This window comes from Cupriavidus sp. UME77, assembly GCF_014170355.1.
In the GTDB taxonomy this organism is placed as follows: Bacteria; Pseudomonadota; Gammaproteobacteria; order Burkholderiales; family Burkholderiaceae; genus Cupriavidus; species Cupriavidus basilensis.
The window spans coordinates 113,953-170,750 of sequence record NZ_LZZU01000090.1 but is presented as its reverse complement, the minus strand read 5'-3'; the positions used below and the strand labels follow the sequence as shown (position 1 = coordinate 170,750).

Sequence of the window (56,798 nt, the reverse complement as noted above, 5' to 3'; positions counted from 1 at the left end):
CGGCATCACGCTGGCGGCCAGCGACTACGTGCAGGTCATCGGCAAGGCCAAGCCGGAGTCCGATGCCCTCCTGGTGTCCTTGCTTGGCGACGAGCATGTCTTCCGCCAGGTGCAGGCGATGGCGGGCGCGCAATTGCATGCGCCGGCCACCGGGCCCCGGTTTCCGCTGAAGCCCGGCGCCAGGGAATTGCTCTCGGCGCTGCGCGGCGCGGGCATTCCCTGCGCGGTGGCGTCGTCATCCCGTGTCGAGGAGATCAAGGACCGGCTCGGGCGCGTGGGCGTGCTGGATTTCTTTTCTTCCGTCTCGGGTGGTGATGAGGTGCGCCGCGGCAAGCCGGACCCGGCGCTGTACCAGCTCGCCGCCGAGCGCCTCGGCGTGGCGCCGCGGGCGTGCCTGGCCTTCGAGGACAGCGAGAACGGCGCAACGGCCGCGAACCGCTCGGGGGCGCAGGTGGTGGTGGTGCCCGATATCAAGCCGCCTTCGCCGGTCGTGACCGGATTCAGTTTTCGGGTAATGGGCACGCTGCATGAGGCCATTGCGCACGTGCCGCACTGGTTCGGCGTCCAAGCGGCAAGGGGGTTGGCGGGCTAGTCCGCACGCGGCGCCCCGTGGCGTTCCCTGCCTTGCATTCGTCCGCGCCGCCCCCTGGCGCTGGCGACCCTGGTGAGACTGACCCTCCTGCTGATCGGCGCGCAAGCGTTGCGCGAGCGCCGGAAGGTGCTGCGCATGCGGCTGCGCAACATCGATTTGTCTTGTCATCTGGCCACCGTTATTCATAATTATGAATTATTGGGCCTGGCAAGACACATTTCACCGTGCCGCAAGCCACCCCGATGCCATTGCATTCTTCCGTCCGGAGGCACCATGCGCATCATCCAGCAGGCCCTGTACCTCGAAGTCGCGCAGCGCCTGCGCGCCATGATCGACGAGCGCGCGCTGATGCCCGGCGCCTGGATCGACGAGGCCGCGGTGGCCGAGTCGATGGGGATTTCGCGCACGCCGATGCGCGAGGCGCTCAAGGTGCTGGCCGCCGAAGGCCTGGTGCGGCTGGAGCCGCGCCGCGGCTGCTTCGTCAACGCCTTGTCCGAGCAGGACCTCGACGAGATCTTCCCGCTGATGGCGCTGCTGGAAGGCCGCTGCGCCTATGAGGCGGCGCGCAACGCCACCGCCGAGGACCTTGACGCGCTCGAAAGCCTGCATGCCGACCTGGCCCAGTATGCGCAGGCCGGCAATATCGACGCCTACTACGAAACCAACTACCAGATCCACGAAGCCATCCAGCGGCTCGCCGGCAACCGCTGGCTGTCCGGCCTGATCAGCGACCTGCGCAAGGTGCTGCGGCTGTCGCGCCACAAGAGCCTGAAGCTGCCGGGCCGCATCCGCGAATCCTGTGCCGAGCATCTGTCGGTGTTCTCCGCGCTCAAGGCGCATGACCCGGAGGGCGCCGAGACCCTGATGAAGACGCACTTGCTGCGCCAGCGCGGCGCGCTCAGGGCATTGGACGCCGCCGAGGCTGCCGAGGCTGCCGAGGTTGACGTGGTCGACGTGGTTGACGTGGTTGACGATCGCGGTGGCGATCCCATCCCCGAAGCACCGCCCGGCCGCCTGCACCTGGCCGGCAAATCATCCGTTGATCGATAGCAGCTTACTGACAGCACTTACCGACAGCCAAAAGCAGGTACGCCCATGGATTCCCTCAGCAATAGCGAACAGAAAGTCAGCGCGCCCCTGAGCGGCTTTGAGCCGTCGGCGCCAACCCTGTTGTCCCGCTTTGGCCGGTGGTGGGGCCGCAAGGGCGATGGCAACGCCAAGCCGGATGCGGTGGCCGATGCCAAGGCACAAGCCAAGGCCGTGGCGCTGCCGGCGCGCGTGCTGCGCCGGCAGCGCGAGCAACTGCGCCAGTGCTTCGATGCGCGCCTGACCGACAGCGCGGCCAACGCCGCCGCGCAAACCTGGCGGGCCGAGTACGAAGCCGCGGGCGATGACGCACGCCAGGCCATGCTCGGCGTGCTGGCCGAAGTCGCCGCCAGCGGCAGCGCGCAAGCGGATGATGAGGCCAAGGACGGCAAGGCGGACAAATCCGCGTCCGGCCCGCCGCAGGCCACATCCAATGCGCGCATCCGCTTCTTCAAGCGGCTGGCCGCGCTGCACGGTCAGGAGGGCGCGAGCGTCTGCGGCCTGCATTTCCTGATCGGCCTGCGTGCGGACATGCTGCGCTGGCACAAGCGCGTGCCGGGCCTGCGCCCGCTTGACGAGGATCTGGAGGCGCTGTTTTCCAACTGGTTCGACGTGGGCCTGCTGGAGCTGCAGCCCATCACGTGGGACTCGCCCGCATCGCTGCTGGAAAAGCTGATCCGCTACGAGGCGGTGCACGAGATCGCGTCCTGGGCGGACCTGCGCAACCGGCTCGATTCCGATCGCCGCTGCTATGCGTTCTTCCATCCGCGCATGCCGCGCGAGCCGCTGATCTTTGTCGAGGTGGCTTTTGTGCCCGAGATGGCCGCCAACGTCCACGCGCTGCTGGACGAAGCCGCGCCGCTGGAGGACCTGCGCCGCGTGAAGTGGGCGATCTTCTATTCCATCTCCAATACGCAGGCAGGCCTGCGCGGCGTGAGCTTCGGCAACTTCCTGCTCAAGCGCGTGATCGAGGAATTGCAGCGCGAGTTTCCCAAGCTCAAGCAGTTCGCCACGCTTTCGCCCATTCCCGGGTTTGCCGACTGGCTGCGCAAGCGCGATGGCGAAGCGGTGGCCAAGGTGCTGGGCGACAAGCGCCTGGCGCGCTGGCGCGAGCGCCACGGCACGCCACCCGCCGACGGCGCCGGCTGGCTGGCCGCGCTGCCTGCCGATTCCGAGGATGCGATGGTGCGCGACACGGCGCTGGCGCTGGCCGCGCATTACCTGGTGCGCGAGCGCCAGCAGGCGCTGCCGGCCGATCCGGTGGCACGCTTTCACCTGGGCAATGGCGCCTGCGTGGAGCGCCTGAATTGGGCCGCTGACCTGTCGCGCAAGGGCCGCGCGCAGTCGTGCGGGATGATGGTGAATTATCTTTACGTGCCCGAGGCGCTAGATGACAATCTGGTGCGCCTTGGCAACGGATCCCCGCGCATGAGCCGCGCGGTGAGCAAGCTGTTGTAACCCTGGTCAGGTAACAGATAAGGCCGCGGGCCGCGTTCATGGGCCATTCCAGCAGTTCTTCGTTTTGACTTTCCACAGCAGAAGAGAGAGGAGACAGAGTCATGAATCGTCGTCAGTTTCAACTGGCAGGGCTGGCTTGCGCGCTGGGCGCGGGTTTGGGCGCGGTAGCGCCCGTGGCGCAGGCTGACACCTGGCCGTCCAAGCCCATCACCGTGATCGTGCCGTTCCCGGCCGGCGGCGGCACCGATGCCTTCGCCCGCCCGCTGACCGCGCAGCTTTCCAAGCAGCTCGGCAAGCAGTTCGTGATCGATAACCGCGGCGGCGCCGGTGGCACCGTGGGCGCGAGCATCGCGGCCAAGGGCGCGCCGGACGGCTATACCGTTTTCATCGGCGGGGCGCACCACGCCATCGCACCGTCGTTCTACAAGAAGCTCGACTACGACATCGAGAAGGATTTCATTCCCATCACGGTGATCGCGCAGCCGCCGCAGGTGATCGTGGTGAACCCGGCCAAGGTCACCGCCAACACGCTGGGCGAGCTGATCTCCTATGCCAAGAAGAACCCCGGCAAGCTGAACTACGCCTCGGCCGGCAATGGCTCGTCCCACCATCTGGCGGGCGAGTTGTTCAAGCTGCAGACCAAGACCTTCATCACGCATATTCCCTACAAGGGGGCCGGCCCTGCGCTGTCCGACCTGATCGCGGGCCAGGTGGATATGGATTTCGACGGTCTCGGTTCTTCGGCCCAGCATATTCGCGCCGGCCGCATCAAGGCGCTGGCGGTGGCCTCGACCAAGCGCTCGGCCGCGTTCCCGAATGTGCCCACCGCCGCCGAGGCCGGGGTGCCTAATTACGAAGTCTCCACCTGGTATGCGATGTGGGTGCCCAAGGGCACGCCCAAGGACATCGTCGACCGGCTTTACACCGAAGTGGAGAAGGCACTGAACACGCCCGAGATGAAGCAGATCTGGCTTGCCAACGGCTCCGATACGCCGGCCTTTACGCAAGAGCAGTTCGCGCAGTTCCAGCGCGCCGAGATCAAGCGCTGGGCTACGGTGGTGCAGCAGTCCGGCGCCAAGATCGACTGATGGAGGATAGCCGCATGGTTTCTGATGTTTCCCGTGCGCGTGGAGCGCAGGCATGAGCGGCACGGTAGCGTTCGCGCGTGAGGGCGACGTGGCCACGGTCACGCTGTCCCACGCTGGCAAGCTCAATGCCATTTCCGTGGCGATGTGGCGCGCGCTGGCGCAGGGCTTTGCGGATCTGTCCGCCGATCCCTCGCTGCGCTGCGTGGTGGTGCGCGGCGCCGATGGCAACTTTGCCGCAGGCGCCGACATTGCCGAGTTCCCCGAGGAACGGGGAGACGCCGCCGCGCTGCGCCGTTACCACGAGGCGGTGATTGCGCCTGCGCTGGCCGCCATCGCGGGTTGCCTGCATCCCACGCTTGCCATGATCGAAGGGGTTTGCGTGGGTGGCGGGCTGGAGATCGCCTGCCATTGCGACCTGCGCATCGCCGCCGACGACAGCCGCTTCGGCGTGCCGATCAACCGCCTCGGCTTTCCCATGGCGCCTGGTGAGCTGACCGGGCTGCTGGCCCTGGCGGGCCGCGCCGTGACGCTGGAGATCCTGCTGGAGGGCAGGGTGTTCGGCGCCGCCGAGGCGCGCGAGAAAGGGCTGCTGACGCGCGTGGTGCCGGCAGCGGCACTCGGCGAGGAAGTCGCCGCGGCCGTCAAGCGCATCGTGGCCGGCGCGCCGCTGGCCGCCCGCATCAACAAGCAGAGCATCCGCCGCCTGGCGCCGGTGCCCGCGCCGCTCACCGCGGCGGAGCTCGACGCGCATTTCCGCTATGGCGACAGCGCCGACCATGCCGAAGGCGTGGCGGCATTCCTGGCACGCCGGCCGCCGCGCTTTAGTGGTCAATAGCAGGGGCTATATCACGGGCAAAAGCACGGGCAATCGCTTTAGGTATCATTGCCGGCTATCGATCGGATTGCCCATGCGGATTGCCCATGCTCTTGCCGATTCCGTTTTTCATCTTCCGCAATATGAACGCCAACCTGTTCGCCCTATTCGAATCCCGCTTCCCGGCGGACCGCAGTGCTTGCTGCATTGAAACCCACGACGGCCTCTACTACAGCTGGGACGACCTGGACCGCGCCACCGCCAAGATGGCCAACCTGCTGGCCGCGCTCAAGCTGCCCGAGGGCGCGCGCGTGGCGGTGCAGGTGGAAAAATCGCCCGAGGCGCTGTTCCTGTACCTCGCCACGTTGCGTGCGGGCTACATCTACCTGCCGCTCAATACCGCCTACCAGGAAGCCGAGATCGACTACTTCGTCGGCAACGCGGAGCCGGCGGTGGTGGTGTGCAGCAGCGCCAACTTCGGTTGGGTGTCCAAGGTGGCGTTCCGCCACGGCACCAAGCACGTTTTCACGCTGGACGATGACCGCTCAGGCTCGCTGTTGTCCCGCGCCGCCGTGCAACCGGACCGCTTCGCCACGGTGGCGCGTGGCGCCGACGAGCTCGCCGCCATTCTCTACACCTCGGGCACCACGGGCCGCAGCAAGGGCGCCATGCTCACGCACGGCAACCTGGCCTCCAACGCCAAGACGCTGCACGCGTACTGGGGCTGGCGCAGCGACGACGTGCTGCTGCACATGCTGCCGATCTTCCACGTGCATGGCTTGTTCGTCGCGTCGCACGGCGCGCTCTTGGCCGGTGCCAAGATGATCTGGGCGCCCAAGCTCGACATGGCGCAGATCCTCAAATTCCTGCCGCGTTGCACTGTGATGATGGGCGTGCCCACGTATTACGTGCGCATGGTGCAGGAGCCGCGCTTTGACGACGACACCTGCCGCCGCATGCGCCTGTTCGTGTCCGGCTCCGCGCCGCTGCTGATGGAGACCTTCGATGCCTTCCGCGAGCGCACGGGCCACACCATCCTGGAGCGCTACGGCATGAGCGAGACCGTGATGCTGGTCTCCAACCCGTACGACGCGCAAGACGGCGAGCGTATCGGCGGCACCGTCGGCAAGGCGCTGCCGGGGGTGTCGGTGCGCGTGGTGGATGGCGACGGCAAGCCTTGCGCGGCCGGCGAGATCGGCAATGTGGAAGTGCGTGGCCCGAACGTGTTCAAGGGCTACTGGCGCATGCCGGAGAAGACGCAGGAAGAGTTCACCGCCGACGGCTGGTTCAAGACCGGCGACGTGGGCCGCTTTGGCGGCGCCATCGTCAGCCAGGCTGGCGAGCGCAAGGTGCCTGACGACTACCTGACCATCGTCGGCCGCAGCAAGGACCTGATCATCTCCGGTGGCTACAACGTCTACCCCAAGGAGATCGAGAGCTTTATCGACGAGATGCCGGGCGTGGCGGAAAGCGCCGTGATCGGCGTGCCGCATGCCGATTTTGGCGAGGCGGTGGTGGCGGTGGTGGTTGGCAAGCCCGGTGCCTCGCTGGATGCGCTGAGCCTGATTGGCGGGCTCAAGGGGCGTATTGCCAATTTCAAGGTGCCTAAGCGCGTGCACGTGGTGGAAGAGTTGCCGCGCAACACCATGGGCAAGGTGCAGAAGAACGTGCTGCGCCAGCAGTTCGGGGCGCTGTAAGCACGGCCGCTTCTTGATGGCTCAGGCATCATGGACAAGGCCCCTGCCGCTTGCGCGGCAGGGGCCTTGTTCCGTGCATTCTGTCTTCTGCCTTCTGCCTTCTGCCTTGACCCTTGAGCCTATGGCTTTGGACGGCGCTTATTTGAGCATCTGCACCGAGCCGTTCACCGTCACGGTGACCTGGGCCTTGCCGCCCTCGACCGGCACCGGCGCGGAATCAGCCATCATGGCCTTGGCTGCGTACATGCGCGGCATCGGCTGCACCGCGCCAACCTCGCCCACCTGCACTTCACGGATGGTGTAGCTGCCGTAGCCGAACAGCTTGGTGGTGGCCTGGGCCTTGTCGCGGAACGAGGCCACGGCCTGCTCGGTCAGCTTGGTCTCGGCCGCCACGCGGGCTTCGCGCGAGAGCGAGAAGCTGATGTTCTGCACCTGCATCTGGCTGGCGAGCTGCCCCGCGAGCTTGGACACGGCGGTGAAATCGCGCGATTCCAGAATCACCTCGGCGCGGCCGCGCCAGGTGCTGATGCGCCCGTTCTTGTCGTTGGACGGATAGATGGTGAAGCCGCCCGATTGGGCCTGCACGCCATTGGTACGCTTGGCCTGCGCGATCACGTCCGCCGTCTTGGCCGACAGCGCCGAGGAGATCGCACCCGGTTCCGCGCCTTCCTGCTCGGCGGCCAGCGTCAGGTGCACCACGTCGGTCGGCACTTCGGTGGCGGCCTGGGCGGACAGCGACAGCACGCCGGCAGGGGCCGCCTCGTGGGTCGGGCCGCCGCCTTGGGCGGAGGCAACCATGGCGGTGGTACCGAGCAGCGTGGCGGCAAGCAGATGTTTCATTGGATTCTCCCTTTCAAGACGATGGGTATCAGACGCGCCGCCCAGGTGATCGTTCCGCTACGTCCCGTGCGACCTTGTATCTACTTGTATCCGCGGCATGCATCGCTGGCACCTGCGGCCTCAGAACGCGTGCCAAGCCTTCCACATCATGTAGGCCGACAGGCTGAACAGCAGGCAGGCGAAGACTTTCTTCAACTGCGCGACATCCATGCGGTGCGCGGTGCGCGCGCCCAGCGGCGCGGTCAGCACGCTGGCTACCGCGATCACCGCCAGCGCTGGCAGGTAAATGTAGCCGAGCGAGCCGGCCGGCAGCCCGGTCTGGCCCAGCCCGCTCCACACGTAGCCGATCACGCTCGCCACCGCGATGGGAAACCCGAGTGCGGCCGAGGTGGCCACGGCATTGTGAATGGGCACGTTGCACCAGGTCATGAACGGCACCGAGACAAAGCCGCCGCCCGCGCCCACCAGGCTGGACAGGAAGCCGATCACGCCGCCCGCGCCCAGCATGCCCGGTGTGCCCGGCAGTTGCCGGTGCGGGGCGGGCTTGCGGTTGCGCAGCATCTGCCACGCCGAAAAGCCCACGAATACAGCGAACAGTAGCGACAGCCAGCTGGTCTTGAGCGCCGCGAAGACCTTGCCGCCGCCGATCATGCCGCCAATCAGGATGCCGGGCGCCAGGGCCAGCACCAGCTTCCATCGCACCATGCCGCGCTTGTGGTGGGCGCGCACCGAGGACAGCGAGGTAAACAGGATGGTCGCCATGGAGGTGGCGATGGCCATATGGACGATGGCCTCAAGGGGGAAGGCCAGGGCGGTGAACAGCAGCGTGAGGAAGGGCACCATCAGCATGCCGCCGCCTACGCCAAGCAGGCCGGCGCAGAAGCCGGTAAAGGCGCCGAGCAGCAGCAGCCCGGGAATCAGGGAAAAGCTCATGACGCGGAATCGACCTTGTTGGTGTTGTAGTTATGTCGTCGGCAGCCATTGTGTCATGCCGCTGCAGTGACCACCGGTGCCGGGCTAGCGCATCAGCCGCGTGGTGATGAAACGCCATTCGGCCGGGGTCACCGGCGTGATCGACAACCGGTTGCCACGGCGCAGCACGACCATGTCGGCCAGTTCGTCATGCGCGCGCAGGTCGGCCAGCGAGATCAGCGGGCCCTTGCCGACAAAGCGCACGTCAACCAGCATCCAGCGCGGGGCATCCGGCTTGGCGGCGGCGTCGTAGTAATCGCTCTTCGGGTCGAACTGGGTGGGATCGGGGTAGGGCTGCGAGCTGACCTCGGCCAGGCCGGCAATGCCGGGCTGTGGGCAGGAGGAGTGATAGAACAGCACGCCGTCGCCGATTTGCATGCCGTCGCGCATGAAGTTGCGCGCCTGGTAGTTGCGCACGCCGGTCCATGGCAAGGTGCCGCGTTCGGCTAGCGTATCGATGCTGGCCTCGTCGGGTTCCGACTTCATCAGCCAGTACTGGCGGGCGCGCGCGGCGGCATTGGCTTGCGTGGATCGGCTCATGGGCGGGCAGGGCGTGCGTGACGTTGGCGACAGCGATATGGTGCAGCAAGCACGGCCAAAAGAAAACCGTCTGGCGGATGTGGGCCGTGGCGCAAAAAACAGAGGGAGGGCACTGCAGAGGCAACGCAGGTCAACCTGCGCCACAAAAGGAAAAGGCGGTGGTTGAATAACCACCGCCTTTAGAGGGGTCCCCGCCTCGGCCGCTGGATCGGCATCCTGAACCCAAGTGAGGTTCAGAGTGGCTGCGGAAGCCGCATTTCGGGTACATCACCGGTTCAGGGAGTCCAGACTGCAACTATGAACCATGCGACGCGCTCGCCCACACGGCATAATCCCGCACCAACAAATGCTTATCGGTTCAAGGAATATGATCCTGACGAACCAGGCAGGGAAACTGTCAAACGTCTGACTTTTTTTGCACTGCCAAACGCGTACTGCTTTGGCATGGCTGTCAGACGTTTGCCGTTTCTAACTTGGATGGGATGAAAACGGCGGTCAGGCGCGATAACCCGACCTAAGGTGCCGCAACTATGTGGCTTGGTGCGGCTTGGCTCCACTATACACCGCGAGGCTTTCCATACCAAGCCCGTCTTTGCGTGTCGTTACATTTTGCTGACGCGCGCGGCATGTGGGGCACATCGGGCCGAAATCGCGAGCGTATCGCCGCCTACCTGTGCCGTGCGGTACACCGCCGGCGCAGGGCAGGGCGTCAGTTGCGCGGCACGGGCGAATTGGTGCCCACATGCGCGTACTGGCGCAGGGCTTCGTCCGCGCGTTCGTTCAGCTCGCGAATGCGCGCACGCACGGCATCGACGGGAATCGCGCCATCGTCTTGCTGCTTGCGCTTGAGCGCGAGCAGGTCCGAGGCGATGCTGATCGCGGCCATCACGGCAACGCGTTCCACGCCCTTGGCGGATACCCCGCCCTTGAGCCGGGTCATCTGGCCGTCTACCAGTGCCACGGCCTCCAGCAGCGCGGCCTCGTTGTCGGCGGCAATGGCGAACCGGTAGGACTGGCCGGCAATGTTCACTTCGACTTGCTTATTGCTCATGCGTTTTCTCCGGGGGCCTTCTGTTCGGCGCGGCCGGCCGCGTCGCCTTCGCCCAGCAGGTCGAGCTGGCGGGCGTCGCTGGCGGTGGGCAGCTTGTCCAGGATCGACTGGATGCGCAGCTGCGCTTCCTCGATCTTGATATTGAGCAGCTCGCGGTCGGCGGCCATGGCTTCACGGTCGCCGCGCAGCTGGCTGGCGTCGGCCTGCAGGCGTTCGATCTCCTCGCGCAGCCGCTGGTTCTCCGCCGCCAGGGTATCGGCATGGTGCAGCACACGCCCGATCTTGGCGGCGAGTTGTTCGAGTTCGGTGAGCATAGAGCCTGTCATATCTAGGGTCTCGGGTTTTGGGATTTTAGCCCAAGCGCTATCGTGCGGACGGCGAACGCAGACGTGTGTGACCGGGCCTGCGTGCCGAAGTTGCATGCATCGTCGTTTAACGGCATCCGTGGCGACGGCTTTATGCCTGTTTCCAGGCGCTTTCCCCGTGTTTTGCCGCGGCATTGACGCTTGCCTCGAAACTGCCTACACTCGCGCACGTTCCAGGTGCTCGTAATCCTATTCACTACAGGGTTGCAGTTCAACGGGAAACAGGGAGCCAGCCGCAGCCGCCAGGGCAGGGCCGAGCCAACCTGTGCTGCCCCCGCAACGGTAAGCGACCGTGATCGCAAGATCGCAAGGCCGACCACTCAGCCACTGAACCGCAAGGTTCGGGAAGGCGGTCGGACTGGTGTCGTCAGCCCGGATACCGGCCTGGATGAGAGTGCGCCGCCCTCCGCTGCTTTTTGCCGCGCAAGCCAGCGGCGTGCTTCGTCGCCAGACGGTCCGCGGGGGAACGGACCAGGCAGCTCTCTCCCACTTCGCATCATGCGCTTTTCGCCCTCCACGTCGAGCCGCCCGGCATTGCCGGCGCGCCGCCACACCATACCCGTTTTCGTCTTGCGGCAACTGCCCGCCACGCTTGCCGCCTGGCTTGCCATGAGCGCGCCCGGCGCGGCCATGGCCCAGTCCGCCGGGCAATCCGCTGCGCAGCCCGCGCCCGACGCGCAACTCGACCCGGTGGTGGTCACTGCCACCCGCACTGCACAGCCTTTGACCGAGGCGCTGCCGCATACCACCGTGGTGACCCAGCAGGATATCGTCAACTCGCAAGCCATCGACCTGCGCTCGTTGCTGCGCACGCAGGCCGGTGTGGAGTTCGCCGCCAATGGCGGCCTGGGTGCCAATACCAGCCTGTTCATGCGCGGGGCCAACTCCAACCAGACGCTGATCCTGATCGACGGCGTGCGGATCTCGGCGGCCAGCAGCGGCACGGCCCAGCTGTCGAACATCCTGCCCGACCAGATCGACCATATCGAGATCGTGCGCGGCAACGTCTCCGCGCTGTACGGCTCGGATGCGATCGGCGGCGTGGTGCAGATCTTCACCAAGAGCGGCGCGGGCCAGGCTCCGGCGGCCAACGCGCAGATCGAGTACGGCAGCAACAATACGCGCCAGGGTACGGTGGGCTATGGCGGCCAGGTGGGCGATACCTCGTTCAATATCACCGGGTCGGCAGTCAAGACAGACGGTTTTTCGGCGATCAATGCGGCCCAATGGAACGGTGACAATCCGGCCAAGGCAAAGAAGGGCATTGGCCCGAACCCGAACGACAACCCCTACGACAACAAGAGCGTATCGGGCCAGGTGAAGCATCGTTTCACCAGCGACTGGGACGCCGGCGTCACCGCCTACTACTCGAAGAGCAAGCTCTCCTACGACTCCACGACAGGCAAACCGACCGATGTCTGGTGGATGAACAGCGAGTTGTACACCGTATCCGCCTTTGTCAACGGCAGGATTACCCGGAACTGGACCACACATTTCAAGGTCGCGCAGAGCGGGGACAATAGCGAAAACACCTTGAACGGACTGTTCAACAGCAACTTCAACACGCGCAATCGCCAGTACACCTGGCAGAACGAATATGCGCTGGCGCCGACCCATAAGCTGCTGTTCGGCACGGAGTATGCGCAGCAGGAATTCAGCTCAAACACGTATGGCGCGCCGGGCCGCAATATTGCGTCGGTGTTCGGGGGCTACGATGGCCGGCTGGGCAAGCACCAGCTGCAGCTCAATGTGCGCAACGACCGCTACTCGGACTTCGGCAGCCAGGCCAGCTACTTCGCAGGCTATGGCTATAACGTGACCGAGGCGTTCAAGCTGATCGCCAACGCCAGCAACGCCTTTCGCGCGCCGACGTTCAACGAGCTCTACTATCCTGGCTACGGCCAGCCGGGCATCCAGCCAGAGCGCGCCAAGTCGGTCGAGCTGGGCGCGCAGTACAACACCGATGCCGCCGGCCTGCTGCGCGTGACGGCGTTCGAGACCCGCTACGACAACCTGATCACCTCGGCGCTGCAGCCCAACGGCCTGTACCTGGCGCAAAATGTCAACAAGGCCAAGGTGCAAGGCATCGAAGCCTCCTGGCGCGCCAAGCTGATGGGCACCGACGTGGGCGCCAGCATCACCTTCCAGAATCCGGTGGATGAGCAGAGCAATACGCAGTTGCTGCGCCGCGCGCGCCGCCATGCCGCCTTCGATGTGGGCCGCCAGTTCGGCGACTTCCGCCTGGGCGGCGAGTGGATCATCTCCTCGACGCGCATGGATAGCGGCTCGCGCACGTTGGGCGGATACGGTATCGTCAACCTCAATGCCCGCTATAACATCGACAAACAATGGTTCGTGGCCGCCCGTGTGGAAAACCTGTTCGACAAGAACTACCAGCTCGCCTATCCCTTCAACACGCAGGGACGCGCCGGCTTTGTCACGCTGGGCTGGCGTCAGAAATGACAATGAGGATGGCAGCCTGACATGCGCCGCGCGCTAGCCGTCTGGCTGATGCTTGCCGCCGCCGGCGTGGCGGTGTTCCTGCTGTCGCTGGCGGTGGGCAGCGTGCCGTTGTCGGGTGCGCAGGTCTGGCACGCGCTGTCCGTCGGCGCCGACGATACCGCCGGGGCCATCGTGCGTGAACTGCGGCTGCCGCGCGCGGCCGCGGCATTCGCTTGCGGCGGCCTGCTGGCGCTGACCGGCGCGCTGATGCAGGTGCTGCTGCGCAACCCGCTGGCCGAGCCCTATGTGCTTGGCGTATCGGGCGGCGCGGCCACCGGCGCGCTCACCGCCATGCTGATGATGTGGCCACTGTGGACGGTGCAGGCCGGCGCGGCCGGCGGTGCGCTGTTCTCGATGGTGCTGGTGGCGACGCTGGCGCGGCGCGACCTGCTGCATCCGCAGGTGCAGGGCGGGCATCATGAGGCCGGCTCGCGCCTGCTGCTGACCGGCGTGATCCTGGCCGCTGGCTGGGGCGCGCTGATTACCCTGATTTTGAGCGTGGCGCCCGAGGCCCGTTTGCGCGGCATGCTGTTCTGGCTGACGGGCGACCTGGGCGGCACCGCCAGCTACGGCCTTGCGCTGGGTGCGCTGGCGCTGGCCGTGCTGCTGGCCATGCCGATGGCGCGCTCGCTCAATGCCATGCTGATGGGCGAGACCGTGGCGCAGGCGCTGGGCGTGCGCGTCGGCGCGGTGCGCCTGTCGGTGTTCGTGCTGGCCTCGCTGGCAATCGCGGTGGCCATTACCTCGGCCGGCTCGATCGGCTTTGTCGGGCTGGTGGTGCCGCACCTGGTGCGCCTTGCCTGGGGCAACGACCAACGCCTGATGTTGCCTGCCTCGGCCTTGCTGGGCGGCACCTTGCTGATGGCCGCCGACCTGGTGGCGCGCACGGTGATTGCGCCGGCGCAGTTGCCGGTGGGCGTGATCACAGCGCTGCTGGGCGTGCCGACCTTCCTCTTTCTACTGCTGCGCAGGCCGCGCTGACTACCATGCCGACCTGGAACGAACCCGTCTGCGCTTGTCCGCCGCTGGTGCTGCAGTCCTTGCAGTTGCGCGCCGGCGCGCGCGTGCTGCTCGATGGCCTGAGCCTGTCCATGCAGGCGGGCGAGCTGTGGTGCATCGTGGGCCCGAACGGCGTCGGCAAGTCCACGCTGATGTCGGTGCTGGCCGGGCTGCGCAAGCCGGACGGCGGCGCGGTGCTGCTCGATGGCCGCGCGCCGCTGGAGACGCCGCCCGCGGCCCTGGCATTGCGCCGCGCCTACCTGCCTCAGGCGGTGCACGACACCTTCTCGATGTCGGTGCGCGACGCCGTGGCGGTCGGCCGTCACCCGCATCTCTCCGGCTGGGGCTGGGCCGGCCGCGAGGACGACGCGGTGGTCGCGGCCGTGATGCACGAGATGGATCTCGATGCGCTGGCCGGGCGCGACGTGCTGACCCTGTCCGGCGGCGAGCGCCAGCGCGTTTCGCTGGCCGCCACGCTGGCGCAACAGGCGCCGCTGCTGATGCTGGACGAACCCGCCGCCCACCTCGACCTGCGCCACCAGATCATGGTGCTGGAAACCCTGGCGCGGCTGGCCCGCGCCGGCCGCCACGCCATCGTGGTGATCCTGCACGACCTTAACCTGGCGCGGCGCTACGCGACCCATGCTTTGCTGCTGGCCGAAGACGGCCTGTGCCTGCATGGCCCCGCCGCGCAGGTCCTGACCCCCGCGCATTGCTCGCATGCGCTGCGCACGCCCATTGTCAGCGTCAGCGACGGCCGCCATACCGCGCTGATTGCCGACGGGGCGTATTCTCCCGTACCGGACGAAACCCGACATGACTGAACCCAAAGCCCTTGAGACTTCCACCTCGGAAGATGCCGCCCGCGACGAGCGCCACAAGGCGCGCATGCTGCGCAAGAAGGATGTCGTGGATGCCAAGATCGCCGCGGCGCAGGACGAGCGCGGCGTGATCGTCATCACCACCGGCAATGGCAAGGGCAAATCCAGCTCCGGCTTTGGCATGGTGGTGCGCGCGCTTGGCCACGGCATGCAGGCCGGCGTGGTGCAATTCATCAAGGGCGCGATTCCCAGCGGAGAGGAATTGTTCCTGCGGCGCTTTCCTGAGCAGTGCGCCTTCCATGTGATGGGCGAGGGCTACACCTGGGAAACCCAGGATCGCGCGCGCGACGTGGCCAAGGCCCAGGCCGCGTGGGAGGTGGCGCGCTCGCTGCTGCGCGACCCGTCGATCGGGCTGGTGCTGCTGGACGAGCTCAATATCGCGCTCAAGCTGCACTACCTGGATGTCGACACCGTCATCGCCGACCTGCGTGCCCGCCCGCCGATGCAGCACGTGGTCATCACCGGCCGCGGCGCGCCGCCCGCGCTGATCGAGGCGGCGGATACCGTGACGGACATGACGCCGGTCAAGCATGCCTTCCAGCAAGGCATCAAGGCCCAACGTGGCGTCGAGATGTAAAACGTCTATCCTTGTTCCAGCGAATCTTTTCTCAGCCACACCAAGAAATACCATGCAGTTACCCGCCATCACCCCGCTCGACGCCTCCCTGCGCCCGACCCTGCAAGCCGCCATCGATGCCAAGACCAAGCCGCTCGGCGCGCTCGGCCGGCTCGAGGATCTGGCCTTGCAGATCGGCCTGATTACCGGCAGTGGCACGCCGGAGCTCAAGCGTCCCGCGGTGATCGTGTTCGCCGGGGACCACGGCGTGGCCGATGCCGGCGTGAGCGCCTATCCGGCCGAGGTCACGGCGCAGATGGTGCTCAACTTCCTGGCCGGGGGCGCGGCCATCAATGTGTTCTCGCGCCTGCACGGGCTGGCGCTGGAGGTGGTGGACGCGGGGGTGCGCGTGCCGCTGCCGTCCGCGCCCGGGCTGGTCAACTGCCGCATTGCCGCGGGCACGCGCAATTTTGCCTCTGAGCGCGCCATGAGCTCGGAGCAGGTGCAGGCGGCGCTCACCGCCGGCATGGCGCGCGTGCTGCGCCACGCGCAGCAGGGCAGCAACGTGATTGGCTTTGGCGAGATGGGCATTGCCAATACCTCGTCGGCCGCTTGCCTGGTGAGCCGGCTTACCGATACACCGATCGAGGACTGCATCGGCCGAGGCACCGGCCTGGACGACGCGGGCCTCGCGCGCAAGCGCGCGGTGCTGGCGCAGGCGCTGGCATTGCACGCGGACGCGGTGGAGCCGCTCGATGTACTGGCCGCATTCGGCGGCTTCGAGATCGCCATGATGACCGGCGCCTTCCTCGCCGCGGCCGCCAGCCGCATGGTGATCCTGGTCGATGGCTTTATCGCCTCGGCCGCGCTGCTGGTGGCGCAGCGCCTCGCGCCCGAGGTGCTGGAGTACTGCGTGTTCTCGCATTGCTCGCACGAGCACGGCCACCGGCGCCTGCTGGATTATTTCGGCGCCGAGCCGCTGCTGGCGCTGGACCTGCGCCTGGGCGAGGGCACTGGCGCCGCGCTGGCCTATCCGCTGGTCGCGTCGGCCGCAGCCTTCCTGCGCGAGATGGCCACCTTCGGCGCGGCCGGCGTCAGCACCGCGTCGGCGTAGACTGCGGCACGCTTTCGCTACCTGGCCTAACGCACCCGCCCATGCTCGACGAACTTCGCTACTTCCTGACCGCCGTCGGCTACTTCACGCGGGTGCCGGTGCCGCGCTGGGTTGGTTTTGCGCCGCACTACCTGAACGCGGCGGCGCGTTACTTTCCGCTGGTGGGGTTGCTGGTTGGCGTGCTGGGCGCGCTGGCTAGCTGGGGCGCGCTGCTGTGGTGGCCGCCGGGTGTGGCCTTGCTGCTGGGCATGGCCGTGACGCTGCTGGCCACCGGCGCTTTTCACGAGGACGGCCTGGCCGACTGCGTCGATGCCTTTGGCGGCGGCTACCGGCGCGAGGACGTGCTGCGCATCATGCACGACTCGCGCATTGGCGCATTTGGCGCTATTGCGCTGGTGGTGGCGCTGCTGCTCAAGTGGCAACTGCTGGTGGCGATTGCCGCGCGCAGCGGCATGGTGGAGTTGCTGCTGGTGCTGGTGGCCGCGCATGCGGCCAGCCGCGCCATGGCGGTGAGCTATCTTGCCACGCTGGACTACGTGCGTGCCGAGGGCAAGGCCAAGCCGGTGGCACAGCGGCTGTCCGGCATCGGGCTGGGTTTCACGCTGCTTTGCGGTGGGTTGCCGCTGCTGCTGGTGTCGCCGCTGTTTGCTGCTGTGGTGATCGTTGCCTTGGTGGCGCTGCGCTTTTTGCTGGGGCGCTACTTTGTTCGCCGCATTGGCGGTTACACCGGCGATTGCCTCGGCATGGCGCAGCAACTGGCCGAGTTGTTGATCTATCTGGTGGCGGCGGCATGGACCTGGTCCTGATCCGCCACGCGGCGCCCGAGGTTGCGCAGGGGATCTGCTATGGCGCGCTTGACCTGCCGCTGGCTCAGCCCGTTTTGCCCGCGCCTGCGCGCATGCTGCTGGCGCTCGATGGCCTTGCGCCGCAGCGCATTGTTTGCAGCACGATGACGCGGGCTCGCGCCACGGCTGATTTACTTGCGGGGGATTTCGGGTTGGTGCCGCAAGCCGACGCGCAGTTGCGCGAACTCGATTTTGGCCGTTGGGAAGGCCTCGCATGGGACGCCGTGCCGCGCGCCGAGCTGGATGCGTGGGCTGCGGATCTGCTGCATGCGCGGCCTCATGGGGGCGAGACTGTCGCGCAGGCGATGGCGCGTGTGGCGGCCTGGGCTGATGCCTTGCCGGTGGATGCTCCGGACCGGCTGTGGGTTGTTGCTCATGCGGGGCCGATGCGTATGCTGGCGGCGCACTGGCTCGGGGTGCCGCTGGCTACTACGCTGGGGTGGGATCTTGGTTATGGGGCGAGTTGCCGGTTTACGCTGGGTGGTGGTTTGGCGCGGTTGCGGTGGTGGAATCGGGGTTGAGGTTGTGGGTGTTGGGTGATGACTGCAACTGCAACTTCAACGGCTTAACGTCAAGGGCAACTGCAACTGCAACTGCAGTTTCACCACCCCTGCGGGGCGCCCCATACGGCCTTGGCACACCTCCACGGCTCGCTTCGCATCGCGCTTGGGTGATTTCCGCCCCTCGGGCGGGAATCACTGGCTACACCAGTTGGTTGATCTTGCCGCTGGTTGGCTCCCCTCTCCCACTTGTGGGAGAGGGGCCGGGGGAGAGGGCGGGCGCTCGTCAAGTACGGGATGTCAGACCTGACCCTTGACCTGTCTTGCTCTTACTGCGCTGGCCGTTTGCGCCTTGCGTTGTCCAGGTCCTTGCACACGACTTCCGCGCCTTGGGCGATGCGTGGTCCGGCGCGGTTGACCAGGTCGCCGTCTATGGCGTAGAGGTTGCCACGTGCCACGGCGGTTACCTGTTTCCAGCGTTCCCACATGGCGAAGTCCGGCAGCGGCCGGTCGGAGCGGGTCGCGCCCATGCTGGCGGTCATCATGACTTCAGGGTTGCCTGCTACCACGGATTCCACCGAGACCGTCGGCACCAGCAGCGCTTCGTTGGCGAACAGGTTGCGCCCGCCGCATAGCGCGAGTACGTCGCTGATCAGGTGCTGGCCGCTGAGCGTCATCAGGGGTTGTTGCCATACCTGGTAGAACACCGTCACCGGCGCACGTGCCGCATAGGTCTGGCGCAGCTTGTCGATCTGCTGGCGGAAGCTGGTGGCAGCGCTGTTGGCGGTGGGCTCGGTGCCGAGCAGCACGCCCATTCTCTCGATATTGCTGGGGATGCCTTCGAGCTTGCGCGGCTCGCTGTAGAACAGCGGCAGGCCGAGCGCGCGCAGGCGGTCGGTTTGTTTCTGCGCATTGCCGTGGCGCCACACCACGATCAGGTCGGGCTTGAGCGCGGCGATGCGTTCGAGATCCAGCGCCTTGTTGTCGCCGACCCGCGGGATGTCGCGGGCCTGTGGCGGGTAGTCGCTGTAGCTTACGGTGCCGACGATGCGCGAGCCGCCGCCGGCGGCGTAGAGCATTTCGGTGACGTGCGGCGCGAGCGAGATCACGCGGCGCGCGGGCTGGTCCAGCGTGACGGTCTGGCCGGCGTCATCGACCACGGATACGGCGGCGCCGGCTTGGCTGCAAAGGGCGCCGCCCAGCAGCGCGGCGAGGACCAGCAGGGCACGGGTAGTGATCGAGGTAGGCGTCATCGGGCGTTAGCTGGATAGGGTGCTGGTGTCGGAGCGCGTTGTCGCAAGGGCTTGGGCCAGAGCCGCATCGAGCCGCTGCCACGCGGGCTCCTGCGCGGGTGGCAAACCCAGGCGCAGGCTTGGCAATACGCCAGGGATGCCCGGCGGTGCGTCGAACAGCCGCGCCCACACGCCTTGCCGCGCGAGCGCTTCATGCAGGCGTGCGGCATCGGCATGCGGCACCCAGCTGAACAAGGGGCGGCCCACGGGCGTCAGGCCGTGCTTGCGCAACAGCGTCGCGAGCCGGATGCCGGCTTGTTGCAAACGGTCGCGCGTGGCCGCCTGCCAGGCGCGATCGGCCAGGGCCAGGCGCGCCACCGCGCGTGCGGGGCCGGCCACGGTCCAGTGGCCGAGCTGCTCGGCCAGCGCTGCCAGCAATGCGGGCTCGGCCAGCACAAAGCCGCAGCGCACGCCGGCCAGGCCGTAGAACTTGCCCAGCGAGCGCAGCACCACCATGCCAGGGCGATCCGCCAGCGCGGCCAGCGAGCGCTCGGGCGTGCAATCCATGAAGGCTTCGTCGAGCAGCAGTGTGCCGCCACGTGCGGCGAGAGCCGCGTGCCAGGTCCGCAGCGTGGCTTGCGCAAGCGTGCGCCCGGTTGGGTTGTTCGGGTTTACCACCACGAGGTGATCGAGCTGCGCGGCCAGGTCCGCGCGGGCGAAATCCGTCTCCGCGAGCGGCACTACCTCATGCCCTGCGCGTGCGAAGGCGGGTGCGTATTCGCTGTATCCCTGCACCGCCACGCCGACGCGCCCGGGCCTGAGCAGTTGTGGCAGCGTGCGGATGGCGGCCTGCGAGCCGGCCACCGGCAGCGCGCGCGGCGCGCCGTAGGCCTGCGCGGCCAGTTCGGCCAGGCCATCGTCATCTTGCGGCAGCCGCAGCCACGCGTCGGCGGGCAGGGCTGGCACGGGATAGCCGTCCGGGTTGATGCCGGTGGAAAGATCGAGCCAGTCTTCGACCGGACGGCCATGGCGGCGCGCGGCGGCGAGCAGGTCGCCGCCGTGGCGGATCGGAGTACTCATGCTAAGCCGTAGTGGAGGAGGGCGGCGCTGGCGCCGGAAGCGGCGAGCCACAGCCACAGTGTGCGTTGAACAAGGCGCAGGCAGGCATGCACATCGGCCGCGCCGGGCGCGTGGCCCATGCCCAGCGGCGGGCGCTCTTCCCATTCGCCGTGATAGCGGGCGGGGCCGCCCAGCGCCACGCCGACGGCACCGGCGCCGGCCGCCATGACCGGGCCCGCATTGGGGCTGGACCATGCCGGTGCCTGCGCGCGCCAGCAGCGCAGCGCCTGGGCAGTGCGCCCGAGCAGCGCGTACGAGAGCGCGGTCAGGCGCGCGGGCGCCAGGTTGAGCACATCGTCAAGCCGTGCAGCCGCCCAGCCGAAATGCAGCAGGCGCGGCGTGCGGTAGCCCCACATCGCATCGAGCGTGTTGGCGAGGCGATAGGCGATCACGGCGGGCGCGCCGCCGACCAGGAACCAGAACAAGGCGCCGAAGATGGCGTCGTTGCCGTTCTCCAGCGCCGATTCGCAGGCGGCGCGGGCCAGTGCTTCGGTATCCGCGTCGGTGGTGTCGCGCGAGACGATGCGAGCCGTGAGTTGGCGCGCATCGGCCAGATTGCCCTGCGTGAGCGCCGTGGCGATCGGCGCAATATGCTGGGCCAGGCTGCGCGCGCCCAGTGCCGCGTAGAGTGCCAGCGCTTGCAGCAGCCACGCCAGCGCCGCGCTGAATTGCGCGGCGACATGCACCAGCAGGGCGGCCAGCGCGGCCGGCACCAGCACCATCAGCGCCCAGGCGGCCAGGCCGGTGAGCCGCTGGCGCAGCGGCGCGCCGGCCTGGCCACGGCTCAGGCGGCGTTCAAGTGCTGCCGCAAGACGGCCGAAGCCAACCAGCGGATGCCAGCGGCGCGGCTCGCCCAGCCATTGGTCCAGCAAGACGCCGGCTACGGCCGCGGCCACGCAGGCTTGCCAGCTGAATAGGGGAAACGGCCACCATGAAGACAGCAATGGCAGCGATGGCAGCCACGACATCACGCCGGGTCGGCGCCTTTCACGCTGACAGGGAGGCCGGCCACCAGCAGGCGCACGCGGTCCGCGGCGGCGGCCAGCTTCTGGTTCAGGCGGCCCAGTTCGTCGACATAGAAGCGGGTGATGGCGCCCATCGGCACCACGCCGAAACCGATCTCGTTGGAGACCAGGATCACGTGCCCGGGCAGGGTGGGTAGAGCGGTCAGCAGCGCGTCGATTTCCTCGGTGAAGGCGGCCGGTGGCGTTACCAGGCCGTGCTCGGGATAACTGCGCGCATCGAGGAACAGCAGGTTGTTGAGCCACAGCGTGACGCAGTCGACCAGGATGCAGCCATCGTGGGTGGCATGAGCATATAGCGCATCCGCCAGATGCAGCGGCGCTTCGACCAGGCCCCACTCGGCCGGGCGCCGCGCGCGGTGCAGCGCGATGCGCACCTCCATTTCTTCGTCGGCGCTGTCCTGGCCGTGGCGTGCGGTAGCGATATAGGTAACGGGGCCGCCGGTGGCAGCGGCATGGTCGGTGGCCATCTGCTCGGCAAAGTGGCTCTTGCCGGAGCGCGCGCCGCCCAGCACCAGCGTGAGCTGGCGCGCGCGGCCCGGGACGGCAGCGGCGTGCGGCGCGGCTGCGGCCTGGGGCGCGCGTTCGCTGGCCGGCGCATGGGTGGATGCGCGCACGGGCTCGGTGGCGGTGGCAGAAGCGTTGGCCGGGGTCATCCGGGTATTGTAGCGGGCGCATCCATGGATCGCACGCCCGCGATGGCCCGCGCACAGGGCAGCGCCGCGGGCCGCCGATGCGATAATCCCACGATGCAAAAAAACTCCTCCGAAGCCGCTGGCGCGGCATTGCCAGGTGGCTTGCGCGGTACCTTGATGGTGCAGGGCACCACCTCCGACGCGGGCAAGAGCACGCTGGTGGCGGGCCTGTGCCGGGTGCTGGCGCGCGCGGGCGTGCGCGTGGTCCCGTTCAAGCCCCAGAACATGGCGCTCAACAGCGCGGTCACCGCGGACGGTGGCGAGATCGGGCGCGCCCAGGCCTTGCAGGCCGCCGCCGCCGGGCTGGCGCCGCACACCGATATGAACCCGGTGCTGCTCAAGCCGAGCAGCGATACCGGCGCTCAGATCATCATCCACGGCCAGGCGCGGATGGATCTGGACGCGCGGGCCTATCACGCTTATAAGCCGGTGGCGATGCAGGCGGTGCTGGCGTCGCACCAGCGCCTGTCCAGCGCCTACGAGGTGGTGATGGTGGAAGGCGCCGGCAGCCCGGCGGAGATCAACCTGCGTGAGCGCGACATCGCCAATATGGGGTTTGCCGAAGCGGTGGACTGCCCGGTGGTGCTGGTGGCCGACATCGACCGCGGCGGCGTGTTCGCCCATCTGGTGGGCACGCTGGACTGCCTGTCGGCGTCGGAGCGCGCGCGCATCAAGGGTTTCATCATCAACCGTTTCCGCGGCGATATCGCGCTGCTGCAGCCCGGGCTGGACTGGCTGGAGGCGCGCACCGGCAAGCCCGTGCTGGGCGTGCTGCCCTACCTGCACGGCTTGCACCTGGATGCCGAGGACGCCATCATCGGCGCGCAGGCGGCCAAGCGGGGCGAACTGCTGCGCGTGATTGTGCCGGTGCTGCCGCGCATTTCCAATCACACGGATTTCGATGCGCTGCGCGCGCATCCGCAGGTGGACCTGCGCTTTATCGGCCCCGGCATGCCGATCCCGCCGGCGGACCTGATCGTGCTGCCGGGCAGCAAGAGCGTGCGCGCCGACCTGGCTTTCCTGCGTGCCAATGGCTGGGAGCCAGCCTTGCTGCGGCACCTGCGCTATGGCGGCAAGGTCATCGGTATTTGCGGCGGCATGCAGATGCTGGGCCGGCGCGTGGATGACCCGGCGGGCAACGAGGGCAAGGCCGGCAGCAGCGAAGGTTTTGGCCTGCTCGACTACGACACCGTGCTGGCGCCGCACAAGCAGTTGCGCGTGGTGAGCGGCCGGCTGGCGCTGGATGAGGCCACCGAGGCCGCCGTGCAAGGCTACGAGATCCATATGGGCGTGACCACCGGCCCCGCGCTGGCGCGCCCGGCGCTATGGCTGGAAGGCGAGCGCCCGGACGGCGCGCAATCGGAGGACGGGCAGGTGCTGGCTTCCTACGTGCACGGGCTGTTCGACCAGCCGCAGGCTTGCGGCGCACTGCTGCGCTGGGCCGGGCTGGCGCGGGCGGACGGGGTCGACCTGGCCGCGCTGCGCGAGGCCTCGCTGGAGCGCCTGGCGGACACGCTCGTCGCGCACCTTGACATGGATGCGTTGCTGGCGCCGCTGCAGGTGTCATAGCGGCTGTCATAGCGGCTGTCAAAGCGGGCCCGGCCGCCTCCCGCGGCAACTGCTAAACTCGCAGGCGGGCTCGCTCCGCCAGGGCCCGGCAGCGACCAATGGCAGGGCCATGGCGGAACCCGGAGCGGCGCGCTCGCCGGCGGCGCTGCCATGGAAAGCCATTGCGGAGACAACCATGCCCGTAGTCGTGATCGCCAATCCCAAAGGCGGCGTAGGCAAGACCACGCTGGCCACCAACCTGGCGGGCTACTTCGCCAGCGCCGGCCACGCCGTGATGCTGGGCGACACGGACCGCCAGCAATCCTCGCGCGCCTGGCTGGGTTTGCGCCCGGCCTCGGCACCGGCCATCCGCACCTGGGACATCAGCGCTGACCAGATCGCGCGTCCCCCCAAAGGCACTACCCATGTGGTGCTGGATACCCCGGCCGGCCTGCATGGCTGGCGCTTCAACGATGTGATGAAACTGGCGCACCGCGTGGTGGTGCCGCTGCAACCGTCGCTGTTCGATATCCTCGCCACCCAGGATTTCCTCACCCGGCTCGCCGACGACAAGCGCGTGCGCCATGGCGAGGTGGAGGTGGGCGTGATCGGCATGCGGGTCGACCTGCGCACCCGCGCGGCCGAGCAGCTGCAGCGCTTTGTCGCGGGTCTGGGGCTGCCAGTGCTGGGTTTTCTGCGCGATACCCAGAACTACGTCCAGCTTGCCGCGCACGGCCTGACGCTGTGGGATGTGGCGCCGTCACGCGTGGCGCGGGACTGGGAGCAGTGGCAGCCGATCATCGGCTGGCTGGAGCAGCCGGCGCTGGCCAGGCGCCCAGCCGCCTGAGCAGGGCATCCACGGACGGCCAGCTCACCCGGCGCACTGCCACGATCAGATCGGCGCCGGGAAACTGGTCGTCGAACGCCGCGCTCTCCACGCCGTCAAGGCGCCGGTAGAACTCGCGCGCCTGGGTGTTGCCGTCCAGCACATAGAGAAAGAGTGGTTGCCCGTGCCAGCCGACGGCGGCACGCTGCGCGCAATGCGCGAACAGGCGCTTGCCAAGCCCTAGCCCGTGCCATCCCGGCATCACATGCAAATTGTCCAGATACACGCCATATTGCGGCTCGGCCTCGGGTTGCAGGCAGGCAAAGCCGGCGGGCGTGCCGTCCACGCGCACGAGCGTGACTTCCACCGGGCCATCGGCGCCATCTGCCAGGCGAGCCTGCCAGGCCTGCGCGCGCTGGGCCGGTGCTTCGCGCTCCAGGTAGTCCGCCGGCAACAGGCCTTGGTAGGCATGGCGCCAGCTCTGCGTGTGCAGGTCGGCAATCAGCGCGGCATCATGCGGGCCGGCAGGTAGCAATTCGATGGAATGGGTCATCTTCAAGGGAGTCGTCCGGGGCCTGCAATGGGCGCGATCCACATTCTGCCGCAATCCAGGCGAGCCTCGCCACGGTCTTGCGCCTGTCAGGCACTGGCGGGCCCTGCCTGTTAGAATCGCGAATCTTTCGCATTCTCATTATGGTGGCGTGATGCGTTCGTCTCACGCCTGCATGGGGTCCGAAAACGCAATCCCCACAACCTCCCAATCTGCTCCCCGCCTCCCATGGTCACCGGCCGCCTGCGCGTTGTTTTCGTCAAGATTCACCTGTATCTCGGCTTGTGGCTGGGCCTGCTCTTTGTCATGCTGGGCCTGACCGGCACCGTCATCGCCTGGCGCGATGAGCTGGATGCCCTGCTGAACCCGGCGTTGCTGACGGCATCGGCCGAAGTGCCCATGCCGGTAGCGCCGGCCACGGTGCAAGCGGTCGCCGAGCGGCTGCAGGCCGACCCGCACTATGGCCGCCCCACCTTGCTGATGCTGCCGTCCGCGCCGCATGAGGTGTTTATCGCCTGGTACCCGCTCAAGGGCACGCCCAACGCCGGGCGCTCGCGCCAGGTGATGGTCGATCCCGTCACCTTGGCGGTGAAGGGCGAGCGGGTCTGGGGCGAGCCCGGCCTGTCGCGCCCGTTGCTGCTGCCCACCTTGTTCCAGTTGCACCACTACCTGCTCTCTGGCGAAACGGGCCGGACGATCCTGGGCATCACCGGGATGCTGTTGCTGATTCTGGTGACCGGCGGGGTTGTGCTGTGGTGGCCCAAGCTCAAGCCGCGCGCGGTGCTCAATGCGTTTCGCATCAGCCATGGCGGCTCGTGGTCGCGTTTTAACTACTCGCTGCATCGTACGGCTGGCATTTTTGCGGCGCCGGCGCTGGCGACGATGGCGTTTTCCGGCTGGTACCTGGATTTGCCCAAGTGGGTGACGCCGATCGTGGCTAGCGTGATGACGGTGTCGCCGCCCGGCAAGCCGGCATCGGCAGCAGCGCCCGCGGGCACGCCGCTGCTAGGCGTGGCGCAGGCCGTGAGCACGGCTCAGGCGCTTTATCCCGCGGCGCTGGTGACGCGGGTCAGCTTTCCGCGCAAGGCGGGGGATCCGTTTGAGGTGCGGCTGCGGCAGCCGGGTGAAGTCCGCCAGGGCAGCGGAGCTACGCGGCTCTGGCTGGATGCCCATACAGGCAAGCGGCTCGGGGTTCGCGATCCGATGGAAGCGCCGGCTGGGGATACTTTTCTTAACTGGATGTATCCGCTGCATACCGGGGAGGCATTCGGATTAGTGGGGCGGGCGTTTATTTCGGTGTTCGGGGTGGTGCCGCTGATGTTTGCCGTGACCGGGGTGTTGATCTGGTGGAAGCGTAGGCGGGGGCATCGGCGGCATGTGGTGCGGGCGATGGAGAGGGCTAGCGGTGCTAAGGGCGTTAAGGTGGTGCGGGAGGAGGCGGTGGAAGTGTGATTTGTGGTTGAGTGAAACTGCAACATCAGCTTCAACTGCAGTTTCACCACCCCTGCGGGGCGGCGACCTACTTTCTTGTCTTGCCCAGAAAGTAGGCAAAGAAGGCGCCCCATACGGCCTTGGACCACCTACACGGCTCGCTTCGCATCGCGCTGGGGTGTTCCCCGCCTTGGGGGCGGGTCACATGGCTAAGACGTATGGGGGGGGAGGCGTCATTGCCTGGCTGGTCAGATTTCCAGGTTGTCGATCAACCGGGTCGCGCCTAGCTTGGCTGCGGTCAGGATGACCAGCGGTTCGCCGGCTACATATTCTTCGCGGGTGGGGGCTTGCAGGTCCACGCGCTTGCGGATGGCGACGTAGTCGGGTTGCCAGCCGCGGGCTTGCAGGGCCGCCTTGGCGCTGGCTTCGATGGCGGCGAGGTCCGCGCTGGCGCTGTTGGCGGCCAGGACGGTATCGCGGACTTCGTGCAGTGTCTTGTAGAGCACCGGGGCTTCGGTGCGCTCGTCGGGCGTCAGGTAGCGGTTGCGCGAGGACAGGGCCAGGCCGTCTTCGGCGCGCACGGTTTCGGCGGGGACGATGTCGATCGGCAGCGCGAACTGATGGACCATGCGGCGCACGATCATCAGTTGCTGGTAGTCCTTCTTGCCGAACACGGCGACGCGCGGCTGCGCGCAGGACAGCAGCTTCATCACGACGGTGCACACACCCTTGAAGAAGCCGGGGCGGAACTCGCCCTCCAGAATGTCGCCCAGGTCGTGCGGCGGCTCCACGCGGTATTCCTGCGGCTCCGGGTACATGTCGCGCTCGGTGGGCGCAAACAGCACATAGACGCCTTCCTTTTGCAGCTTCTCGATGTCGTCCTGCAGCGTGCGCGGGTACTTGTCGAAATCCTCATTGGGACCGAACTGCAGCCGGTTGACGAAGATCGACGCGACCACCGGGTCACCATGCTGGCGCGCCAGGCGCATCAGCGACAGGTGGCCTTCGTGCAGGTTGCCCATGGTCGGCACGAACGCCGCCCGGTTCTGCCCGCGCAACTGGTCCCGCAACTCGTGAATGGAGGAGATGACTTTCATGAAGTTGGTGTGCTGGTCGTGGTAGGAATGCCCTGGCGCGGGTGTGCGCCGGGAGGCCGGTCCGGTGCTCTAGGTGGCGCCGATTGTCGGCGGATTGTAGAGCATGTGGCCCGAGGCGGGCGGCGCTATTGGTGCGGCTTAGCTGGGAATGTACGCCAATCGCACATAAATCGGTGCGAAGGGTTCGGCCTGGGTGATCTCGACCAGGGCTTCGCGCGATAGCTCGAGCATGGCGATGAAGTTGACCACCACCACCGGCACGCCCTTGCCGGAACGCACCGCGTCTTCGAAGAGCTCGCTGAACTCCATGAAGCGGGCATGCTGCAGGCGGCGCAGGATGTGGCTCATGTGCTCGCGAACGGACAATTCCTCGCGCGAGATCTTGTGGTGCTGGTTGAGCTTGGCGCGCTTGATCACGTCGGCCCAGGCGGCCTGCAGGTCCACCACTTCCACATCGGGAAAGCGCGGCGCAATGCTCTGCTCGATGTAGACCTGCGAGTGCAGGAAATCGCGCCCGAGCTGCGGCACCTGGTCGATGCGCATGGCCGCCAGCTTCATCTGCTCGTACTCGAGCAGGCGGCGGACCAGTTCGGCGCGCGGATCCTCTTCTTCGTCGTCGCTGTCGGACTTTTTCACCGGCAGCAGCATCCGCGACTTGATCTCGATCAGCATGGCGGCCATCAGCAGGTATTCGGCGGCCAGCTCGAGATTGCTCTTGCGGATCTGCTCGATATACGTGAGGTACTGACGCGTCACTTGCGCCATCGGGATATCGAGGACGTTGAAGTTCTGCTTGCGAATCAGGTAAAGCAACAGATCCAGCGGCCCCTCGAACGCTTCCAGGAAGATTTCCAGCGCATCCGGCGGGATGTACAGGTCCTGCGGCAGCTTGAACAGGGGCTCGCCGTACAGGCGCGCGAACGCCATGCCGTCGACGGCGGCCGGCGTGGAGTCCTGCTCGGGCGTCACGCTCGGCAGCTCGATCGCCGGCTTCAGCTTGTCCTGCTCGCTCTGGTTCATCTAGGGGCGCTCGCTCGGGGGTGGGGCGATGCGGCGGGTAAGGGCTTTAGTCCAGCGAGTAGACGTACGGCTTTTGCGCCACGCGCGAGGCGTCGGCACGGGCACGTTCTTCGAGATTGATCGGGCTCTTGTCCCACAGCAGGGCGCGGCCCTGGCGTTGTTCCGCTTCCAGGGAAGGGCGCTCGTCCTTGAGCGACTTCAGGAACTGGGTGATATCCGATTCGTAGGCAGCCATGGCGGGAAACAGGGTGAAATTAACAAACAGCGGGGATTTTACCGTATCGGCGGGCCTGGCAACGGGATTGCGCGCGAATCTGCTGTTTTCATCCCGTGCCCTCGCTGTCGGCGATGGTTGTGGTGACCGCTGTGGTGACCGCAGTTGTGACAGTGGCGGCGGTCTTTTTGGCGGCCCCGGTCAGGCCGGCCGCGCGGGTGTGGTCAAATATCGACTTTGCGTGACGTGCATCGATCGATGAGGATGGACCCAGGGAACCCGTGCACCATGCCCGCCGGCCTTGCCGCCCATGCCGGCGGACTGCCGGTGGCGCCGGCCGTGCTGCGCCGCCTGATGCCCCCGCTGCTGGCGGCCCTGATGCTAGCCGCGGGGCCCGCCGCTGCCGCCTATCAAGTCGAGGTGGACGCGCCCAAGCCGATCAAGGAAATCCTGCAGGAGCACCTGGACCTGTCGCGCTACCGCACCCGCGACGACATCTCGCCCGACCAGTTCAACTATATGGTCGAGACCGTGGGCGAGCAGGTCCGCCAGTTCACTTCCACCGAAGGCTATTTCGATCCGCAGACCACCACCAAGGTGGACGGCAGCGGCGACGAGCGTACCGTGCACATCACGGTGGAGCTGGGCGCGCGCACGGTGATCCGCGCCGTCGACTTGAGCGTGACCGGCCCGGCCGCCAGCCAGTCGCCGGAGCGGATTGCCGAAATCAGGGCCAAGTGGGGCCTGCCGGCAGCCGCGCCGTTTCGCCAGGCGGACTGGGACAAGGCCAAGGAAGATGCGCTGGTGGCGCTGCAGAGCAACACCTACTATGGCGCCCGCCTGACCGGCTCGCAAGCCCGCATCGAGCCGGATGAGCACGCGGCGGACCTGAGCGCGCGCTTTGCCAGCGGCCCGGCCTACAGCATGGGGCCGCTGAAGATCAGCGGGCTGCGGCGCTATCCCGAGCAGATCATCCGCAACGTCAATCCGCTGTATGAGGGCGAGCCCTACCGCGTGGAGCGCTTGCTGGAATTCCAGCGCGCGCTCCAGAACCAGCCGTATTTCGCCAATGTGCAGATCGACCTTGGCGAGCAGGAGACGACGGAGGACGGCAAGATTGTCGACACCAGTCCGGACCGGGCCGCCGAGCCCAAGGTCGACATGAGTGCCGACAAGGTCACTGTGCCGGTGTATGTCCGGGTGCGGGAGTATCCCGTCAATCGGCTGTCGTCCGGCGTGGGCTACACCACCGATACCGGCGCCCAGGTCGAAGGCCGATATTCTTACTACAACCTGTTCAACCGCGCCTGGGTGTTCGACTCGCAAGCGCGCATCGAGCAAAAGCGCCAGTACGCATTCGGCGAGATCGCGATGCCACCGGACAGCAGGACGTACCGCAACAGTGCCTACGCCAGCTACGAACGCACCATCGACCTCGAAAGCACCGACCTGACCAGCCTGCGCACCGGCCTGAAACGGTCCCGCTCGCGCGAGAAGTACGACACCACCATTTCGCTCGACTACTACTACGACAACCTGCAGCCCTTCGGCGACCCGAACCAGCTCAGCCGGGCGCTGGTGCCTGCCTTTGCCTGGACGCGGCGCGACGTGGACAACCCGGTGTTCCCGCGCCGCGGCAACGTGATCAGCACGCAGGTGGGCGTGGCCGCCAAGCACATGCTGAGCGACGAAACCTTCTTCCGCCTGTACGGGCGTATCCGCCAGTACGTGCCCGTGGGCAAGCGCGACCTGGTGGTGGCCAGGCTGGAGCTTGGCGCGGATATCACCAACGGCGACGTTACCAAGGTCCCCGCCTCGCTGCGTTTTCGGGCGGGCGGCACGGATTCGATCCGGGGCTACAGCTACCAGTCGATCGGCACCCGCAACGGCGCCAGCGTGCTGCCGGCCAAGTACCTCGGCACGGCGAGCCTGGAGTACCAGTACTGGTTCCTGCATGACTGGGGCGCAGCGATCTTCTGGGACGTGGGCACCGCCACGGACAACCTGACGGGTGTCAAGCTTTACAACGGCGTGGGCATCGGCGCGCGCTGGCGCAGCCCGGTGGGGCCGGTGCAGCTCGACGTGGGCTACGGCATCCAGGAAAAGCAGTTCCGCCCGCATATCTCGCTGGGAGTCGCGTTCTGATGATTGATCTGACGATGACGATGTGGCCCGGCCGCCAGCACGGCGTCCTCCATGAACGCAGTTGCAGGGTATTTGCCACATGAGTATTCCCGACATGCCTCCTGTTCCCGCCGCCGGCGATGTTCCGCCCGGGCCGGCGCGGCCGCGGCGCACGCGCCTTGGGCGCTGGCTGGCGTGGTGCGTCGTGGTGCTGCTGTTGCTGGTGCTGGCGGCGGTTGCGGCGGTGGTGCTGGCCTTGCGTACGGAGGCCGGCACGCGCCAGTTGTGGTCGCTCGCCACGCGCCTGTCCTCAGGTGCGTTGTCCGGCAAGCTCGAAGGCGGCACGGTGGCGCATGGCCTGCGGTTGCGCGATGTGGTGTTTGCCAGCGGCGAGACACGGGTGACGGTTGACCGTGTTGACGGCAGTTGGGCGCTTGGCTGGTCGCCGACCCGCTTGCATGTCAGCGCGCTGCGCGTGGGCGCCGTCACGCTGCGCTTGCCGCCGTCCCAGCCTGACAGCGCGCCCGCCTCCTTGCCCAAATCGCTCGACCTGCCGTTGGCCGTGGACGTGGATACGCTCACGCTGGACCGCCTGACCTTGCTGCAAGGGCCGCCGGCCACGCCCAGCGAGATGGTGTTCAGCGACCTGGTGGGCTCGCTGCATTCCGACGGGCAACGCCACCGCATCAGCGTGGAACGGCTGGTCACGCCATACGGCAAGCTGGCCGCCAATGCGCAGATCGCCGGCCAGGCGCCGTTTGCGCTGAACGGCGCCGCGCTGCTGGAGGGCAGCTGGCAGAAGGAATCCTTTAGCATCAGCGCCAATGTGCGTGGCTCGCTTGCCATGCTGCACGCGCAAGCCGAGGCCAGCGGCGATCGCCTGCGCGGCCGTGCCGAGGCGGACCTGACACCGTTTGGCAAGGTGCCGTTCACCCATGTGCTGGTCAATGGCGAGCACATCAATCCGCGCTTGTTCAGCCCGTCGGCGCCGCAGGCCAATCTCTCCGTGCAGGCCGAGTTGCGCCCGGTGGATGGCACGGCCACGACAGCGCCGGCCACAGCGGCCAGCGCCCCGGCGGCACCGTCGGCATCTGCAGTGGCGCCGGCATCGGCAACTGCCGCCCCGGCCTCCGCTCCCGCGGCCAAGCCTGGCAGCGCCCACGACAGTGCGTCCCTGCGCGTGGCGGGCGACGTGCGCATCGTCAACCACGAGGCCGGCAAGCTCGACGCCGAGCGCCTGCCGGTGGAATCGGTACAAGCGCATATCGAGGTCAGCGAGGCAGCGCAGATGGTGCGCGACCTCCACGTGGCGCTGGCCGGCGGCGGCGAGATCCGCGGCAGCGGTGCGCTGCGCGATAGCCGCGGCGGCTTCGACCTCGACGTGCGCAACCTCGACCCGCAGGCCCTCTATGGCAGCCTGAAGCGCATGCGCTTGTCCGGCCCGGTGAGCTTGCGGATGGAACCCGGCCGCCAGAGCCTAGCGCTGGACCTGGCTGGCGGCGAGTACAAGCTCTTTGCCGATGCGCATCTGGATGGCGAGGCGGTGACGCTGACCTCGCTGCGCGCCGGCATCGGCGCGGGCACGCTCAACGCGGATGGCAAGCTGTCGCTGAAGGACGCTCAGCCCTTCAGCTTCAAGGGCAAGCTGATCAATTTCGACCCGGCCCGCGTGGCCGAGGTGGCGCCCGGGCGCATCAATGCGGACTTCACCGCCAGCGGCACGCTGGCGCCGGAGCACCGCGTGGCGCTGGACTTCGCGGTGCGCGACAGCGTCTATGCGGGGCTGCCGATGCGTGGCGAGGGCAAGCTGCGCCTGGCCGGCGAGCGCTTGCTGCCGAGCCAGGCCACGCTGGAGATGGCAGGCAACCAGGCCCAGATCAACGGCAGCTTTGGCGCGCGCGGCGACCGGCTGAAAGTGCATGTGGATGCGCCGCAGCTCGAGCGGCTCAAGTTCGGCGTGGCCGGCGTGCTAAAGCTCGACGCGGACATCACCGGCACGCTGGCACGGCCCGAGATCGTGGCCAGCTATGACGCGCAGTCGCTGGTGGTGGGCCCGCACCACGTGGCCAGCGCCAGCGGCCGCGCCGAGTTGCGCGGGGGGTTGAACGGCACGCTCGCGCTGAAACTGAACGCCCGCGACTATCGCGGCCCGGTCGCCACGCTGAGCACGCTCGATGCCTCGCTCAGCGGCACCCAGGCCAGCCATGCCTTCAACCTGAAGGTGGCCGGCGCGCTGCACGACAAGCCGATGCAACTCACCTTGTCGGGGCAGGGGGCCTGGCAAGGGGCGGCCGGCTGGAAGGGCACCATCGGCACCCTGGAGGAGCGCGGCACCGTCAACGTGCGGCTGATCGCGCCGACGCAGTTGCAGGTGGCGGACCAGCGCGTGCATCTCGGCGCGGCCAGCCTGCAGTTCGAGCGCGCCCGCGTGACTGTGGACAGCTTCGATTTCGACCACGGCCGCATCCGCACCCAGGGCAATCTCGATGGCCTGCAGGTGGCCAACGTGCTGCGCCTGGCCGAGGCCTTGACCGGCGAAGCGCCGCCGGTGCGCTCGGACCTGGTGCTGGACGGCCGCTGGAACATCACGCTGGCGGAGTCTGCCTCCGGCTTTGCCGAGCTGCGCCGGCGCAGCGGCGACGTCTCGGTGAGCGCCGGGCGGGGCTACACTGCGCTGGGCCTGGGCGAAACCGCGCTGCGCGCCGAGTTTGCCGGCAGCCGCGTCAACCTGAGGGGCGGTATCGAGGCCGCACGGGTCGGCAAGGTGGCGGTAGACGCGTCCGCCGGGCTGATCCAGGAGCAAGGCCTGATGACGGTGACGCCGGCTTCCAGGCTGGCGGGCAAGGTCTCGCTGGATGTGCCGAAGATCAAGTCGCTGGAGGCGCTGAGCGGCCCGCAATTCGCGTTCGATGGCAAGCTGGCGGCTGTTCTGCTACTGGCGGGCAGTGTCGGGCAGCCCCTCGTTACCGGCACGATCGACGGCACCGGCGTCGCCATCACGCTCTACGACCTGGGTATCCAGCTGACCGATGGCATCGTGCACGTGGTGCTCGACCAGAACACCATCGAGCTCAAGCAGGTGGAGTTCCGCGGCGGCGACGGCAAGATCGTGGCCACCGGCAAAGTGAAGCTGGGCGACACCGATCCCAACCTGACGGGCAAGATCGTGGCCGACAAGCTCCAGCTCTTTGCCAGCCCCGAGCGCACGCTGATCATTTCCGGCGATGCCAGCATCGCCAACGAGAACCGCCAGATCGTGATCCGCGGCAAGTTCCGCGTGGATCGTGGCTTGTTCGACCTGCCCAAGGCCGGCGCCCCGGAGCTGGGCGACGACGTAGTGGTGGTGCGCCGCCGCGACCAGCGCGAGATCAAGACCGCCGCCACGCCGTTGCCGGAGGCCAAGCCGGCCAGCCGTTTCAGCCCGCTGATCGACCTCACGCTCGACCTCGGCGACAATTTCCGCTTCCGCGGGGCCGGCGCGGACCTGCGCCTGGGCGGCCAGCTTGGCGTGCGCAGCGCCCCGCTGACGCCGCTGCGTGCCACCGGCACCATCCGCGTGACCGACGGCACCTATGAGGCGTTTGGGCGCAAGCTCAACATCGAGCGCGGCATCGTCAATTTCAACGGGCCGGTGGACAATCCCAACCTCAATATCCGCGCCATGCGCCGCAACCAGGAAGTGGAGGCAGGGGTGGAGGTGACCGGCACGGTACGCCTGCCGCGCGTCAAGCTGGTGTCCGAGCCGAATGTGCCTGAGGAGGATAAGCTGTCATGGCTGATGTTCGGCTACGGCGCGGAAAGCGCCGCGGCCGGACAGCAGCAGCAACTCAGTGCGGGGGCCCTGGGTGGTGCCGCGCTGGGCATGCTGGGCGGGCGTGCGGGCAAGGGGATCGTGCAGCATCTGGGCATCGACGAGTTTTCGATCGGGCCCAGCACGGCCGGCCTGAACGACCAGCAGGTGGTCAGCGTGGGCAAGGCCGTGACCGAGCAGATCTCGGTGGGCTATGAGCAGAGCCTGACCAGTGCCAGCAACGTGGTCAAGCTGACCTGGGCATTCTCGCGGCGCTGGTCGCTGATTGCCAAGGGTGGCTCGATCAACGGGCTCTCGGTGCTGTTTAACCGCCGCTTCGACAGTTGGGGCAATTTGTTCACGGGCGCGTCCAGCCGCGCCGGAACCGCGAGGAGCCAGACCGATGCCAGCCAGGATGCCGACAGCAATGCAACGGACGCCACCGCGCCCGCGCAGCCCTGAGACACGCACCATGATCTGCGTGCCGCCCACCTCCGCCACTGCCGCGTCTTACCGACGCCTCGCCGCCATGGGACTGATTTCCTCCGTGCTTGCCCTGTTCGGGTGCGACCAGCAAAAGGTCGACGAAGCGATGAAGAAGGCGGGCGATACCGCTCACGCCACCTGGAACTCGGTCAAGCCGGACAGCCAGTTGTTCAAGGGCATCGTCGTAGGTGAATCCAGCGAGGACGACGTGCGCAAACAGGCCGGGCGCCCGGAGATCACGTGGGAAGAAGAGGACGGCGGCCGCCGGCTGGAATACCCGCGCGGCCCGGAAGGCGCCACCACCTGGATGGTGACGATCGGCGCCGATGGCAAGGTGCGCGCCATCGAGCAGGTGCTGACCGCGGAGAACTTCGCGCGCGTGCGCGCCGGCATGAGCCGCGACGATATCCGCCGCCTGGTCGGCAAGCCTACCAAGGTGGAAGCCTTCGCGCTCAAGAAGGAAGAGGTGTGGGGCTACCGCTGGTGGGAAAGCGCGCAGGAGAAGGCGTTCTTCAACGTGCATTTCAACGCCGATGGCAAGGTGACGCACACCTCGCGCAGCGACGAGCGGCTGCAGGGCGGTTAGCCTGCAGCGGCCCGCTCGGCCCGCTCGGCGAGCAATACGCCGGCCCTGGCACAGGCTGCGGCCAGTGTGTCGCAATAGTTTGCCGTGCCCATCCGTTCCAGGAAGCCCGCGCGCCGCATCAGCGACATCACCTGTGCTGCCGCGGCGCAGATCACCAGCGTGCCGCCACGCCGCGCCAGCGTCTTGCGCAAGGCATCCAGCGTGTCCAGGCCGGTGGTGTCCAGTGCCACCAGCTTGCCCACGTCGAGGATCAGCACCGCCGGTACCGGCTGCGTGCGGTCGCGGGGGTCGATCAGCGCTTCCACCTTGTTGACGGCGCCGAAGAAGAGCGCGCCGGTCATGTGATAGGCCGCCACCTCGCCGGCCGGCAGCGGCCTGCCGTCGGCCGCCGGGGGCAGCGCGGCTGGCGCGATCGGCTCGATCTGCGTGAGCGCGGCCATGCGGTAGATGAAGAACAGGCAGGCGAGCACCAGTCCTACCTGCACCGCCACGGTCAGGTCGAACACCACGGTCAGCACGAAGGTGCCGAGCAGGATGATGCGGTAGTTGTTGCTGTAGCGCTTCAGGTGCGTCAGCCCGAACACATGCCACTCGCCCATGTTCCACGCCACGTAGAGCAGGATGGCGGCCAGCGTGGCGAGCGGGATGGCGCTGGCCAGTGGCGCCGCCACCAGCACGATCAGCAGCAGCGTGGCGGCGTGGATCATGCCAGCCACCGGCGTGCGCCCACCGCTGCGCACGTTGGTGACGGTGCGGGCGATGGTGCCTGTGGCCGGCAGGCCGCCGAAGAACGGCGTGACGATATTGGCGATGCCCTGCGCCATCAGCTCCTGGTTGGGATCGTGGCGGTCGTCGATCAGGCTGTCAGCCACACGCGCGCAGAGCAGCGATTCGATGGCGCCGAGCAGGGCGATGGTCAGGGTGGGCGCCACCAGTTGCTGGACCAATTGCCAGCTCAGTTGCGGCAGCGCAAACGGCGGCAGGCCTTGCGGAATGCCGCCGAAGCGCGTGCCGATTGTCTCCACCGGCAAGTGCAGCAGGCCATTGGCCGCGGTGGCTAGCACCAGCGCTATCACCGTGCCGGGAACCATGGCCAGCGCACGGCCAAGGCGGCCGTGCGCATTGGGCGGGCTCGGCGGGCTTGCCGGGTTTGCAGCAATCGTCGATACGGGGCGCCAGCGCTTGCCTGCCAGCAGGGCCAGGCGCGACCAGCCCGCCACCACCACCAGCGAGCTGACCGCCAGCGCTACCGTGGGCCAGGACACCGTGGGCAGGGCGCGTCCCAGCACACGCATCTGCGAAAGGAAATTGCCGGGCAGCTTGCCGGTTTGCAGGCCAAGGAAATCGGCGATCTGCGAGACCATGATCAGCACCGCGATGCCGTTGGTGAAGCCGATCACGATGGCCACGGGGATAAAGCGGATCAGGGTCCCTAGCCGGAACAGCCCCATGGCGAACAGCAGGCCGCCCGCCAGGATGGTAGCGATCAGCAGGTTGGCCACGCCGTAGCGCGCCACGATGCCGTAGACGATGACGATGAAGGCGCCGGCGGGACCGCCGATCTGCACCGGCGAGCCGCCCAGCGCGGCGATCAGGAAGCCCGCGATGATGGCGGTGAACAGGCCGGCCTGCGGTGGCATCCCGGAGGCGATGGCAAAGGCCATCGCCAGCGGCAGCGCCACCACACCCACGGTGAGGCCGGCGGCGAGGTCCTTGAAGAAGAGGGCGCGGTTGTAGTCGCGCAGGCTGTCGAGCAGGCGCGGGTGGAAGGCGGCTAGGGGGAAGGGCTGGCGCAGGCGTGGCCTGCCGCCAGCGGGCGGCGCTGGCGTGCCGGAAGGAGCGGGGGCGTGGCCGGGAACGCTGTCGGGCATGCCAGGAAATCCCATCAACACCCTGTCGGGCATGGGTGCAGTATGGGCTTGCCGGCGGCGTGGCGTCAATCGGCGCCGGCGCCATGGCGCGTTGGCGGCTCAGCGCTGGCGCGCCTTACCGCCGCCGCGGGTCAGCCGATGCGCATGCCCGGCAGAGCGCCTTCGTGCGGCTCCAGGATCCAGAGGCCCGGCGTGGCCTTCTCATCCGCTGCCGATGCGGCCAGCACCATGCCCTCGGACAGCCCGAACTTCATCTTGCGCGGAGCCAGGTTGGCCACCATCACGGTGAGCTTGCCCACCAGTTGCTCGGGCGTGTAGGCCGACTGGATGCCGGAGAAGACGTTGCGCGTCTTGCCTTCGCCCAGGTCCAGCGTGAGCTGCAGCAGCTTGCTCGATCCTTCCACCTTCTGGCAGTCCACGATCTTGGCCACGCGCAGGTCGATCTTGGCGAAGTCGTCGATCGTGATGGTGTCGGCGATGGGCTCGATCGACGCAGTGGCGGCATCCGCTTCACCGGCGGGCGCGGTGGCCTGCAGCGAGTCGCGGTTGGCGGCCAGCAGTGCATCGACCTGCTTGGCATCCACGCGCGTCATCAGGTGCGAGTACGGCTGCACCGGGCGCGAAGCCGACAGTTGCTTGTCGATGCCGCGCCAGTCCAGCGGCTCGATATTGAGGAAGCGCTCCACGCCCGCGGCCATCTGCGGCACCACCGGCTTGAGATAGACGGTGAGCAGGCGGAAGGCTTCCAGCGAGACCGAGCAGGCAGCGTGCAGCGCCGCGCGCTTGCTTTCGTCGCGTGCCAGCTCCCACGGCTTTTCCGTGTCGACGAAGGCGTTCACCGAATCCGTGAGCTCCATCACCAGGCGCAGCGCCTTGCTGTACTCGCGGGCTTCATAGAACTGTGCCACTTGCGGCGCGGCTTCACGCAATTGCTTGAGCAGCGGGTGGGCCAGCGCGGCCTCGTCCACCACGCCGTCGAAGCGCTTGACCAGGAAGCCGGCGGCGCGGCTGGCAATGTTGACGTACTTGCCGATCAGGTCGCTGTTCACGCGCGCAATGAAGTCATCGAGGTTCAGGTCGAGGTCTTCCATGCTGGCGTTGAGCTTGGCGGCGAAGTAGTAGCGCAGCCATTCCGGGTTCATGCCAGTGTCGATATAGCTCTGCGCGGTGATGAAGGTGCCGCGCGACTTGCTCATCTTGGCGCCGTCCACCGTCAGGAAGCCGTGCGCGAACACGTTGGTGGGCGTGCGGTAGCCCGAGAAGCGCAGCATGGCCGGCCAGAACAGCGTATGGAAATACAGGATGTCCTTGCCGATGAAGTGGTATTGCTCGGCGGTGGAGTGCGGGCCTACCCAGGCGTCGAAATCGATGCCCTTCTTTTCGGCCAGGTTCTTGAAGCTGGCGTAGTAGCCGATCGGCGCATCCAGCCACACGTAGAAATACTTGCCGGGAGCCCCGGGAATCTCGAAGCCGAAGTAGGGCGCATCGCGCGAGATGTCCCAGTCCGACAGCGTGGAAGTCTCGCCTTCGGCGCCAAGCCATTCCTGCATCTTGTTGGCCGCTTCCGGCTGGGCCAGGTCAGCCACCCACTCGCGCAGGAAGGTTTCGCAGCGCGGGTCGGACAGCTTGAAGAAGTAATGCGCGGAGGACTTGCGCACCGGCGTGGCGCCCGACACCACCGAGTACGGGTTCTTCAGGTCGGTGGGCACGTAGGTGGTGCCGCAGACTTCGCATGAGTCGCCGTACTGGTCCTTGGCGCCGCACTTCGGGCACTCGCCCTTGATGAAGCGGTCCGGCAGGAACATGTTCTTGACCGGGTCGTAGAACTGCTCGACCTCGCGCTCGGCGATCAGGTCCTCGGCCTTCAGCGCCAGGTAGATCTTCTCGGAGAGCTGCTTGTTCTCCTCCGAGTCGGTGCTGTAGTAGTTGTCGAACGACACCATGAAGCTGTCGAAGTCGCGCTTGTGCTCGGTCCACACGCGATCGATCAGCTGCTTGGGCGTAATGCCTTCTTTCTCGGCCCGCAGCATCACCGGGGTGCCGTGCGTGTCGTCCGCGCCGACGTAGTAGACCTCGTTCGCCATCATGCGCTGGAAGCGCACCCAGATGTCGGTCTGGATGTATTCCACCAGGTGGCCGATATGGATCTGGCCGTTGGCGTAGGGCAGGGCAGAAGTAACGAGGATGCGACGTGCGGTCATGGAAAAATTGCCGGTCAGGAGGGGGTTGGACGGAAAGGCGGGGGGCGTCGCCACCAAAGTCGGGCGGGCACCGTGAGAGGGCTATTCTAACAAGCGGGGCGGGCAGCGCGTGCACTGCGCAGGGGCGCGGCGGGAAGAGAGTGCTCTGGTCGGTCTTTAGTGATGCAAAAAGCACTCAACAAACTGAGAACAAAAAAAGCGCCGGTCAGAGCCGGCGCAGCTTTCCACAACGGAAAAGGAGGAGAAATCAGGTACCGCCCGGGAGGTCAGCCACCCATCGCGAGCCAGCAACGGTGACAAGCGGTACCTATTTCTATGACCGCATCATCTCTGAATTGGTTTCAAATAAATTTCGACCCGGCGATTTTGTGCGCGTCCGGCCTCGGTGGCGTTGTCCGCGACCGGCTGGGTCTGGCCCCGTCCTTCGGCTGCCAGGCGGGTCCGGGCGACGCCTCGGTCACCCAGGTAGGTCGCGACGCTCTGGGCGCGGCGCTGCGACAGTTGCATGTTGTAGTTCGGGTTGCCGGTGCTGTCGGTATGGCCCACCACGGTGGCGGAGACGTCCTGTTGCTGGGCAAGGGTCTGCGAGACCTGGTCGAGCACCGAGCGGAACGACGGCTTGATGGTGGCGCTGTCCGTATCGAAGGTCACCTGGCTGGGGATGTTCACCTTGAGCGAGCCGTCCGGCTGCTCGGTGATCTGCGTGCCCGTGCCCGCCGTGTCCTTGTTCAGCTTGCCGCGGATTGCGTTCCAGTTGTAACCCGTGGCCCCGCCCAGGGCCCCGCCGACCGCCGCGCCGACGAGCGTGCCGGTGGTATTGCCGCCGATCAGGTTGCCCAGGCCGGCGCCGACCGCAGCGCCCACGCCGGTGCCGACCGCGGTCTGGGTGCCTTGTTCTGTGGCGCAGCCGGCGGCAAGGGTGGCGACAATGGCAAGGCTGACGAGCTTGAGTTTCATGCTTTCTCCTTCAGGACGAAGCTTTTTTGGCTGATTTTGAGGTGGTGCGCGCAACATCGCTAGAAATAACGCGGAAGGCACCTGAATACAAGGGCCCGGACCGTATTCACCGGGCTCGCGTTCCTGGCGCACTACAATAAGGAGATGATGCCGGGTGCACAAGCCTGTGGCTGTGACAGTTGTAAGTGCGTGTAATTCCACGTGCGTAATATGGGCTTGCCGCCCGCGCGTTCCCCTCACGTTACCCTTGCGCCGCACTTCGTTCATACTTTGATAAAGTACGCGCCTTCCCCATATTCCCATATTCAGTAGCGGAGATTGTCTTGAGCCTCACCGTCGACCAGGTTACCGAAGTCCTGCGCACCGTGATCGACCCCAACACGGGCCGGGATCTGGTGTCCACCCGTTCGGCTCGCAATGTGCGGGTCGAAGGCGGCGATGTGTCGCTGGAAGTGGAGCTGGGTTATCCCGGCAAGAGCCAGCTGGAACCGATCCGCAAACAAGTGGTGGATGCGCTGCGCCAATTGCCCGGCGTGGCCAATGCCAACGTGGCCGTCAGCATGAACATCGTGGCCCACGCGGTGCAGCGCGGCGTCAAGCTGCTGCCGGGCGTCAAGAACGTGATCGCCGTGGCGTCGGGCAAGGGCGGCGTGGGCAAGTCCACCACTGCCGTCAACCTGGCGCTGGCGCTGTCCGCCGAGGGTGCCCGCGTGGGCATGCTCGACGCCGACATCTACGGCCCGAGCCTGCCCATGATGCTGGGCATCGATGGCCGCCCGGAGTCGTCCGATGGCCAGACCATGGAGCCGCTCGAAGGCCACGGCCTGCAGGCCAACTCGATCGGCTTCCTGATCGAGCAGGACAACCCGATGGTGTGGCGCGGCCCGATGGTGACCTCGGCGCTGGAGCAGTTGCTGCGCCAGACCAACTGGCACGATCTCGATTACCTGATCGTGGACATGCCGCCGGGCACCGGCGACATCCAGCTGACGCTGTCGCAGAAAGTGCCGGTGACGGGTGCTGTCATCGTCACCACTCCCCAGGATATCGCCCTGCTGGACGCCAAGAAGGGCCTGAAGATGTTCGAGAAGGTGGGCATCCCCATCCTCGGCATCGTCGAGAACATGGCTGTCTACTGCTGCCCGAACTGCGGCCACGTCGAGCATATCTTCGGCGAAGGCGGTGGCGAGAAGATGTGCCAGGACTACGGCGTGGACCTGCTGGGCAGCATGCCGCTTAACCGCTCGATCCGCGAGCAGGCCGATACCGGCCGGCCCACCGTGGTAGCCGATCCTGACAGCCCGATCGCCGAGCTGTACCGCGCCATGGCGCGCAAGGTGGCCGTCAAGGTGGCCGACCGCGCCCGCGACATGACCAGCAAGTTCCCCAGCATCGTGGTGCAGAACACCTGATCCCATGGACACGCCAGCCGACTCTGCTGCAGGCAACCCGGCCCCCGACGCCGTGCCCGCCGGCCGGCCCGGCGTGACCATGGCCGTGGTGATGCGCCGTGTGCCGCTGGCCAGCCGCTGGCAGCCTTGGAAATGGGAACTCGACGCCGTGCTGCCGGATCTTGGCGAGTTCGGCGCCATACCCCACTGCCTGGCGCAGGACGAACACGGCGCGCGCTGGCTGTACCCAGGCTACGCCGTCACGCTGTTCCGTGACGAGGCCGAGGGCTACTACCTCAACCTCACTTCCACCGCGCCCTGCTGGTTCGTGCTGTGGCGAATGGCGGAGGAGGGCGGGCAGGCCGCCATGCCGACGTCGCGCGACGGCGAGCCGCTGCCGGTGCCAATGACGGTGACACTGTCCTACAACGAGGCCGGACGCTGGCTCGACGCCGGCGAAACCGTCGAGAACGTACCGCTGGCCCCTGAGCAGCTGGAGTGGCTGCAAGCCTACGTGGCCCAGTACTACCGGCCCGAGTCCAAGAAACGCCGCCGCCCGGAATCATTCAAGGCGCCGGAGGACCGGGCGCGCTACTGATGCAGGCAAACCGCGCATGAGCGATGCTTCCTTCCTGTCGCGCTGGTCCCGCCGCAAGGCTGCGGCGCGCGACGGCAAGCCGCTTGAGGCTGAGCCCCGCCTTCCGGCGCAGTCGTCCGAGCCTCCCGGCAGGGATGCGCCAGTAGCCCGGGCACTGCCAGACCCCGTCCCACCTACCCCACCCGCTGAACCGCTTCCCACGCTAGCCGATGCCGCCTTGCTGCAGCCGGGCGACAGCATTGCCCGCTTCGTCGCGCGTGGCGTGGACGAAAACGTGAAGCGCGCCGCGCTCAAGACGTTGTTCGCCGATCCGCATTTCAACGTGATGGACGGCCTCGATACCTATATCGACGACTACAGCCAGCCCGATCCGATTCCGCTGGATGTGCTGCGGCGCATGCGCCAGTCCGAGACGCTGGGGCTGTTCGCGCCCACCGACGAGGAACTGGCAGCGGCTCGCGCACAGCAAGAAGGGCCCGATGTGCAAGACGCGGCCCTGGTGCCGCCCGAACCGTCTGCTGCATTGCCACAATCAGCCGGCGAGGCAGCGGAGCCCGGCATTGCCACCGCCACCGCCACCGATGCCGATGCCGATGCCAGCTTGCCTCCTGCCGCATCCCCGGCTGGCCATTCCGCCCCAGGCAAACACGCGTAGTCGCGGCCCGCGGCGCGGCCTACAATAGGCTTCCCCCACATTCCGCCGGCGGCAAGACTCCCAACCAAGGGGGCGGCCAGGCCGGCCAGCCGCACTCTCCATGCCGACGCTGATCTGCAATTGCAACGACACGATGCCGCTTGACGGGGCGGCATTGTCGGGCAGTGTTCCCGCGCCCGCGGGTGGCGCGAAGACGCCGCTCAAGGTCCATCATCTGCTGTGCCGCCGCGAGATTGGAGATTTCACCGCCGCGCTTGCCGGCACCGACGATGTCATCGTGGCTTGCACGCAGGAGCGCGCGCTGTTTACGGAGGTAGCCGCCCGGCGCCAGGCCGAGGGCGCCATGACGGCGCCCGTGCGCTTCGTCAATATCCGCGAGACCGGTGGCTGGTCGCAGGGGGCGCGGCGCGACCCGAAAACCGCCAACGCCAAGATCGCTGCCTTGCTGGCCGCCGCCGCGCTGCCGGACCCGGATCCGGTGCCCGTGGTGGACTACCGCTCCGGCGGCGCCGCGCTGGTGCTAGGCCCCGCCGACCGCGCGATCCCCTGGGCCGGCAAGCTGGCCGAAGCGGGCATGGAAGTTTCGGTCCTGCTCAGCGCCGCCGCCGGGGCCATGGCCCCGGCCGGCCTGCCCGCCTCGCGGGCGTTCCCTGTGCACAGCGGCAAGCTGGTCAAGCTCGGCGGGTGGCTGGGCGCTTTCGAGGCCAGCTGGGAGACCGGCGCGGGGCGCAGCAACCCGATCGACCTGGACCTGTGCACGCGCTGCAATGCCTGCATCGACGCTTGCCCGGAAGACGCCATCGATTTCAGCTACCAGGTGGACCTGGACCGCTGTCGCTCGCACCGCGCTTGCGTGAAGGCCTGTGGAGCTGCCGCCGCGATCGACTTTGACCGCCCGGCCGCCACTGCCACGGAACGCTTCGACCTGGTGTTCGACCTCGCCGACACGCCCGCCTTGCTCATGCACGCGCCGCCGCAGGGCTACCTGTACGCCGGTGCGGATGGGCTGCGCCAGCAGGCACAGGCATTGGCGCTGGTCCAGCTGGTGGGCGAGTTCGAGAAGCCGAAGTTCTTCCAGTACAAGGAGAAACTCTGCGCGCATGGCCGCAACCAGACCACGGGTTGCACGGCCTGTATCGACATCTGCTCCACCGAAGCGATCCGCTCGCAATGGCACGACGGGCGCGGCCGCATTGAGGTCACGCCGAACCTGTGCATGGGCTGCGGCGCCTGCACCACGGTGTGCCCGAGCGGCGCCATCAGCTATGCCTATCCCAAGCCGGATCACCTCGGCGAGCGCTTGCGCACCCTGATCTCGGCCTACCGCGCTGCGGGCGGGCGCGACGCTGTGCTGTTGCTGCATGGCGAGGAGTACGGCAATGCGCCCATCCTGGCGCTGGGCCGCGCCGCGCGTGCCGGACAGGCCCACGGCATGCCGCCCAATGTGATTCCGGTGGGGTTGTTCCACCCGGCCGCGTGCGGGCTTGAGCTGTGGCTGGCGGCCATCTGCTGGGGTGCTGGACGTGTCGCCGTGATGCTCACCGGTGACGAGGCCCCGCAATACCGTACGGCGCTGGCCGGGCAGGTGGCAGTGGGGCAGGCCATTCTGGCGGGCCTCGGCTATGACGGCGAATGCCTGTCGCTGGTGGATGGCCCGGATGCCGCCACGCTGGACGCGCAACTATCGGCCTTGGCTGCGCCGGGGAGCAACCGGCCAGCCGCGCCACCCGCCGTGTTCCACGCTGCGGCCGCCAAGCGCGAGACGCTGGATTTCGCGCTTGATCACCTCGTGCGCAATGCGCCGCGCCCGGCCGCCAGCGTTGCGCTGCCTGCCGGGGCGCCGCTGGGCGCGGTGGCGGTGGACACCGGGCGCTGCACGCTGTGCATGGCCTGCGTGGGCGCCTGCCCTTCGCAAGCGCTGCGCGATAATCCCGAGCGGCCGGTGCTGGGCTTCCTGGAGCGCAACTGCGTGCAGTGCGGCTTGTGCGAGAAGACCTGCCCGGAAGACGCCATCACCCTGGTGCCGCGCTTGCTCACCGGTGAGCAAGCGCGCCGCACCGTGACGTTGGCCGAGACCCAGCCTTTCCATTGCATTCGCTGCGCCAAGCCGTTCGGCACCGCCCAGATGGTGCATGCCATGCTGGCCCGGCTGGCGAGCCACCCGGCGTTTGCCGGCGAGGCCGCCGAGCGCCTGAAGATGTGCGGCGATTGCCGCGTCGTCGACATGATGGAAAAGAACAGCGGCGAGGCCAGCGGCAACGCCTTGCAGTAGCCAAGCAGGCCATCCTTGAGAATCATCACGACATGACAGATTTCCAGCCTATCCAGCTGATCCCTCCGGTCGCCCACGCGGCGCCCAACGCAGAAGACACCGCCCGGGCGGACCTGTACGGCCTGCTGGCCACGCTGCTGTATCGCGCGCCGGATGCCGCGCTGCTGCACCATATCGCCGCCAACCGCGCGCACGGCGAGGACGCCGCCACGCCGCTGGGCGACGCCTGGAACGATTTGTGCGACGCAGCATCGGTCACCACGGCCGAGCAAGCCAGCGACGAATACCAGCAATTGTTCGTCGGCGTGGGCAAGCCGGAAGTCCTGCTGTACGGCTCCTACTACCAGACCGGCTTCCTCAATGAGCGCCCGCTGGTGGCGCTGCGCGACGACCTGGCGCGCTATGGCCTGGTGCGGCAGGACAACGTCAGCGAGACCGAGGATCACATCGCCACATTGTGCGAGGTGATGCGCTTCCTGGTGGCGGGCGAGGATGCCGGCGTGGCAAACCTTGCCGAGCAGCAGCATTTTTTCTCGCGCCATCTGCAGTCATGGGTGGAAACCCTGTGCGACAGCGCGGCGGCGCATCCGCAAGCGCGGCTCTATGCCCGCGTGGCCGCGCTGCTGAAGGCTTTCATGGCGGTCGAGGCGATCGCGCTGGAAATGCATTGATTGCACGCAAGATCTTGATTGCCATCATGGAAATCCCGGGGAGTCATGGTCTTTCGACACATATCATTCTAAAATAGGCAGTAGTGTTCATAACAGGATTGGTAATCGGTCTGGACAGGCCGAGGAGCCCCCCAAAATGAAAGACAAGCAGCCGAAGGCCGCGCGCCGCGCCTTCCTTGCCGGCACCGGGGTCGTTGCCGCGGCCGGCGCCGCCGCCGCGCTGACTTCGCGCGGTCCGGCCATGCCCGCTGTGCCCAGCCTGGCGGCGGCCATTCCCGATGTCACGTCGACCGACGGCGACGGCTACCGGGTCACAGAACATATTCGCAAGTACTACCGGACTACGCTGGTGTGAGTGGCCGCGCCTGGCGCACGCCTCGCTTTACCTCGTTTCCATCCTGGGGTGATACATGATCTTGACCCGCAAACGCGCGGCGCAGGGCAGCGCATCTTCGCAACTGGCTAGCGGCTCGGGCGAGCGCGCTGGCGGCCGGTTATCCGAGCGTCTGGCTGCCGGGCTGGCGGGTGCCATGCCCACCATGGACCGGCGCAGCTTTCTCAAGCGTTCCGGCATCGGGGTGGGCGCGGGGCTGGCGGCTTCGCAGCTGACGTTGTTGCGCCGGGCGGATGCCGCGGATGCATCAGGTGCCGCCGGCACTGGCGAAGGCCAGGGCAATATCGTTGTGCGCCGTACCGTATGCGGTCACTGTTCGGTGGGCTGCGCGGTCGACGCCGTGGTGCAGAACGGCGTGTGGGTGCGCCAGAACCCGGTCTTCGATTCGCCGATCAACATGGGCGCGCACTGCGCCAAGGGCGCCGCGCTGCGCGAGCACGGCCACGGTGAGTACCGGCTGAAGTACCCGATGAAGCTGGTGAACGGCAAATACCAGCGCATCGGCTGGGACCAGGCGCTTGACGAGATCACCGCCAGGATGAAAGAGATCCGCCAGCAGACCGGGCCGGACTCGATGTTCTTCGTCGGTTCTTCCAAGCACAGCAACGAAGGGTCCTACCTGCTGCGCAAGTGGGTGTCGTTCTTCGGCACCAACAACACCGATCACCAGGCACGCATCTGCCACTCCACCACGGTGGCCGGCGTGGCAAATACCTGGGGCTATGGTGCGATGACCAACTCGTACAACGATATGCAGAACGCCCGCGCGGCGCTGTATATCGGCTCCAACGCGGCCGAGGCGCACCCGGTGTCGATGCTGCACCTGCTGCACGCCAAGGAGAACGGCTGCAAGGTGATCGTGGTCGATCCGCGCTACACCCGCACGGCCGCGAAGTCCGACTACTACGTACGGGTCCGCTCGGGCACCGATATCGCGTTCCTGTTTGGCGTGCTGTACCACATCTTCCAGAACGGCTGGGAAGACCAGAAGTACATCAACGATCGCGTCTACGGCATGGACAAGGTAAAGGAGGAAGTCCTTGCCAAGTGGACGCCGGACAAGGTCGAGGAAGTCTGCGGCGTGCCCGAGGCGCAGGTCCACCAGGTTGCCGAGATCATGGCCAAGAACCGGCCCAGCACGCTGGTGTGGTGCATGGGCCAGACCCAGCACACCATCGGCAACGCCATCGTGCGCGCCTCCTGCCTGGTGCAGCTGGCGCTGGGCAATATCGGCGTGTCGGGCGGCGGCGCCAACATCTTCCGCGGCCACGACAATGTGCAGGGCGCGACCGACGTGGGCCCCAACCCGGATTCCCTGCCGGGCTACTACGGCCTGGCCACCGGGGCGTGGAAGCACTTCGCCGCGGTGTGGGGCGTCGACTACGAATGGATAAAGAAGCAGTACGCCTCGCAGGCGATGATGGAGAAGTCCGGCACCACGGTGTCGCGCTGGATCGATATCGTTACCGAGAAGCCCGAGCTGATCGACCAGGACAACAACGTCCGCGGGGTGTTTTTCTGGGGCCATGCGCCCAACTCGCAGACGCGCGGGCTGGAGATGAAGAAGGCGCTCGACAAGCTCGACCTGCTGGTGGTGATCGACCCGTATCCGTCAGCCACCGCCGCGATGGCCAACATGCCGCCGGCGCAAGGCGACAAGGTCAACCCGAACCGCGCGGTCTACCTGCTGCCGGCCTGCACGCAGTTCGAGACCACCGGGTCCTGCACGGCCTCCAACCGCTCGCTGCAGTGGCGCGAGAAGGTGATCGAGCCGCTGTTCGAGTCGATGCCGGACCACACCATCATGCAGGCCTTCGCCGAGCGGCTCGGCTTTGGCAAGGAGCTGTCGAAGAACTTCAAGCTCAACGAGGTCAAGCGCGCGGGCCGGACCTGGATGGAGCCCGAAGTCGAATCCATCCTGCGCGAGATCAACGCCAGCAACTGGACCATCGGCTACACCGGGCAATCTCCCGAGCGGCTCAAGTCTCATATGCGCAATATGGAGAAGTTCGACGTGCGCACGCTGCGTTGCCTGGGCGGCAAGGATCCGCTGACCGGCTACGACCTGACCGGAGACTACTTCGGCCTGCCGTGGCCGTGCTATGGCACGCCGGAGCTCAAGCACCCCGGCTCGCCTAACCTGTATGACACCAGCCGCAACGTCATGGACGGCGGGGGCAACTTCCGCGCCAACTTCGGCGTGGAGCGCGACGGCGTCAGCCTGCTGGCCGAGGACGGTTCGTACTCAAAAGGCGCGGACATTACCACCGGCTATCCGGAGTTCGACCACGTGCTGCTGAAGAAGCTGGGATGGTGGGACGAGCTGACGGACGCCGAGAAGCAGAAGGCCGAAGGCAAGAACTGGAAGACGGATCTGTCCGGTGGCATCCAGCGCGTGGTGTTGAAGAACCATGGCTGCCACCCCTTTGGCAACGCCAAGGCGCGGGCCATTGTGTGGAACTTCCCCGACCCGATCCCGCAGCATCGCGAGCCGTTGTATTCCACCCGGCCCGACATGGTCGCCAAGTACCCCACGCACGACGACAAGATGGCGTTCTGGCGGCTGCCCACGCTGTACAAGTCGCTGCAGCAGCGCAACGTCGAGAACAAGCTCTACGAGAAGTTCCCGATCATCCTTACCTCCGGCCGCCTGGTCGAATACGAGGGCGGGGGTGAGGAAACCCGGTCCAACCCGTGGCTGGCTGAGTTGCAGCAGGAGAACTTCGTCGAGATCAACCCGCGCGCGGCGTCCGATCGCGGCATCCGCAACGGCGATTTCTGCTGGGTCAGCACGCCCACCGGCGCGCACATCAAGGTGCGCGCGCTGGTGACCGAGCGCGTCGGCGTGGATACCGCCTTCATCCCGTTCCACTTCTCTGGCTGGTGGCAGGGCAAGGACCTGAAGGACTACTACCCGGAGGGCGCGATGCCGATCGTGCGCGGCGAGGCCGTCAACACGGCCACCACCTACGGCTATGACTCGGTGACGATGATGCAGGAAACCAAGACCACGATCTGCCAGATCGCACGGTTCACCTGAATGCGGTTGTGATCGACATCGAAATAGCGGCAGGGATAGTGGCAGGGATAGCGATAGAGACAGCGATAGGGACAGAGACCAAGGGCAAGGAACGACCATGGCACGCATGAAATTCATCTGTGACGCCGAGCGTTGCATCGAGTGCAACAGCTGCGTCACCGCCTGCAAGAACGAGCACGAGGTGCCGTGGGGTGTCAACCGGCGCCGCGTGGTGACCATCAACGACGGCATCGTCGGCGCGGAGAAATCGATCTCGGTCGCGTGCATGCACTGCTCGGACGCGCCTTGCATGGCGGTGTGCCCGGTCGACTGCTTCTACCGTACCGACGACGGCGTGGTACTGCACGACAAGGACGTCTGCATCGGCTGCGGCTACTGCTCGTACGCCTGCCCGTTCGGCGCCCCCCAGTTCCCCAGCGCCGGGACTTTCGGCGTGCGCGGCAAGATGGACAAGTGCACGTTCTGTGCCGGCGGGCCGGAGAAGAACGGCAGCGACGAAGAATTCGAGAAGTACGGACGCAACCGGCTGGCCGAAGGCAAGCTGCCGCTGTGCGCGGAAATGTGCTCGACCAAGGCGCTGCTGGGCGGCGACGGCGACGTGATTGCCGACATACTGCGCAACCGCGTGATCAAGCGCGGCAAAGGCGGCGATGTGTTCGGCTGGGGCACGGCCTACGGCAACAAGGGCGCCGCGCAGGGTGCCGCGGGCGCGGCGCCGCCCGCCGCGCCACCCGCTTCAGGCGCCTCGGGAGCACAGCCATCATGACCCGCCTGTTGCTGATCCTGCTGGCCGCCGGCTGCACCGCGCTGGCCGCCTGCGGCGAGCGCGCGCAGACCGCCACGGCGGCGCACAAGAAATCCGACGCGCCGGCGTACGAGGGCGCGCCGGGCGATCCCTTCGTGGCCAAGGGCTGGACGCCGGGCGACAAGACCAGCTGGCAGAACCAGATCCGCGAGCGCAACCAGTACCAGAACGAATACAACCGCACGCCATGACAGCGGCGATGCGAAGCCCGGGGCGCACCCTGGCCGACCCGATGGAGGGCATATGAAGCCAACGCTCAATCCTGGCTGGTTCCGCTACCTGGCGGGGGTGGCTTGCGCGCTGGCCTTGCTGGCGCCGCCCGGGGCCGCGCGGGCGCAAGCCCATGCTCCGGCCCAGGGCGCTTCCGCGCCGCAGGCGGCCGGCGCGCCCGCCGATGCCAACAACCCCGCCACGCATCCGGCCCAGCCCTTCGCGGGCATTGCTTCCGAGAACATCTTCAACGTGCCCCGCCGCGATCTCGCAGCCGAGGCGCAGGCCCAGCAGGCGCGTAGCAAGGAGCAACCGGGCAACAACGCGCCGGTCTGGCGGGAGGCGAATTCCGACCAGGCGCACTACAGCAGCCTGCCCGCCAAGGAAGCCGGGGTGCTGATCCAGCGCACCGGGCAGAAATGGCGCCTGTTCCGCAACGGGGTGATCACCGTCTGGGGCGGCTGGCTGATCGTGCTGGTGCCCGCCGCGATCCTGGCCTTCTTCTTCTGGCGCGGCACCATCCCGCTCAAGACGCCGCGTACCGGGCGCATGATCCAGCGCTTTACGCCGCTGGAGCGCATGGTGCACTGGACCATGGCGATTTCATTCGTCACGCTGGCGGTCTCGGGCATCGTGATGCTGTTCGGCAAGCATTTCCTGCTGCCGCTGATGGGCCACACCTTGTTCGGCTGGCTCACCTACCTGCTGAAGAACGTCCATAACATCGTCGGCCCGGTCTTTACCTTGTCGGTGATCGTCGGCTTCGTGATCTTCGTGCGCGACAACTTCCCCGCCCGGGAGGACTGGCAGTGGCTCATCAAGCTTGGCGGGCTCGTGTCCGGCAAGCATGTGCCAAGCGGGCGCTTCAACGCTGGCGAGAAGGCCTGGTTCTGGGGCGGGCTGGTGGTCTTCGGCCTGATCCTGTCGGCCTCCGGCTGGGTGCTCGACATGATCGTGCCCGGCATGGATTTCTACCGCGCCACCATGCAGATCGCCAACGTCATCCATGGCATCGCGGCGGTGCTGATGATCGCCATGGCCTGCGGCCATATCTACATGGGTACCATCGGCATGGAAGGGGCCTACCGCGCCATGCGTGACGGCTGGGTCGATGAGGCCTGGGCCAAGGAGCACCACGAGCTCTGGTACGACGATATCAAGGCAGGCAAGATCCCCGCGCAGCGCGCGGCCGAGCCGGAGCCGGGCGAGCGCGCCGGTGGCCGGGCCAGCCCGGGCGAAGTCTGAGCGCGCCGCCGATCCCCCAACGAGGAGCCCGATCCATGAGCCGCATTCTGCTAATGCTCGCCCTGGCCCTTGCCGGCACAGGCGCCATGGCCAAGCTGCCGCCGCCGACGGAGGCGCAAAAGCTCAAGGCCGACGAAGCCAAGGCGCGCGCCGGCTGGGCCGACAAGGTGGCCGCTTATCAGCTCTGCCGAGCGCAAGACAAGGCGGCGGCGCGCTACTACAGCGACATGCAGGCCAAAGGCAAGGCGGTGCCAACGGCCGCCGCGTCCGCGCCGTGCGCCGATCCGGGCCCGTTCGTGGCGCAAGCGCCGGCTGAGCAAGCCGCGGCAAGCACTGCTGGAGGGCCTTCCACTGCACCTGTCGCCGCGCCTTCGGATCACAAACCGGCCGCAGCGCCGGGCACGGGAGCGGTACAATCGCCCCGGACATCACCGTGAGAGGAGGTTCGGCATGAAGCGTGTACGTGTACTTTTCGGTCTGGCTGTAGCGGGCACCCTGGCAGGCACTCTGGCCGGCTGCGGGGGCATGGGGATGGGCAGTTCGGATACTGCGGTCGCCACGCTGGCGTCCAAGAGCGGCACTGCGACGCAGGGCAGCATCACCTTCACCCAGCGCGGTGACACGGTGCTGGTCAAGGCCGACGTAACCGGCCTGCCGCCCAATACGGAACACGGCTTCCACGTGCACGAGAAAGGCGACTGCTCGGCCCCCGACGCCATGAGCGCGGGCGGCCACTTCAACCCGACGGCCAAGCCGCACGGCTCGATGTCGATGCCCGACCATCATGCCGGTGACATCAACAACCTCAAGGCCGACGCTACCGGCCGCGCCCAGGCCAGCTTCGAGCTGAGCGGCGTGACCTTGGCCCCGGGCCCCACCAGCCTGGTGGGCCGCGCGGTGGTCGTCCACAAGGACCCGGACGACTACAAGACCCAGCCCACCGGCAACTCCGGCGGCCGCATTGCTTGCGGCGTGATCGCCAAGTCCTGACGGATGGGCGGCGCGGGCCGGCAACTCCCGGCGCGCGCCATCCACCCGCATCCCCCACGCCCATGCCCCTGCGCCCTGAAATGACCCACGCGTGTGTCCCCTTGATCGAAGAGGTCGAGGTGGTCGACGAGCAGGGCCGCCTGCGGCAGGCCTTCCTGCCCGGCGAGCGCCCGCTGACGGTCTACCTGGACAAACGCGAGCTGGTGACGCTGATGACGCTGGGCGGGGCGCCGGAGGCCCTGGTGCTGGGTTACCTGCGCAACCAGCGCCTGGTCGAATCGATCGAGGATATCGCTGCGATCCAGGTCGACTGGGAAATTGAATCCGCCGCCGTCACGACCCGCACGGGCGTGGATCGCATCGAGGAGCGCACGGCGCGCCGGGTGGTGACCACCGGCTGTGGCCAGGGCACCGTGTTTGGCTCGTTGCTGGACGAAGTGGACAATATCCGGCTGCCGGACGACGCCACCTTGGACCAGGAAACGCTCTACGGCATCGTTGACACCATCCGGCTGCAGCAGTCGGTCTACAAACAGGCGGGCTCCGTGCATGGCTGCGCACTGTTCCGCGGGCGCGAGCTGCTGATGTTCATCGAGGATGTGGGTCGCCACAACGCCGTGGATGCCATCGCGGGGCTGATGTGGCTCGAAGGCATGAGCGGCGCCGACAAGGTGTTCTACACCACCGGGCGGCTGACCTCGGAGATGGTGATCAAGGGCGCCCAGATGGGCATTCCATTCCTGCTGTCGCGCTCGGGCGTCACGCAGATGGGCTACCAGATGGCCCGGCGCGTCAACCTGGCTCTCTTTGCCCGGTGCACGGGGCGCCACTTCCTGCTCTATACCGGCCGCGAACGCTTCCGGCACCAGCTGCCGGAGCAAGCCACGGCCTGACGCCCTGGGGGCGGACGGCCCGTTGCGGGGCCGGGACGGCATTTAAGGCGGTGATGCCGGATTTTGGTTGTACAATGCGGCCCATCGCAAGGCCCCGGCAGGTCCGGCGCGCCTGTGAGCAAATGCGAGCAGTGTTCCCGGTCAGCATGGGCCGCGCCCGAGCCTGCCCTCATTTGTTCATCCCGATACCCCTATGAGCATCAAATCCGATAAGTGGATCCGCCGCATGGCGGAACAGCACGGCATGATCGAGCCCTTCGAGCCCGGCCAGGTACGGGAAGAAGACGGCCGCAAGATCGTTTCGTACGGCACCTCGAGCTACGGCTACGACATCCGCTGCGCCGACGAATTCAAGATCTTCACCAATATCAACAGCACCATCGTCGATCCGAAGAACTTCGACGAAAAGTCCTTTGTCGACTTCAAGGGCGATGTTTGCATCATCCCGCCGAACTCCTTCGCGCTGGCCCGCACGATGGAGTATTTCCGCATTCCGCGCAGCGTGCTGACCATCTGCCTGGGCAAGAGCACCTACGCGCGCTGCGGCATCATCGTCAACGTGACCCCGTTCGAGCCGGAATGGGAAGGCTATGTGACGCTGGAGTTCTCGAACACCACGCCGCTGCCTGCCAAGATCTACGCCGGTGAAGGCTGTGCCCAGGTGCTGTTCTTCGAGAGCGACGAGATCTGCGAGACTTCCTACCGCGATCGCGGTGGCAAGTACCAGGGTCAGCAAGGTGTCACACTGCCGAAGACCTGATCGCATACAATGCGCGCGTTGCGGTGCTACGGGAAACCCCGGGGCCGCGCGCCAAGCCTGAACGTCGAGCCACATGCCGACCCAGGGGGACGAATCCCCGGGCCATGTGGCTCAAGTCCTTCTTGCCGTCCAAGGATGCCAAATGAAATTCCGCTTCCCCGTCATCATCATCGATGAAGACTTCCGCTCCGAGAACATTTCCGGCTCGGGCATCCGCGCGCTGGCGCAGGCCATCGAGCAAGAAGGCATGGAGGTGATGGGCCTGACCAGCTATGGCGACCTGACCTCCTTCGCCCAGCAGTCCAGCCGCGCCTCCTCGTTCATCGTGTCGATCGACGACGACGAGTTCGTCAGCGAAGACGACCGGCCCGAAGCCGCGGCCATCGAGAAGCTGCGCGCCTTCGTCAACGAAGTGCGCCGCCGCAATACCGACCTGCCCATCTTCCTGTACGGCGAGACGCGCACCTCGCGGCATATCCCTAACGATATCCTGCGCGAGCTGCACGGCTTCATCCACATGTTCGAGGACACGCCGGAATTCGTCGCGCGCCACATCATCCGCGAAGCCCGGGTCTACCTGGATTCGCTGGCGCCGCCGTTCTTCAAGGCGCTGATCGCGTACGCGCAGGACAGCTCCTACTCGTGGCACTGCCCCGGCCACTCGGGTGGCGTGGCGTTCCTGAAGAGCCCGGTCGGCCAGGTGTTCCACCAGTTCTTCGGCGAGAACATGCTGCGCGCCGACGTCTGCAATGCCGTCGATGAGCTCGGCCAGCTGCTCGACCACACCGGCCCGGTGGCGGCCTCGGAGCGAAATGCCGCGCGCATCTTCAACTCCGACCACATGTACTTCGTCACCAACGGCACGTCCACCTCGAACAAGATGGTGTGGCATGCCAACGTGGCGCCGGGCGACATCGTGGTGGTGGACCGCAACTGCCACAAGTCGATCCTGCACGCGATCATGATGACAGGCGCGATTCCCGTGTTCCTGATGCCCACGCGCAATCACTACGGCATCATCGGCCCGATCCCGAAGAGCGAGTTCGATCCCGAGACCATTCGCCGCAAGATTGCCGCCCACCCGTTCGCCAGCCAGGCCAAGAACCAGAAGCCGCGCATCCTGACCATCACCCAGGGCACCTACGACGGCGTGCTGTACAACGCCGAACAGATCAAGGAAATGCTGGCCACCGAGATCGACACGCTGCATTTCGACGAAGCCTGGCTGCCGCACGCGGCATTCCACGACTTCTATCGCAACATGCATGCGATCGGCAAAGACCGCCCGCGCAGCAAGGACGCGCTGGTGTTCGCCACGCAGTCCACGCACAAGCTGCTGGCCGGCCTGTCGCAGGCCTCGCAGATCCTCGTGCAGGATTCGGATACGCGCAAGCTGGACCGCTACCGGTTCAACGAGGCGTACCTGATGCACACGTCCACCAGCCCGCAGTACTCGATCATTGCCTCGTGCGACGTGGCGGCGGCGATGATGGAAGCCCCGGGCGGCACCGCGCTGGTCGAAGAAAGCATCCAGGAAGCGATGGACTTCCGCCGCGCCATGCGCAAGGTCGAAGGCGACTACGATGCCGGCAACAACGGCGACTGGTGGTTCAAGGTGTGGGGTCCCGAGGCGCTGGTCGAGGACGACATCGGCGACCGCGAAGAGTGGATGCTCAAGGCCAACGAACGCTGGCACGGCTTCGGCGACCTGGCCGACGGCTTCAACCTGCTCGACCCGATCAAGGCCACCATCATCACCCCGGGCCTGGACGTGGACGGTGAGTTCAGCGACCGCGGCATCCCTGCGGCCATCGTCACCAAGTACCTGGCCGAGCACGGCATCATCATCGAGAAGACCGGGCTGTACTCGTTCTTCATCATGTTCACCATCGGCATCACCAAGGGCCGCTGGAACTCGCTGGTGACGGAGCTGCAGCAGTTCAAGGACGACTACGACCAGAACCAGCCGCTGTGGCGCGTGCTGCCGGAATTCGTCGGCAAGCATCCGCAGTACGAGAAGCTCGGCCTGCGCGACCTGTGCGACGCGATCCACAGCGTCTATAAGGCCAATGACGTGGCCCGCGTGACCACCGAGATGTACCTGTCGGACATGGAGCCGGCGATGAAGCCATCGGACGCGTGGGCCATGATGGCGCACCGCGAGATCGAGCGCGTGGCCGTCGACGAGCTGGAAGGCCGCGTCAC

General features: G+C 67.0%; 50 protein-coding genes, 1 other RNA gene and 1 riboswitch (2 of these 52 only partly in view). Of the genes, 34 read left to right on the top strand and 17 right to left on the bottom strand.

The annotated features are described in order from the left end of the window. The 6 genes from A9975_RS34505 to A9975_RS34480 form a co-directional block, all read left to right on the top strand. On the top strand, positions 1 to 592 hold the 3' portion of the coding sequence (locus A9975_RS34505) for an HAD family phosphatase (protein WP_183036645.1). 110 nt of this gene lie to the left of the window's left edge; only the last 592 of its 702 coding nucleotides appear in the window; its start codon lies off the left edge, out of view; its stop codon occupies positions 590 to 592. A gap of 273 nt (positions 593 to 865) precedes the next feature. Continuing rightward, on the top strand, positions 866 to 1,642 hold the full coding sequence (locus A9975_RS34500) for a GntR family transcriptional regulator (protein ID WP_183036644.1): 777 nt from the start codon (positions 866 to 868) through the stop codon (positions 1,640 to 1,642). Positions 1,643 to 1,687: 45 nt separating this feature from the next. Continuing rightward, positions 1,688 to 3,136, top strand: a complete 1,449-nt coding sequence (locus A9975_RS34495) for a malonyl-CoA decarboxylase domain-containing protein (RefSeq protein WP_183036643.1) — start codon at positions 1,688 to 1,690, stop codon at positions 3,134 to 3,136. A gap of 101 nt (positions 3,137 to 3,237) precedes the next feature. Next, positions 3,238 to 4,224: a tripartite tricarboxylate transporter substrate binding protein gene (locus A9975_RS34490; protein WP_183036642.1), complete on the top strand. Its 987-nt coding sequence runs from the start codon at positions 3,238 to 3,240 to the stop codon at positions 4,222 to 4,224. Between the two features lie 52 nt (positions 4,225 to 4,276). Next, on the top strand, positions 4,277 to 5,059 hold the full coding sequence (locus A9975_RS34485; protein ID WP_183036641.1) for an enoyl-CoA hydratase/isomerase family protein: 783 nt from the start codon (positions 4,277 to 4,279) through the stop codon (positions 5,057 to 5,059). A gap of 122 nt (positions 5,060 to 5,181) precedes the next feature. Beyond that, positions 5,182 to 6,735: a malonyl-CoA synthase gene (locus A9975_RS34480; protein ID WP_183036799.1), complete on the top strand. Its 1,554-nt coding sequence runs from the start codon at positions 5,182 to 5,184 to the stop codon at positions 6,733 to 6,735. 138 nt (positions 6,736 to 6,873) lie between these two features. On the opposite strand, the gene A9975_RS34475 is transcribed toward A9975_RS34480, so the two are convergent. The 6 genes from A9975_RS34475 to A9975_RS34450 all read right to left on the bottom strand — a co-directional run bounded on the left by A9975_RS34475 (position 6,874) and on the right by A9975_RS34450 (position 10,452). Further along, positions 6,874 to 7,575, bottom strand: coding sequence for an SIMPL domain-containing protein (locus tag A9975_RS34475; protein ID WP_183036640.1), 702 nt, complete (start codon positions 7,573 to 7,575; stop codon positions 6,874 to 6,876). Positions 7,576 to 7,695: 120 nt separating this feature from the next. Beyond that, complete coding sequence (locus A9975_RS34470; RefSeq protein WP_174427958.1) at positions 7,696 to 8,508, bottom strand: sulfite exporter TauE/SafE family protein; 813 nt, start codon at positions 8,506 to 8,508, stop codon at positions 7,696 to 7,698. A gap of 84 nt (positions 8,509 to 8,592) precedes the next feature. Further along, positions 8,593 to 9,087: an EVE domain-containing protein gene (locus tag A9975_RS34465; protein ID WP_174427959.1), complete on the bottom strand. Its 495-nt coding sequence runs from the start codon at positions 9,085 to 9,087 to the stop codon at positions 8,593 to 8,595. 184 nt (positions 9,088 to 9,271) lie between these two features. Beyond that, positions 9,272 to 9,482: non-coding RNA, 6S RNA (gene ssrS, locus A9975_RS34460), on the bottom strand. Positions 9,483 to 9,796: 314 nt separating this feature from the next. Continuing rightward, positions 9,797 to 10,138: a cell division protein ZapA gene (locus tag A9975_RS34455; RefSeq protein WP_183036639.1), complete on the bottom strand. Its 342-nt coding sequence runs from the start codon at positions 10,136 to 10,138 to the stop codon at positions 9,797 to 9,799. Further along, the gene (locus A9975_RS34450; protein ID WP_183036798.1) at positions 10,135 to 10,452 is read right to left on the bottom strand and encodes a hypothetical protein; all 318 of its coding nucleotides are present in this window, start codon (positions 10,450 to 10,452) and stop codon (positions 10,135 to 10,137) included. The genes A9975_RS34455 and A9975_RS34450 overlap by 4 nt, the downstream gene beginning before the upstream one ends. Positions 10,453 to 10,661: 209 nt before the next feature. After that, positions 10,662 to 10,906: riboswitch (cobalamin riboswitch) on the top strand. A gap of 227 nt (positions 10,907 to 11,133) precedes the next feature. On the opposite strand from A9975_RS34450, the gene A9975_RS34445 reads away from it, so the two are divergent. From A9975_RS34445 to cobC, 7 genes are read left to right on the top strand one after another with little or no spacing between them, the layout of a single operon-like run. Then, positions 11,134 to 12,966 carry a TonB-dependent receptor plug domain-containing protein gene (locus A9975_RS34445; protein WP_370565973.1) on the top strand — a complete coding sequence of 611 codons (1,833 nt, stop codon included), beginning with the start codon at positions 11,134 to 11,136 and terminating at the stop codon, positions 12,964 to 12,966. 21 nt (positions 12,967 to 12,987) lie between these two features. Next, positions 12,988 to 13,986: an iron ABC transporter permease gene (locus tag A9975_RS34440; protein ID WP_174427962.1), complete on the top strand. Its 999-nt coding sequence runs from the start codon at positions 12,988 to 12,990 to the stop codon at positions 13,984 to 13,986. A gap of 5 nt (positions 13,987 to 13,991) precedes the next feature. Next, on the top strand, positions 13,992 to 14,828 hold the full coding sequence (locus tag A9975_RS34435; protein WP_183036637.1) for an ABC transporter ATP-binding protein: 837 nt from the start codon (positions 13,992 to 13,994) through the stop codon (positions 14,826 to 14,828). Then, entirely contained in the window at positions 14,821 to 15,462 is a 642-nt protein-coding gene (cobO, locus tag A9975_RS34430; RefSeq protein ID WP_150984001.1) for a cob(I)yrinic acid a,c-diamide adenosyltransferase, read from the top strand. The genes A9975_RS34435 and cobO overlap by 8 nt, the downstream gene beginning before the upstream one ends. Positions 15,463 to 15,514: 52 nt before the next feature. Next, positions 15,515 to 16,555, top strand: a complete 1,041-nt coding sequence (cobT, locus tag A9975_RS34425; protein ID WP_183036636.1) for a nicotinate-nucleotide--dimethylbenzimidazole phosphoribosyltransferase — start codon at positions 15,515 to 15,517, stop codon at positions 16,553 to 16,555. Positions 16,556 to 16,596: 41 nt separating this feature from the next. After that, a complete protein-coding gene (locus A9975_RS34420; protein WP_183036635.1) occupies positions 16,597 to 17,361 on the top strand; it encodes an adenosylcobinamide-GDP ribazoletransferase in 765 nt (254 codons plus the stop codon). Beyond that, positions 17,346 to 17,921, top strand: coding sequence for an alpha-ribazole phosphatase family protein (gene cobC, locus A9975_RS34415; protein ID WP_183036634.1), 576 nt, complete (start codon positions 17,346 to 17,348; stop codon positions 17,919 to 17,921). The genes A9975_RS34420 and cobC overlap by 16 nt, the downstream gene beginning before the upstream one ends. Positions 17,922 to 18,229: 308 nt before the next feature. On the opposite strand, the gene A9975_RS34410 is transcribed toward cobC, so the two are convergent. From A9975_RS34410 to cobU, 4 genes are read right to left on the bottom strand one after another with little or no spacing between them, the layout of a single operon-like run. After that, positions 18,230 to 19,153: a cobalamin-binding protein gene (locus A9975_RS34410; RefSeq protein WP_183036633.1), complete on the bottom strand. Its 924-nt coding sequence runs from the start codon at positions 19,151 to 19,153 to the stop codon at positions 18,230 to 18,232. Positions 19,154 to 19,159: 6 nt separating this feature from the next. Next, positions 19,160 to 20,212, bottom strand: coding sequence for a threonine-phosphate decarboxylase CobD (gene cobD, locus A9975_RS34405; RefSeq protein WP_183036632.1), 1,053 nt, complete (start codon positions 20,210 to 20,212; stop codon positions 19,160 to 19,162). Beyond that, positions 20,209 to 21,219 carry an adenosylcobinamide-phosphate synthase CbiB gene (cbiB, locus tag A9975_RS34400; RefSeq protein ID WP_183036797.1) on the bottom strand — a complete coding sequence of 337 codons (1,011 nt, stop codon included), beginning with the start codon at positions 21,217 to 21,219 and terminating at the stop codon, positions 20,209 to 20,211. Before cbiB ends, cobD begins: the two co-directional genes overlap by 4 nt. Continuing rightward, positions 21,219 to 21,929: a bifunctional adenosylcobinamide kinase/adenosylcobinamide-phosphate guanylyltransferase gene (gene cobU / locus A9975_RS34395; RefSeq protein ID WP_183036631.1), complete on the bottom strand. Its 711-nt coding sequence runs from the start codon at positions 21,927 to 21,929 to the stop codon at positions 21,219 to 21,221. Before cobU ends, cbiB begins: the two co-directional genes overlap by 1 nt. A 156-nt stretch (positions 21,930 to 22,085) precedes the next feature. Here cobU and A9975_RS34390 point away from each other — a divergent pair, with 156 nt between their 5' ends. Further along, complete coding sequence (locus A9975_RS34390) at positions 22,086 to 23,537, top strand: cobyric acid synthase (RefSeq protein WP_183036796.1); 1,452 nt, start codon at positions 22,086 to 22,088, stop codon at positions 23,535 to 23,537. A 175-nt stretch (positions 23,538 to 23,712) separates the two neighbouring features. Beyond that, on the top strand, positions 23,713 to 24,363 hold the full coding sequence (locus tag A9975_RS34385) for a ParA family protein (RefSeq protein ID WP_183036630.1): 651 nt from the start codon (positions 23,713 to 23,715) through the stop codon (positions 24,361 to 24,363). Here the strand turns inward: A9975_RS34385 and A9975_RS34380 are convergent. After that, a complete protein-coding gene (locus A9975_RS34380; RefSeq protein ID WP_183036629.1) occupies positions 24,314 to 24,895 on the bottom strand; it encodes a GNAT family N-acetyltransferase in 582 nt (193 codons plus the stop codon). The genes A9975_RS34385 and A9975_RS34380 overlap by 50 nt on opposite strands. Positions 24,896 to 25,120: 225 nt before the next feature. Between A9975_RS34380 and A9975_RS34375 the strand changes: the two genes are divergently transcribed. Then, a complete protein-coding gene (locus A9975_RS34375) occupies positions 25,121 to 26,344 on the top strand; it encodes a PepSY domain-containing protein (protein WP_183036628.1) in 1,224 nt (407 codons plus the stop codon). Positions 26,345 to 26,571: 227 nt separating this feature from the next. Here A9975_RS34375 and panC read toward each other — a convergent pair whose 3' ends face one another. From panC to A9975_RS34360, 3 genes are all read right to left on the bottom strand, one after another. Continuing rightward, positions 26,572 to 27,420: a pantoate--beta-alanine ligase gene (panC, locus tag A9975_RS34370; protein ID WP_150984010.1), complete on the bottom strand. Its 849-nt coding sequence runs from the start codon at positions 27,418 to 27,420 to the stop codon at positions 26,572 to 26,574. Between the two features lie 138 nt (positions 27,421 to 27,558). Continuing rightward, positions 27,559 to 28,440 (bottom strand): ScpA family protein, encoded by an 882-nt coding sequence (locus A9975_RS34365; protein ID WP_183036627.1) that lies wholly within the window; start codon positions 28,438 to 28,440, stop codon positions 27,559 to 27,561. Positions 28,441 to 28,486: 46 nt separating this feature from the next. After that, the gene (locus A9975_RS34360) at positions 28,487 to 28,675 is read right to left on the bottom strand and encodes a DUF3460 family protein (RefSeq protein WP_006160566.1); all 189 of its coding nucleotides are present in this window, start codon (positions 28,673 to 28,675) and stop codon (positions 28,487 to 28,489) included. A gap of 267 nt (positions 28,676 to 28,942) precedes the next feature. Here A9975_RS34360 and A9975_RS34355 point away from each other — a divergent pair, with 267 nt between their 5' ends. The 3 genes from A9975_RS34355 (at position 28,943) to bamE (ending at position 35,640) form a co-directional block, all read left to right on the top strand. Then, the gene (locus A9975_RS34355) at positions 28,943 to 30,799 is read left to right on the top strand and encodes an autotransporter assembly complex family protein (protein WP_183036626.1); all 1,857 of its coding nucleotides are present in this window, start codon (positions 28,943 to 28,945) and stop codon (positions 30,797 to 30,799) included. Between the two features lie 79 nt (positions 30,800 to 30,878). After that, on the top strand, positions 30,879 to 35,030 hold the full coding sequence (locus A9975_RS34350; RefSeq protein ID WP_183036625.1) for a translocation/assembly module TamB domain-containing protein: 4,152 nt from the start codon (positions 30,879 to 30,881) through the stop codon (positions 35,028 to 35,030). 67 nt (positions 35,031 to 35,097) lie between these two features. Then, a complete protein-coding gene (gene bamE, locus A9975_RS34345) occupies positions 35,098 to 35,640 on the top strand; it encodes an outer membrane protein assembly factor BamE (RefSeq protein ID WP_043352217.1) in 543 nt (180 codons plus the stop codon). On the opposite strand, the gene A9975_RS34340 is transcribed toward bamE, so the two are convergent. The 3 genes from A9975_RS34340 to A9975_RS34330 form a co-directional block, all read right to left on the bottom strand. Further along, positions 35,637 to 37,511 (bottom strand): SulP family inorganic anion transporter, encoded by a 1,875-nt coding sequence (locus A9975_RS34340; RefSeq protein ID WP_183036624.1) that lies wholly within the window; start codon positions 37,509 to 37,511, stop codon positions 35,637 to 35,639. The two genes, bamE and A9975_RS34340, sit on opposite strands and share 4 nt — an antisense overlap. Positions 37,512 to 37,642: 131 nt before the next feature. Then, complete coding sequence (gene metG, locus A9975_RS34335; RefSeq protein WP_183036623.1) at positions 37,643 to 39,712, bottom strand: methionine--tRNA ligase; 2,070 nt, start codon at positions 39,710 to 39,712, stop codon at positions 37,643 to 37,645. Positions 39,713 to 40,036: 324 nt separating this feature from the next. After that, on the bottom strand, positions 40,037 to 40,669 hold the full coding sequence (locus A9975_RS34330) for an OmpA family protein (protein ID WP_150984015.1): 633 nt from the start codon (positions 40,667 to 40,669) through the stop codon (positions 40,037 to 40,039). A 323-nt stretch (positions 40,670 to 40,992) separates the two neighbouring features. Between A9975_RS34330 and apbC the strand changes: the two genes are divergently transcribed. The 15 genes from apbC to A9975_RS34255 all read left to right on the top strand — a co-directional run. Continuing rightward, on the top strand, positions 40,993 to 42,081 hold the full coding sequence (apbC, locus tag A9975_RS34325; protein ID WP_183036622.1) for an iron-sulfur cluster carrier protein ApbC: 1,089 nt from the start codon (positions 40,993 to 40,995) through the stop codon (positions 42,079 to 42,081). 4 nt (positions 42,082 to 42,085) lie between these two features. Continuing rightward, complete coding sequence (locus tag A9975_RS34320; RefSeq protein ID WP_183036621.1) at positions 42,086 to 42,658, top strand: DUF3305 domain-containing protein; 573 nt, start codon at positions 42,086 to 42,088, stop codon at positions 42,656 to 42,658. Positions 42,659 to 42,674: 16 nt separating this feature from the next. After that, positions 42,675 to 43,313, top strand: a complete 639-nt coding sequence (locus A9975_RS34315) for a DUF3306 domain-containing protein (RefSeq protein WP_183036620.1) — start codon at positions 42,675 to 42,677, stop codon at positions 43,311 to 43,313. A gap of 100 nt (positions 43,314 to 43,413) precedes the next feature. Next, entirely contained in the window at positions 43,414 to 45,585 is a 2,172-nt protein-coding gene (locus tag A9975_RS34310) for a 4Fe-4S binding protein (protein WP_183036619.1), read from the top strand. 32 nt (positions 45,586 to 45,617) lie between these two features. Then, entirely contained in the window at positions 45,618 to 46,256 is a 639-nt protein-coding gene (locus A9975_RS34305) for a molecular chaperone (RefSeq protein WP_150984020.1), read from the top strand. Between the two features lie 136 nt (positions 46,257 to 46,392). Beyond that, positions 46,393 to 46,611, top strand: coding sequence for a formate dehydrogenase (locus tag A9975_RS34300; RefSeq protein ID WP_043348783.1), 219 nt, complete (start codon positions 46,393 to 46,395; stop codon positions 46,609 to 46,611). A gap of 55 nt (positions 46,612 to 46,666) precedes the next feature. Then, complete coding sequence (locus tag A9975_RS34295) at positions 46,667 to 49,690, top strand: molybdopterin-dependent oxidoreductase (protein ID WP_183036618.1); 3,024 nt, start codon at positions 46,667 to 46,669, stop codon at positions 49,688 to 49,690. 97 nt (positions 49,691 to 49,787) lie between these two features. Then, positions 49,788 to 50,456 carry a formate dehydrogenase FDH3 subunit beta gene (gene fdh3B, locus A9975_RS34290; RefSeq protein WP_183036617.1) on the top strand — a complete coding sequence of 223 codons (669 nt, stop codon included), beginning with the start codon at positions 49,788 to 49,790 and terminating at the stop codon, positions 50,454 to 50,456. Beyond that, positions 50,453 to 50,686, top strand: a complete 234-nt coding sequence (locus tag A9975_RS34285) for a hypothetical protein (RefSeq protein ID WP_150984024.1) — start codon at positions 50,453 to 50,455, stop codon at positions 50,684 to 50,686. Before fdh3B ends, A9975_RS34285 begins: the two co-directional genes overlap by 4 nt. A gap of 52 nt (positions 50,687 to 50,738) precedes the next feature. Further along, positions 50,739 to 51,950, top strand: coding sequence for a formate dehydrogenase subunit gamma (locus A9975_RS34280; protein ID WP_183036616.1), 1,212 nt, complete (start codon positions 50,739 to 50,741; stop codon positions 51,948 to 51,950). Between the two features lie 35 nt (positions 51,951 to 51,985). Beyond that, positions 51,986 to 52,387, top strand: coding sequence for a hypothetical protein (locus A9975_RS34275; protein WP_183036615.1), 402 nt, complete (start codon positions 51,986 to 51,988; stop codon positions 52,385 to 52,387). Positions 52,388 to 52,400: 13 nt separating this feature from the next. After that, complete coding sequence (locus tag A9975_RS34270) at positions 52,401 to 52,940, top strand: superoxide dismutase family protein (RefSeq protein ID WP_183036614.1); 540 nt, start codon at positions 52,401 to 52,403, stop codon at positions 52,938 to 52,940. Between the two features lie 62 nt (positions 52,941 to 53,002). After that, positions 53,003 to 53,833 carry a formate dehydrogenase accessory sulfurtransferase FdhD gene (locus A9975_RS34265; RefSeq protein WP_183036613.1) on the top strand — a complete coding sequence of 277 codons (831 nt, stop codon included), beginning with the start codon at positions 53,003 to 53,005 and terminating at the stop codon, positions 53,831 to 53,833. A gap of 193 nt (positions 53,834 to 54,026) precedes the next feature. Then, complete coding sequence (dcd, locus tag A9975_RS34260) at positions 54,027 to 54,593, top strand: dCTP deaminase (RefSeq protein WP_017230746.1); 567 nt, start codon at positions 54,027 to 54,029, stop codon at positions 54,591 to 54,593. A gap of 142 nt (positions 54,594 to 54,735) precedes the next feature. After that, positions 54,736 to 56,798 carry the 5' portion of an arginine/lysine/ornithine decarboxylase gene (locus A9975_RS34255; protein WP_183036612.1) on the top strand. It continues 202 nt past the right edge of the window, so only the first 2,063 of its 2,265 coding nucleotides appear in the window; it begins with the start codon at positions 54,736 to 54,738; the stop codon falls past the right edge of the window.

Coding starts and splice junctions, on each gene's coding strand:
- A9975_RS34320 (WP_183036621.1), top strand. CDS start 42,086: ATGGACACGCCAGCCGACTCTGCTGCAGGCAACCCGGCCCCCGACGCC.
- cbiB (WP_183036797.1), bottom strand. CDS start 21,219: ATGTCGTGGCTGCCATCGCTGCCATTGCTGTCTTCATGGTGGCCGTTT.
- panC (WP_150984010.1), bottom strand. CDS start 27,420: ATGAAAGTCATCTCCTCCATTCACGAGTTGCGGGACCAGTTGCGCGGG.
- A9975_RS34295 (WP_183036618.1), top strand. CDS start 46,667: ATGATCTTGACCCGCAAACGCGCGGCGCAGGGCAGCGCATCTTCGCAA.
- A9975_RS34420 (WP_183036635.1), top strand. CDS start 16,597: ATGCTCGACGAACTTCGCTACTTCCTGACCGCCGTCGGCTACTTCACG.
- A9975_RS34440 (WP_174427962.1), top strand. CDS start 12,988: ATGCGCCGCGCGCTAGCCGTCTGGCTGATGCTTGCCGCCGCCGGCGTG.
- cobU (WP_183036631.1), bottom strand. CDS start 21,929: ATGACCCCGGCCAACGCTTCTGCCACCGCCACCGAGCCCGTGCGCGCA.
- A9975_RS34435 (WP_183036637.1), top strand. CDS start 13,992: ATGCCGACCTGGAACGAACCCGTCTGCGCTTGTCCGCCGCTGGTGCTG.
- A9975_RS34410 (WP_183036633.1), bottom strand. CDS start 19,153: ATGACGCCTACCTCGATCACTACCCGTGCCCTGCTGGTCCTCGCCGCG.
- A9975_RS34380 (WP_183036629.1), bottom strand. CDS start 24,895: ATGACCCATTCCATCGAATTGCTACCTGCCGGCCCGCATGATGCCGCG.
- cobT (WP_183036636.1), top strand. CDS start 15,515: ATGCAGTTACCCGCCATCACCCCGCTCGACGCCTCCCTGCGCCCGACC.
- A9975_RS34310 (WP_183036619.1), top strand. CDS start 43,414: ATGCCGACGCTGATCTGCAATTGCAACGACACGATGCCGCTTGACGGG.
- A9975_RS34355 (WP_183036626.1), top strand. CDS start 28,943: ATGCCCGCCGGCCTTGCCGCCCATGCCGGCGGACTGCCGGTGGCGCCG.
- A9975_RS34365 (WP_183036627.1), bottom strand. CDS start 28,440: ATGAACCAGAGCGAGCAGGACAAGCTGAAGCCGGCGATCGAGCTGCCG.
- A9975_RS34300 (WP_043348783.1), top strand. CDS start 46,393: ATGAAAGACAAGCAGCCGAAGGCCGCGCGCCGCGCCTTCCTTGCCGGC.
- cobO (WP_150984001.1), top strand. CDS start 14,821: ATGACTGAACCCAAAGCCCTTGAGACTTCCACCTCGGAAGATGCCGCC.
- A9975_RS34280 (WP_183036616.1), top strand. CDS start 50,739: ATGAAGCCAACGCTCAATCCTGGCTGGTTCCGCTACCTGGCGGGGGTG.
- A9975_RS34305 (WP_150984020.1), top strand. CDS start 45,618: ATGACAGATTTCCAGCCTATCCAGCTGATCCCTCCGGTCGCCCACGCG.
- bamE (WP_043352217.1), top strand. CDS start 35,098: ATGGGACTGATTTCCTCCGTGCTTGCCCTGTTCGGGTGCGACCAGCAA.
- A9975_RS34465 (WP_174427959.1), bottom strand. CDS start 9,087: ATGAGCCGATCCACGCAAGCCAATGCCGCCGCGCGCGCCCGCCAGTAC.
- A9975_RS34450 (WP_183036798.1), bottom strand. CDS start 10,452: ATGCTCACCGAACTCGAACAACTCGCCGCCAAGATCGGGCGTGTGCTG.
- A9975_RS34350 (WP_183036625.1), top strand. CDS start 30,879: ATGAGTATTCCCGACATGCCTCCTGTTCCCGCCGCCGGCGATGTTCCG.
- cobD (WP_183036632.1), bottom strand. CDS start 20,212: ATGAGTACTCCGATCCGCCACGGCGGCGACCTGCTCGCCGCCGCGCGC.
- A9975_RS34360 (WP_006160566.1), bottom strand. CDS start 28,675: ATGGCTGCCTACGAATCGGATATCACCCAGTTCCTGAAGTCGCTCAAG.
- A9975_RS34485 (WP_183036641.1), top strand. CDS start 4,277: ATGAGCGGCACGGTAGCGTTCGCGCGTGAGGGCGACGTGGCCACGGTC.
- A9975_RS34470 (WP_174427958.1), bottom strand. CDS start 8,508: ATGAGCTTTTCCCTGATTCCCGGGCTGCTGCTGCTCGGCGCCTTTACC.
- A9975_RS34385 (WP_183036630.1), top strand. CDS start 23,713: ATGCCCGTAGTCGTGATCGCCAATCCCAAAGGCGGCGTAGGCAAGACC.
- metG (WP_183036623.1), bottom strand. CDS start 39,712: ATGACCGCACGTCGCATCCTCGTTACTTCTGCCCTGCCCTACGCCAAC.
- A9975_RS34275 (WP_183036615.1), top strand. CDS start 51,986: ATGAGCCGCATTCTGCTAATGCTCGCCCTGGCCCTTGCCGGCACAGGC.
- A9975_RS34375 (WP_183036628.1), top strand. CDS start 25,121: ATGGTCACCGGCCGCCTGCGCGTTGTTTTCGTCAAGATTCACCTGTAT.
- A9975_RS34445 (WP_370565973.1), top strand. CDS start 11,134: ATGGCCCAGTCCGCCGGGCAATCCGCTGCGCAGCCCGCGCCCGACGCG.
- A9975_RS34265 (WP_183036613.1), top strand. CDS start 53,003: ATGCCCCTGCGCCCTGAAATGACCCACGCGTGTGTCCCCTTGATCGAA.
- fdh3B (WP_183036617.1), top strand. CDS start 49,788: ATGGCACGCATGAAATTCATCTGTGACGCCGAGCGTTGCATCGAGTGC.
- dcd (WP_017230746.1), top strand. CDS start 54,027: ATGAGCATCAAATCCGATAAGTGGATCCGCCGCATGGCGGAACAGCAC.
- cobC (WP_183036634.1), top strand. CDS start 17,346: ATGGACCTGGTCCTGATCCGCCACGCGGCGCCCGAGGTTGCGCAGGGG.
- A9975_RS34475 (WP_183036640.1), bottom strand. CDS start 7,575: ATGAAACATCTGCTTGCCGCCACGCTGCTCGGTACCACCGCCATGGTT.
- A9975_RS34390 (WP_183036796.1), top strand. CDS start 22,086: ATGGTGCAGGGCACCACCTCCGACGCGGGCAAGAGCACGCTGGTGGCG.
- A9975_RS34285 (WP_150984024.1), top strand. CDS start 50,453: ATGACCCGCCTGTTGCTGATCCTGCTGGCCGCCGGCTGCACCGCGCTG.
- A9975_RS34340 (WP_183036624.1), bottom strand. CDS start 37,511: ATGCCCGACAGCGTTCCCGGCCACGCCCCCGCTCCTTCCGGCACGCCA.
- A9975_RS34495 (WP_183036643.1), top strand. CDS start 1,688: ATGGATTCCCTCAGCAATAGCGAACAGAAAGTCAGCGCGCCCCTGAGC.
- A9975_RS34455 (WP_183036639.1), bottom strand. CDS start 10,138: ATGAGCAATAAGCAAGTCGAAGTGAACATTGCCGGCCAGTCCTACCGG.
- A9975_RS34330 (WP_150984015.1), bottom strand. CDS start 40,669: ATGAAACTCAAGCTCGTCAGCCTTGCCATTGTCGCCACCCTTGCCGCC.
- A9975_RS34270 (WP_183036614.1), top strand. CDS start 52,401: ATGAAGCGTGTACGTGTACTTTTCGGTCTGGCTGTAGCGGGCACCCTG.
- A9975_RS34315 (WP_183036620.1), top strand. CDS start 42,675: ATGAGCGATGCTTCCTTCCTGTCGCGCTGGTCCCGCCGCAAGGCTGCG.
- A9975_RS34490 (WP_183036642.1), top strand. CDS start 3,238: ATGAATCGTCGTCAGTTTCAACTGGCAGGGCTGGCTTGCGCGCTGGGC.
- A9975_RS34480 (WP_183036799.1), top strand. CDS start 5,182: ATGAACGCCAACCTGTTCGCCCTATTCGAATCCCGCTTCCCGGCGGAC.
- A9975_RS34500 (WP_183036644.1), top strand. CDS start 866: ATGCGCATCATCCAGCAGGCCCTGTACCTCGAAGTCGCGCAGCGCCTG.